Below are 57671 nucleotides of genomic sequence, written 5' to 3'. Positions count from 1 at the left end.
TCTGGAGGCGATCTCATCAACCCCTCCCCCTACATTTGATTCAATATTGATAGGGATAACCGGATCGTGCAGTGACAAACGCACCAAGAACCAACCATGCTCCGTAACGGATTTGCATTGCACCCTAATACCTTCATAGTTCTCCGGCACTTTCTCCCAGTCCTTGAATAAATTATTCTCCAGCTCCTGAATCACTGACTGTCCATAGGAAGCGAAATCTTCGGTGTTGATTTTCACCCTGAATTCTTTGCTCTCAACCGGGGTTGGAAGCACTTTAATCAGTTGGGAAAGATCTTTGTTCTCCAACCTCAAATCCGCCAGTTTAATCAAGAGTTTAGCCACCAGGTACGCGCCATCGTCTAAAAAGTAATTTTCCTTAAGGGCGGCGTGACCACTGGTTTCAATAGCCAACCAACTTTCTTCGCCAACCGCGTTTAACCTGAGCGATTCATTAATTACATTTTTATATCCGCGCTTAAAACGTTTATGTTTTCCATTCAAATGATCGTTAATAAACCAGGTCAGACCATCAGAGGTGATTGAGTCCGTAACCACGGTACTTCCCGGATGCTCATCCAATATTACGGCTGAGATCAATGCTATTAACTCATTTCGGTTAATTGGATTACCCTGCTTGTCGACAATGGCAGAACGGTCTACATCGGTGTCAAAAATGATACCTAAATCCGCTTTTTCCCGTTTTACCGCCTCGCAGATGGACTCCATAGCTTCTTTGTCTTCGGGATTAGGCACATGATTAGGAAAGTTCCCGTCGGGCTCTAAAAACTGGCTTCCCGAAATTTCCGCACCAAGCTCAGTAAGCACCTTTTCGGCAAAAAAACCACCGGCACCGTTACCAGCATCCACGATAATCCTAAGGTCCTTAAGGGGGTGCTTTTTGTCAACACCATCCTTAACTCCGGAACGAATGGCCCGAACCAAAGAGTTTGAATAAATAAAAATATAATCAAGCTCTCTCACTGTTCCACGGCCCTGAATTGATTCCAGGCTATGCTGCGCAGCCAGGTCAAGAATTTCGGTAATGTCACTTTTATCCGCCCCCCCTTCTTCCGTAAAAAACTTTAATCCGTTTCGATTAAAAGGCAGATGGCTGGCCGTAAGCATTACTCCGGCATCAATGGAATAATCATGATCTACCGTTGTCATGAACATCGCTGGCGTTGAAGCTATTCCGCAATCGTAAACATCGACTCCTACATCGGTTAATCCAAGCATAAATGCCTTTTTCAACGAAGGTCCCGTTAAACGGGAATCCATACCAACGGCAACTGTTATTTTTGCTTTATTTAATTTTCTGTTTAACCAATGCGCAAAAGCTTTACCCAGTTGCTTTACTACTTCATTGGTTAGGTTTACTGTCTCACCTTGTATTCCTTCCATGGCCACTCCCCTGATGTCGGAGCCATTTTGCAGTTTTTTCCAGTTTACTGATGTGTTCATAGTAAGCTAATTAATGTTGTCAATCACAAGAATAAAATATGAATACTAAATAGAAATAATTGTCATTTGTCCTCAGATTAATCAGACTCTTGGTTTTCCACTGGAAAACCCTAAACAGCAGGCTGTTTAAGGTTTAAATCGTGAAATCCGCGGACAAAAAAGTAACTGACCAGCAATTGTAATTCTGTGATTTCGAACTTACATCCACTATACTGATGTTTATACTAGAAGTCAATATCATACAAACCCTCAGCGTCTTTTTCAAACCACTCAACACTCATATCCGTCATAGGGTGGCTACGAAGACGCTCTAAAATTTCGAAGCTGATGGTAGCAGCCTGACTGCCCATCATACTCACCCTATGCACCTGGTCAACTGTTTTAAAGCTGGCCGCCAGTACCCCTGTTTTTAGACCAAATTGTTTGATATTTTCCACAATATTACCTACCACTTCAATGCCGTGTGAAGAAATGTTGTCAAGTCTGTTAACATAAGGTGCTACCCAATCGGCTCCTGCCCTTGCCGCAACCAATGCTTGCTGTTGCGTAAAGATAGCCGTTGCCGTAACGTTAATACCTTGTTTTTTAATCATCGGCATGGCTTTGTAACCTTCCATGGTGACCGGAATTTTCGCAAAATAGTTATCGCCCAAAGCAAATTTCTCTTTGTAGGCAATGGCTTCGCGTAGCATGTCCTCAGCTTTGCTGCTGATCATCTGTACGTGTAACATCTTATCTCCAACCAACTCAACCAATTCGGGCATAATCACCGACATAGGTTTTTTTTCCATAGCGATAATGGTTGGATTTGTGGTTACCCCTTCAATTGGGAAATAATTAAACAATTGTTTTAACTCGTCAATATTGGCAGTGTCTGCTAAATAAATCATTTTTAACTTTTAAGTTGTAGTTTAACCTAATTTGATAAGCAACCAATCAATGGTGCTTAAAATTTAATGAATCAAAAAACACAAAGCTATGAATATTTTAGCTTGTTAATAAATTAAACATCTAACAAGTTAAAATTTTAATAATTTAATGACTTAGGATTAGCCAAAAGCATCTCTTCGGCCTCTACACTCCAAAGACCGTTATTTTTTTGGCAAATATCAGCAAGTAAGTTGTAAACTGCGTTATTCCTGCCAAGTTCCTTGAAATCCGCAATAGCAGTTAACGGCATTTCAACATGCGGATAAATCAACTTTTTACCACCCGGAATATTAGGCAAGTCAAGTGTTGCTTCCGGAACCACATTTAAACCACCAACATGTGTTACTAAACCTGCCGGATCCAGGCCTTTGGTCATTATCTCAAGTGCTTCCTTCATATCATAGGTATTTCCACCTGAGGTACCCACAATATGAGTATACGCGTAATGCACATTATAAAAATTCATTTTTGCCGAGAAATCACTATTGGAAGGTCCCGCAAAAAAGTTCAAACACCCGTCGAAACCAAGAATAGCATCCCCCTGCTCAATTACCGGAGCTACCGGAGCAAACACAAAAACATCGTTATATCCCTCTCCTCCTGTAATGTCGCGCAATCCCGTTATGGCATCATCCATTGAAGCAGTATTTACATAACGAAGATCAATTCCCCGTTCTTTGGCAAAATCCACGGTATATAAACTTGCTGCACGATCTAAACGTGCCTGGTCGATATCGGTAACAACCAATAACGAAGGTTTACGGTCTTCGCGACGCAACGCGTAATTAATGGCAGCCAGTCCCATAGGTCCTACCCCGGCCAAAATAGCCATTTTACCTCCGTCCACAATTTCCATATCGTGCACATAACTACCAGCTTTAGTATGGTAATTTGCATGCATGGCTCCAATAACGCAGCTTAAAGGTTCGGCCAACGATGCTGGATAATACCCAGGCCCATCATACGCAAGCAAACAATCCTGAACCAATACGTCTTTGGGTATGATCACATACGTTGCATCGCCTCCGATATGCTGATAAGAGTAACCCGGCGCACTTAAAACGCCGACAGGTCCGTCCTCATAATAAATAGCCGGTTGAATCGAAAACTTCTGTCCTTCCTTGAATTTGCCGATCCAGTTGGCACCCACCTCAACAATTTCACCTGCAAATTCATGTCCGATAATGATCGGATTATCTGCAACATCATCTGGCACACGTTTATGATCTGTTGCTTGATTAGCCGCTTTATAACTTGACATACAAAGACTGTCTGTTACTACCTTTGCTAATATTTCATCATCGCTTATTTCCGGTAATTCAAATTCTTCAATGCGAAGATCTTTCTTTCCATATAGTCGAACTGCTTTAGTCTTCATAACTTTCTATATTTATTTTTATATAATTCAAAATCTTTTCGGGCTGCTGAATTACGGGCACATTATCACCTTCCATGCCAGGTTTTCCATAACCCCAACTTACACCTAAAGGGATCATTCCGGCAGCTTGGGCTGTTTGCATATCCACCACAGAATCGCCCACAAAGAGGATATGCTTTGGATCGCAATTAATTTGTCTGGCAAAGTGCAATGCACCTTTGGGATCCGGCTTGTGTGGAAAAACATTACTGTGCCCAATAACACTCCTAAAAGTCCACGTGTTGAAATATTCCTCCACAACAATATCCGTTAAATGCTGGGGTTTATTGGTGTTTATAGCAAAGGGAATATCCATTTCTGTTAACTCGTTCAGCACATGGTCTATCTTGGGGAACAACGTGCTTTTGTTACAAATATTTTTTTCGTAGCAAGCAGAATATTTGTTCAGATAAAGCATGGTATCCTTACCCCTTAAAAGCGGTGGAAGAGAAGCATCCACCAACCTTCTCGCACCATTTCCGATCCACTTCACATATTCTTTAAGTTCATGCGTCGGATACCCATGCTCTCTCAGCATCTGGTTATTGGCATCTGCGATATCCTCGATAGAGTCAATTAGTGTTCCATCCAAATCAAAAATAACAGCTTTTATTTCCATTCTTAATATTTTATTGTCTGAGTGAACGAACCATATTTATTTCAGCATTTCCTGCCCGCCTGTCACAGGGACTGCCTGTCCTGTTTCATATTCCTGTTCCATGATGTAGTATACCGCCCGCATCACATCTATTACTGTACAACCTCTACCGGCAGGCACCTGGGCTTCGTAAAATGCTTTGACATCTTCAATGGTTTTGGCTCCTTTTACTTTCCCCGCATTCAGATACTGCACAAACAATCCCTTTTCAGGGTCGCTCCATAAGGGGCCATCGAAGAAATTACCGGGGCAAACAGAATTCACCTTTACTCTGTTTGGCATTAGTTCCATGGCAAAAGATTGCGTTAAACCTATACCTCCGAATTTACCGCCGGCATAGGCAAAGTTTCTGTTACTGCCTTTCAATCCCGATTTAGAATTGATTTGAATGATATCCGCAAAATACCCTTCCTTATGGGCAGTTTGGATCTTTAAAACGGGCGATGCATATTTGGCACAATTGAAATATCCGGTATAATTCACCTTGGTCATTAAATCAAAAGCTTCGGGGGTCATCTCATCTAAACCACCGGCCCTCAGGATTCCGGCATTTGATATAAACACATCAAAACCACCAAATTCGCACACCGTTTCGTAAATAAGGTTTTCGACAGATTGGGGATCGGATACGTCAACCTTAACAAAAAAGGCCTTATTAGCGCCTGCTTTCTGGTTTAATTCAGTAGCATACTCCTGTCCCTTTTCTTCGTTCAGATCGGCAATAACCACATTGGCGCCATCCCGAATCATATATTCAACCAGACCTCCGCCAAAGCCCTGCGCACCTCCTGTTATAATCGCTGTTTTACCGGAAGCTCTTCCTGGTTTGGTTGCTTGTATTTGAGGTTCTTGTCCCTTTAAAAGACAATCTACTTCGTAATTTGTTTCAGCTGCTGCCACTACACCAATACCATCAACATATATCAATTTTGGAACCTGGTTGTTGGACAGCTTATAATCCTGCACCTTTTTTCTGAGTTCCGCAATCATTGCCGTTGCATCTTCTTTTTCTTCCACCTTTATTTCAGCAATAGAAGGGTCGGCTTTTAGACTTGCTTTCGCAACCTTTATTTTATCATCCGAAAGTATCATCCGAAGTGCCGGAAGAATTTCCACTATTTTTTTATTGATTGCCATATTAATTTATCATTTCTTTTATCATGAAACATATTTTTTTCCATTGAGACTATAACACTAATTCTCGGCTAATGTTACGGTGACACACGGAAAGAAACATTAATTTTTTTCATTGTGCGTTTGAAGCCTTACCCAGTAGTGCCGGACTTGTCCACCAATTGATTCGGGCGGTAGTGACACAAAAAACTTAAAAACTTCAATTTACGGTTTACTTTAAAAACTTACTTATCACAGCATGCCCCAGTTCAACAAATGGTTGTAAACTGTTGCCATTTCTTTCTCCGTTTATTTTCACATAGCCTTCTTCACCTTTTGCTTTTAAATATTGGTGAGCCGCTACAACACAAGCTCCTTTGTATGAAAGTTCTTTCAGTTCATCATCTAAATCAATATGCCCTCTGGTTTCTACTTTCATGGGTATCATATCCGGAGAGTTATGCTCCGTGCCGAAAGTGACCAAAACCTCATTCTCCCAAAAAAACATGGCATATTCCTTTAACAGATTCAAGTCATTTCTGTTGGGTATAAACTCAATGGAATGTACATTCCTGTTTTTTAGTTCTCCCAACAACACTTCCTTATCCTTTTCAAAAGCCGTATATTCTCCATTTGGGTTATCCGCCAACAAAGGATAGGTTGGTATACCGCCGGCATTGAGTATAATTTCTTTAATTAAATGGATAGGCAGAAAAGCTTTTGAACCTTCTTCAACAAAAGCTTCTTTGCCCGCTTTAAAAAGCATATTCCTTATTTCATTTTCCACAGCTGCTTTACTTTCCAAATTTGTGCTTGGTGCCTGACCTCCATAAAGTTTCTCGAAAAAAGCGAACCGTTCTTCAATGGAAGCATATTTTTCGAATACCTTAATCCGAAGTGCCTTGGCAATGTGTCTTTCGCGAACTAAGTCGACCGCATATTTCGCAAATATCTCATCCAAGCTGAGTATGATATCTGAACCCATGTTCTTAAGCAGGATATTGGTCTTATCCAACATCGCCCCAACCCTCTTGATGATCTCTTTCTTTATTTCGTTCACCTGAGATACATAAGGCTCATCAAGCTGTGGGGGAAAACTTAAACCTTTACCTGACAAATAAACGCGTCCCGGGTTTCCAGGGTCGTTTAACCTCAGGCCTTTTTCCTTATCTTTTTGGTTTACACCAATAAATTCGATATTAAAAAGTGGAAATATCTTATTATCGACAGCCAACTGATTAAACTCCTCATATCCATCGGTCGAATAAAAATCGTTTATCCCCAATATTCGTACATCCTGCTCTTTGGCCAATTTGAATATTTCAGGTATGTCCTTAAAGGCACTAAAGGAATAAGGTGTATGAAGATGTGCATTAACGTTTAATATGTGCAGGTCTGTTTCTTCGCGTGACCATTTCAACAATTGTGATTTTTCGGGCAGTGTAGATAGATTTTGCATGAATTTACAATTAGTATCCCCGAAGATTTTAAACTGAAGGTTTCGGGATTTTCCTTCGATCAACAAGACATCAGTATCATGACACAAGACTGACGTGCATGAAATTAAAAATCAATTGGTCATGTTAAACATTCAGTTTGTGCGATTAATCTCTGTTCCTGTTGGTTTCTTAATTTAATAAAGGGTAACAAATAGTTGAAGTAAGGTAAAGCCGGATATCTTTTTTAAAGACACCCGGCCAGGATCATAAGGGGATTAAATACCTAATTTACCCCGTCGGATAATCTCGGCATTCGTAAAATTATTTTTAACCATATGTCCCTTTAGCGGAACAATTTTTTCGTGAATGGCATCAATCATCCATTCTTTACATGGGAAGAAAAACTCTTCCAACTCATAAGCTGGTGTTATCCAGTTGCGAGAACCCACTACTACAGGTGGTGCGTCGAGCTCATCAAACGCTAATTCTGTAATTTTCTGGGCCATATCTTTCAAGAACGATCCTCTTTCGTTGGCATCACTCGTCAACAGAATACGCCCTGTTTTTTTCAGTGAAGCAATAACCGGCTCAAAATTAAACGGTACAATACTTCTGGCATCGATGACCTCGGCAGACATCCCATATTTCTCCTCCAATTCATCAGCGGCTTCCAGTGCCCGATATACGGTGGCACCTATGGATAAAATGGTTATATCGCTACCTTCCTTTTTCACATCCGGTTCTCCAAACGGAATCTCGTAATACTCCTCCGGAACACCACCTTGGTGGAATTGCTCACCTATGTCATAGATTCTTTGGCTTTCGAAGAAAACCACCGGATCTGTGCCCTGAAGCGCCGTATTCATCAAACCCTTGGCATCATATGGCGTGGCCGGGAAACAAACTTTTAACCCTGGAATATGTGCCACCAACGACGACCAGTCCTGAGAATGTTGGGCCCCATACTTGGAACCTACCGAAACCCTGATAACGACAGGCATCTTGATCACATTCCCCGACATAGCCTGCCACTTTGGTAATTGATTGAACACCTCATCTCCGCATCGGCCCAAGAAATCGCAATACATAATTTCGGGAATCACCCTGCCCCCGCACATGGCGTATCCAATGGCTGTTCCAACTATCGATGCCTCCGAGATTGGCGAATTAAATAAACGTTGATACGGCAAGGCTTCCGTCAAGCCGCGGTAAACAGCAAAAGCTCCACCCCAATCACGGTTTTCCTCGCCATAGGCCACTAAAGTCGGATCTTTATAAAAACGATCTACAATGGCTTCGAACAAGCCATCTCTCAATTGATATTGCTTAATTTTCGAATATGGTTTTCCATTCTTATCAAACGCGAAACGTTCTTTTTTCGCAATCTGCTGTACCCTTGGGTTTTCCGCCATAGGATGGTTCACTTCAACCTGGCGATCTTCCATCTTGTCCAGGCTTTCGTTGGAGAACATCATATCCCCAATTATTTCCGGATGTTTTACCAGGTCCATACGAGGGGAAACTTCTTCGTCGATAGCCAAGGTCATGGAATATTTCATTAATTCCACGATATCTGCCTGAATGGCATCCAAATCTTTCTGGGTGGCAATTCCTGCCTTCACCAATTCATTACCATAAGAGGCAATACAATCTTGTGCTTCCCAGGCTTCAATTTCTTCTTTTGACCGGTATGATGAAGCATCGGATGGCGAGTGCCCACTGTAACGATAGGTTAGCACATCCAATAATACAGGCCCTTTCTTCTCCTTCAACAATTCCATTTTGCGTTTGTAGGCATCGATAACCGCCAAGGGGTTATAACCGTCCACACGTTCAGCATGCATGTTATCGCGATTTACTCCTGCCCCGATACGTGCGGCAATATCGTATCCCATGGTCTCACCGCAGGTCTGACCGCCCATACCATACTGGTTGTTCATGATATTAAAGATGATGGGCAATCCTCCCTTATAGGCACCTTCCCACAATTGCTCGAACTGATCCATAGAGGCAAAAGCCAGACCTTCCCACACCGGACCACAAGCCATAGAAGCATCACCAATGTTGGCCACCACAATACCTTCTTTCCGGTTTACTTTTTTATACAGGGCAGCACCCACCGCAATATCGCCCGATCCACCAACAATGGCGTTGTTGGGATATACTCCGAAAGGTGTGAAAAAGGCATGCATTGAGCCGCCCAGTCCTTTATTGAACCCCGTTTCACGAGCAAATATCTCCGCTAATGTTCCATATACCAAGAATTTGCGCGCCAAAGATTTAACATCGCCTTTGTGATTTTTTGATACGATCTCCAAGATGGTTCCCCCAAAAAAATTGCTCATCATACCCGACAGGTCATCGTCTGACATTTTTGCAATGGCCGACATACCCTTGGCCAGGATCTCACCATGTGAACGGTGCGAACCAAAAATAAAATCTTCCGCATCCAGATGGTACGCCATACCCACAGCGGCTGATTCCTGACCAATAGAAAGGTGGGCAGGCCCGGGATGGTTATATTCAATCCCTTCATACTCGCCACGAATCTTGATCATGTTCAGCATGGTTTCGAACTGACGGATCAAAGCCATATCGTGGTAAATCCCAATCAGTTGTTCTTTGGAAAAATTTACTTTTTCCTCTTCGATGGTTTTCTCATACTGATTTACCGGAATATCTTTAATCTCAACTTTTCCTGATTTTCTGACCTGCGTAGGGTCAATAAATTGCGACTTTGGCATTTTTATTAGATTTTTAGATAAGAGATAAGGGACTTTGGACGATTTACATGCTGTTTAAAATTCTCATGTTACCATTTGTCTTTGTCCGATCTATCTACTCACTGAATTTATTTTTTCAACAAACTACTTATAAACTTATTGCTTCACAAACTACTAATGGTGCCCGAAATCGAACACCGTTTCTTTAAATATCTCGGAAACGGTTGGGTGCGGGAATACCACTTCTTCCAGCTCCTTCAGGGTTAGTTCTGCTTCAATGGCCATACAGGCACCATATATCATTTCACTGGACGGGTTGCCCAACATATGCACACCTAACACTTCGCCATATTTAGCACCTACCAGCACTTTACACAGTCCTGAGCCCCCTTCGTTCTCGGCAATAAAGCGACCTGCATAGGCCATGGGCAGTTTGGCTATTTTATACTCGATACCTTTAGCTTTGGCTTCCTCTTCTGTGAGTCCCACTCCTGAAATTTCAGGATTGGTATACACAACTCCGGGAATGGCATTGTAACGCATTTGATCCTTTTTTCCGCAAAGATTGTTGACAACCACCTCTCCCTCACGGCTGGCTGTATGTGCCAACAATGAAAACCCGGTCACATCGCCGGCGGCGTATACATTGGGTATATTGGTTCTCATTTTTTCATCTACCTTAATGCCTCCTTTGAATAATTCGACTCCCAGGTTTTCAAGACCAAAGCCCTCGGTTACCGGCTTACGCCCCACACTTACCAATATTTTATCACCTGATACCGTTGTTACCTTTCCTTCTTTCTCAAAGGTGACCGTATTTCCGTCTACCTTTGTCACTTTGGACGAAAGATTAAAATCGATACCTTTTTTGGCATACATCTGACGCAGCATTCCGCTCATTTCCAAATCTATACCACCAAGTATCTCATCCATCATTTCCACCACGGTTACTTTGGTCCCCAAGCTGTTGAAGAAACTGGCAAACTCCATCCCTATAACGCCACCACCTATGATGACCAAAGACTCCGGTCTTTGCTTCAATTCCAAAATTTCACGATTGGTCAAAATCGTATCGTTGGGTTCACCTAAGCCCGGAATAGGAGGTATAAAAGCTTCCGAGCCCGTACAGATTAACAGGTTGGAAGCTATTATCTCTTCTTCAGCCGTGGCAATCTCGATACCCCGTTGGGTACGACCTTTTATTACAGCTGTATCTTTAATGGTTTTCACCTTAAACATTTTCATTTTTGCTCCAACGCCTCCCACCAACTTTTTCACCACCTTTTGTTTGCGGCTCATCATTTTTGAGAAGTCAAAAGTGACCTCTTTAGCTTCAATGCCGTATTTGCTCCCGCCAATAGCGTTATCATAAAGCTTGGCGCTATATAACAGCGTTTTGGTAGGTATACATCCCTCATTCAAACAAACCCCACCAAGCTCTTTCTTCTCAATTAAAACCACTTTTAATCCTTTGGCACCGGCTCGCTCCGCAGCTACATAACCACCCGGACCACCACCTATTATTGCTAAATCATACATATTTTTCACCTTTCAGTTTGCAGGCCAAAAGAAAAGGAGCGTCTGTTAAATAACTCCTTTTCCAATGTGCCCATCTTTCTAAAAACTATATTAATCAAAAATCTATTTCCAGGTTTTCCATCTCTATGGCAATCTGCTTCAAAAATCTAGTAGCCATGCCGCCATCCAGTGCCTGATGATCGTATGTAAGACTTAATCCCATATAAGGAACGAAACCATAAACTCCTCCGCCTAAATCAGCAGGTCTCGGAACTATGGTGTTTACGCCCAGAATTGCAACCTGTGGCAAATTAATCACCGGGGTAAACATTTCCACCCCATAATTACCCAGGTTCGAAACCGTGAATGAAGCCGCCTCCGACGACAACAGTTCAGGATCGATACTCCCTTGGCGACATGACTCTGCCACCTCCTTGAATTGACGCGACAAGCCGGCAATAGATAAATCATCGGCATTTTTAATAGCCGGAACCATCAGGCCGCGATCGGTATCTACTGCCAATCCCAAGTGCACCTTATTAAAATACTTGACACTATCACCCAGGAAATGGGCATTGGCATCAGGGAATTGCTTTAAGGCTTTGATAACAGCAAAACAAACCATATCGTTGATGGTAATATTTGGGGCTCCTTCTTTGGCCTTCACCTGTTGCCTCAGCTCCATGATACGACGGGCATCCGCACCTAAATGGTGTGTTAATTGCGCCGAGTTTTGCAAAGAAGCGTGCATAGCTTTGGCGATTAACTTTCTGATATGCGGCAATTTCTTAATTTCAAAATCCTCGGCATAAACAGGATTAGATGCAGTAAGGTCGGCAGCTTTTACAGAACCGCCCAAACCAGTTCCTTGCTCCGCCACTTGCAGGCCTTCTTCCTTGGCAACTTCTTTTGCCAGAGGTGTCATTTTGGGTTTGGAAGCCATATAAGCTTGTATATCTCTCTCTATTACGCGGCCTTCTGGCCCTGTCCCAACAATAGTTTCATAAGGAACTGCCTCTTTAATAGCGAGTTTTTTTGCCCTGGGCGAAATCTTCACGCTTGCACCAACCTCAACCCTCTTGGTCTGGACCGTTACAGGCTCTTCGGAAACGGTTTCCTCAACTGCTGAAATTTCCTCAACCGCTTCTTCCTTTGCCCCGGAAGCATTTCCCGGCTTGAACTCATCGATGCTTTCCCCGGCTTTACCGATTACACCGATATTTTGCAGAACAGGTACCTCGTCCCCTGCTTCGCAAAATACACCTAAAAGAATGCCATCCTCGGCGGCTTCCTCTTCAAAAGATGCCTTATCTGTTTCATACGCGAACAACATGTCGCCTTTTTTAACTTCGTCTCCTACTTGTTTAAACCATTCGGTGAATATGCAGGATTCAACGGACTGCCCTTGACGGGGCATTATAACAACTGTAGCCATTTTCAAAATATTTTAGTTCAAAAATAATTCTATCAACTTGTATTTACAAGTTAATTTGTTAAAATAGCTTAATGATTTGTATTTATGCTCTTTACAACCTTTTACAAGTTACTTGTATATACATTTAAAATTACTTATCTTTACAAAAAAGATAATTAATCATAGACAAATAAGCATGGTGAAACCTTAATTTTCTTCATAAATCACAGTCCTAAAGGGAGTGACACAAAACAATCACATCCGGAAGCTGTTGGATGGATGTAAAACCAATTATTTTTAAATCGGATTATGCATTAGAACTTCGTCATGAACATTGAAAGGGCAATCGAGTAAAGCTTTTCTGAAACGGGTCATAGCATGGTTCCGGTGAGATGAAGTGAAGTAATTAAGTGTTTTGTTTTGAAGCAATTTCAATATGCAATAGATTTCCTGATACATATTGGGTGTTTAACATGCTTTAAAGCGGATATTCAGAAAAAAAACAAACATGGTCAACAAGAAAGAATTGCCCCCGTACAAAGTCCTCTACGAAATGCTTCGAAGAAGAATTACGGATGGCTTATACACAAAGGGCGATATCCTGCCATCGGAAAACGAGCTTTGCACCACGCAACATGTTACGCGCCCAACGGTTAGAAAAGCACTGGACAGGCTTGTTCATGAAGGTTACATCAGAAAAAAACAAGGAAAAGGAAGTATTGTACAAGGGCAACCACAGGGTGTAGGAATATTATCGCTATCCGGAACCACCTCGGCTATTGGGAAAGAGAACCTGCAAACCAAAATAATTATCAAACCATATCTGACACAATTCGATGACGATGCTTTTGGTTTTCCGGTACAGGACATTGAAAAAGAAGTAGGGTGTTACCGACTGGAACGCTTGCGGATTGTGAACAAACTACCTGTATTTTATGATATAACCTTGGTTCCCAATATTAACACCCCTCGCTTTGCCAGCCGAAATTTCGAGAACCGTTCCTTATTTGAAATTATGCGTACTGCCTATCAAATTGAAGTAACCGGAGGTGAGCAAAAACTATTGGCCATTACTGCAGACGATAAACTGCAGGAATATTTTAAACTTAAACCAGGACATCCCATACTCAGGCTCGACCGCAAAATGGAAACCAACAAAGAAGGTTTCTTCTTTTACAGCCAGGTATATTGCAATACGGCAGATTATGGTTTATACGGTACTTTTTAAGTGCACACAATAAATTAAAGTGCATTATAAATATAAGGAGTCAAAAGAACTCCTTATATTTTTATCATTTACATGGCATTTTCATAAATAGCCACAGCATCATCAAAGCTCACCTCTTTGGGGTTACCGCCTGTACAAACATCAGCCAGCGCATTTTTCGCCATTAGTTCAAAATCTTCAGGTTTGGCTCCCAATTCCTTAATTCCGGAAGGAATTCCAACATCTTTTGATAATTGAGAGATAGCATCTAACGCGGCTTCTGCTGCTTCCTGAACGCCCATGCCAGAAATATCAACCCCCATCGCCTGGGCAATCTTTGCAAATTTCTCCGGACAAGACGAAAGGTTAAATCTTTCAACATGGGGCAATAAAACAGCATTGGCTACCCCATGGGGAGTATTGTACAACCCACCAAGCTGATGAGCTGCTGAATGAACAAAGCCCAATCCACAATTAGAGAAAGCCTGACCGGCTATAAACTGTGCCCAGGCCATCTTACTGCGAGCCTCCAGGTTGCTGCCATCCGCAACTGCATCTCTTAAACTTTCACTTATCAGCTGTATAGCGTATAGTGCCATATGGTCCGACCAATGGAATGCACCAGCTGTAACATATGCTTCAACAGCGTGAGTAAGCGCGTCCATACCTGTTGCAGCAGTTAGTGGAGCTGGCTTGTTCAACATTAATTCCGGATCATTAACGGCAATTGAAACCAAGCAGTTCTTATCAACCATCACCATTTTTAACTTACGCTCCTCATCTGTGATCACATAATTAATCGTCACTTCACTGGCCGTGCCGGCTGTTGTATTGATGGCAGCTATTGGTGTCGATTTTTTCTTAGAGACATGAATTCCTTCATACTCCTTAATATCTCCACCATTTGTGGCTAATATCCCGATTGCTTTGCCACAATCCTGGGGAGATCCTCCCCCAATTGTTAGAATATAGTCACAATTATTTTCTTGAAAAATAGCTAAACCACTATTTACATTAGCGCAGGTAGGGTTAGGTTGAACCTCATCAAAAATTACATATTCAATGGATTGATCATCCATTAGGTCTGTGACTTTTTTAACAACACCCAACTCATTTAAAATTTTGTCGGTTACGATTAGAACTTTATTGCATTCCAGGCCTTTTAGCTCCTCCACAAGGTCGGCAATCACGCCGGGGCCAACTAAACTCAACGGGGGTAGATAGATTCTTCTCTTTTCTAACATGTCTAATATTTTGTTTCTGGTTTAAAGTAAAAGAAAAAGGTCTTTCGCTGGGGAAAGACCACGTGGTAGTTATTTTAAAAAAATGCTTTTCTCAGATCTTCAATTTCTCCTTCGTCCATCGGGGCAAAGTTACCTAATGAAGTTCCCATCACCAATGATTTGGCACTGAACTCAGCCACCTCAAGACGGTCGAATGCTTGAAGCAAAGAGCTCCCGGTCATTAGCACCGAATCATTTTCTATAATGACGCCCGGATTTTCTTTGGATATCAGGTTCGGGATTGTTTCGTTATTCGCAAAGTGAGATCCAAAAGGTACATTCTCCATATCCTGCAAAAAGATCCAACTTTCCGGAATAGTCCTTACATCCAGCTTCTTATGGGTAACACCATACGCCATCAGATATTCCGGCTGTGTTAATATAATGGCATTAATTTCCGGGTGTAATTCGTATATTTTTTGGTGCAACCAAGTTGAACGGCTCGGTATTTTATTGGGTTCGCATTTCCCGTCTTTGACCTGTACAATATCACCGGCCTGCATATCCCATCTTGTAGCTTTGGTTGGCGTAATCAGAAAATCATTTACCCCCCATCTAACTGAGATGGTTCCATATGTACTCATCATCAATCCCTGGTCACAGGCACGACGAACCATTTCCTTAATCTGCTGACGTATCTCTTTTTCATCGGAAAAATACCTTACCTCTGCCATTTTAGGATGGTCCTTTGGTATTTGATTGTTGAAAGAATATATCTGTTCCTCGGTAAGGAAATTTGGTTCTCCAATGATCTTAGAATTAATCAGCGTTCTACAGGCAAATTCCAGCGTTTCAAAACGTTCGTAAGCCTTGATCACGTTTTTCCCTCCTACCACGGCGCCATGGTTTTCCATGATCACGGAGTCAAATCCCTTTTTAAACTGTTCCGAGATCGAATCACCTAAATCGTTACTCCCGGGGATATGGTATTTAGCATAGCCTATGGGGCCACACACTTGTTTTACCTGAGGAATTACGTTAGTATTGGGTATTTGACGAACAATACTAAAGGCCACCAATGCAGGCGGGTGGGCATGCACTACCGATTTAATATCCGGACGTTCCACATAAATCGCCTTATGAAACGGATATTCCATAGAAGGTTTATGCGGACCAACAATGGTACCATCTGCCTTTACGCACATGATATCAGCGGGTTTTAGCGAACCCTTATCTACCCCTGATGGAGTAACCCACATATCGCCACTCTCATCCATAATGGAGATATTTCCTCCTGATGTAGTTGTCAATCCTTTTTGGTATATCCTGTTGATGATCATTATAATCTGATCACGAGGATGTAATAAATTCAAATTTCTAACAGACATAGTCTCTATTTTAAATATTTATTTTTTGTGTTTTGTATGATCTATATGCGTATATCGTAATAACCAGAAAGCTGATCAGCGGTAAGATGAACGAAAAATTAACCGCTGCTAAAAAACCCACTTGCTCCATATCAATGATAGTACCTTGCAATGGAGGCATTAATGCTCCGCCAACGATAGCCATTACCAGACCGGCAGCACCCAACGTGGCATCCTGCCCAATTCCCTCCAAGGCAATACCGTAAATAGTTGGGAACATCAAGGACATAAAAGCCGATGTGGCAACCAAACAATAAAGACCAGGCATCCCTTCAATAAGTATAGCTCCACTAACAGTACACATTCCGCCTATTGCAAAAAACATGAGCAGTTTACGGGAATTAACATACTTCATTAAAAAGGTACTGATAAAACGACTACCTAAAAATATTCCCATAGCCACAATGTTGTACATTTGTGCCGTGGCCTTATCGATACCTAAATTATCTGCATACTGAATAATAAACGTCCAACACATTATTTGTGCAGCCACATAAAACACTTGTGCAATAACCCCTTCGCGATAAGTCTTATTCTTGATTAACCGTTTAAAAGAATCCAGCGGATGAATGTGCGTTGCATGTCCTGTTTGAGGCATTTTTGCGAAAGCAATAACAACAAGCATTACAATTACCACGATTCCCAAAGCCACATATGGATTGCGAATCACCATCAGGTCATTAGCGCGCATAGTTGCTTTTGTTACTTCATCCAGCGATGAAAAAATTAATTCTCCAGCTGCATTTCGCTGCTTATCAGATTCCAGTGAGGCCAGTACTACTTTTGAAGCCACATACATGCCCAATAAAGATCCCATTGGATTAAACGCTTGTGCCAGGTTTAACCTTCTGGTAGAGGTTTCTTCGCTACCCATGGATAGGATATAAGGGTTTGATGTAGTTTCTAAAAAAGCCAATCCGAAAGTGAGTATGTATAACGAAACCAGGAAAAAACCAAAAGCCTGATACTGAGCAGCAGGCCAAAACAACAAAGCCCCCGTCGCATATAAGGCAAGTCCCAGTATAATTCCCTTTTTGTAACTAAATTTTTGCACGAACAGTGCCGCCGGTATGGCCATGGTTGCATAGCCGCCATAAAATGCAAATTGCACCAAGGAGGCCTTCGCGTTGGATATTTCCATGACTGTTTTAAATGCAGCTACCATTGGATTAGTAATATCATTGGCAAACCCCCACAAGGCAAACAAACTGGTAATAAGGATAAATGAGATCAGGTATTTCTTTTCTACAACTTTTGTTTGAGTTGACATGTCTTTTTAATTTCTTTTAAAGTTTAGATAGTTACGATAAAGTTGATCGTATACTTTTCTGTTATTGGAAGGATAAATAATCTGAGGATTATAAGATATTTTATTACGTGCTGCTTTGGCCGATTTATACACGCCAGCTCCGGCAAACACAAACATAGATGCCCCTAATACCGTGGTTTCTTTTTGGTCGATTAACTGAATAGGGACGTTACAGATATCGGCTCGCAACTGGTTCCACAACCTGTTTTTCGAACCACCTCCTACACAAATAATTTTTTCGGCCTTAAATTGGCCTGCCGTTTCCAATGCTTCCAGTCCCTCGCGAAGTCTAAACGCCAGGCTTTCAAGAAATGCTCGATACAATTGACTTCTGCTCGTATTAATGGTTAAACCGGTAATCGTCCCGCTATTGGTACTTGAACCATCATCGTAAAAAGTCGAATCCACCATTACGCCCTGTGCTCCTGGCAACACTATCTCAGCCTCTTTAATCATGGTATCATAAAGTTCGTCACCATTTAATTCTGGATAGAAATGTTTCGAAAACCATTCCATCACGCCAGAACTCAACCAGTTTTGTCCTATGTTGAATATACCGGGTTCGGCGTCTAACTCGGTGGTTAAATTGCCCTCTAACTCTTTGGCAGAAGCAGTAAAAGAAGTACTTCGAGACATTAATATTTCCCAGGTACCGGAACTCAGCACAGGTTGATTTAATTGAGCACCTGAACCAAAAATGGCAAATTGGGTATCGTGTCCGGCCACAAAAACCGCTGTTCCTTCAGGAATTTTTGTAAGATTTGAAGCAGCATTATTTATTTCTCCCACCTTGTCACCTGGCTCCGCGATTGAGCCAAACACTTTTTTGTCTATTCCAATTGCATTTAATACCTTTTCGGAAAAATCTCTTTTCGCAAGATCAGCCATCATGGCCGTACCCATCATGGTAGCATCATTTTGCATAACACCGCTTAACTTATGAATGATCAGGGAAGGGATGAATAGAAAACGATGTGATTGCTCTATGATTTCGGGCCTGTTTTCCTTAAACCATATCATTTTATTGATGGTATTGAAAGCATAAGGGTAGACCCCACTAACTTTATATACTTCTTCCAGGGGAAGATATTTTTCAATGTTGTCCATGATAGATACCGTGCGCTCACATTGCCATGAAATAACCGGATAGAGAAGATCGCCCAACTCATTCACAAAGGCACCATCAACCCCAAAAGTAGTGACCGTAACTCCAACTATTCGGTTAGTATCTATTTGAGAAGTAACCACGTTGGCCGCACCACAAAGCTTCTCCCATAATTTGTCCAGATCCCAGATCCTTCCGCCCGGAGTATATGGATCTTCGTCTGTTTCATTTGGCTTTGATTGAGAAGCCAATATCGAACCATGTTTATCCATGGCAATTACTCTAACATTGGTTGCACCACAATCAAAAACTATGGCGATATCTTTTTCCTGCATGAATCGTTGATTAAAAAGGACTTTCTTCAGAACAAAAATCAATTCCCTATTCTTGATCTAAAAGAATCAGAATTTACCTTAGTACCTTTGGAGATATACTTGCCTAAAGAAAGTCCATTGTTTATATGTAATCTGGTTTTTAGTGTTATTTTATGCCATACAGCGGACCATATGTAGAACAAGCCCTATAATCTGAGCCCTCTTTATCTTCTCCAAAGGCAGACCATGCACTTGGACGGAAAATATTATCCTCAGAAACATTATGCATGTTAACCGGAATACGCAACATTGAAGCAAGTGTAATTAAATCCGCTCCAATATGGCCATAACTGATAGCACCATGGTTTGCCCCCCAGTTGGCCATAACCGTATACACATCCTTAAAAGCTCCTTCTCCATTTGTTCTGGGCACAAACCATGTGGTTGGCCAGGTAGGATTGGTTCTCTCATCTAAAACACTATGAATTTCTTCCGGCAGTTCCGTGGTCCACCCTTCCGCAATCTGAAGTACAGGTCCCATTCCTTTTACCATATTTAAACGGCACATGGTAACAGGCATTTCGCCTTGCGTTTTGAATAAAGAAGAGAATCCTCCGCCTCGAAAATAACCGTGATCAGCCGGTGGCCAAACGGTATTGTCCAAACAACTTTGAGCTTCCTTCTCGGTAATATCCCAATATGGTTTCATTACTGGATTACCTTCGGCATCTTTTTGTTGCGCTGTGGCATCCAAGGTGGTAGAACCTGAGTTTATGAGATGAATGACACCTCCTTTTGCCAGTCCGCTTAGTTCTTTTCCTGTAACTCTTTTTACCGCATCAGGACTCCAGTATGTTCTTACATCCGAGAATATTTGTGATGTATTGGTTAACAGATGCCCAAACAACATACTTACACTATTTAAGCTGTCGTTCTCCGTGGCAAAAACAAAAGCTTCTCGGATTCCATTCCAGTCAAATGAAGAATTCAATATGGCCTCTGTGAAATCAGCGTTAGGTTGGTAGTCTGTCCATTGACGTTGCCCCTGAAAACCACCTAAGATGGCATTTCTACCCAAGCCCTCTTCTCTAAAGCCCTTATTTATTAACTTTTGATTGCCGACCATCATGTCACGACAAATCATTGTCATTTTAATTACCGTTTCCCACTGAGCGTCTTTACTTGCCTGATCAGATTGTTCTTCCGGTTTGTTTCTATCCTCACCTTCCTTACAGTTTTCTTTGGTCCAGGCTAGCGCTTTCTGGAATTCTTCTTCGTCGTAAATACCTTCATCAATTCTACGAAGGATTTCTACGGATTCCACAAACTCCGTGCGTATTCCTAAATATTCCTGAAAAAAGTTGGTATCTACCATGGATCCTGCAATACCCATTGAACTATAACCCAGCGAAAGGTAGGACTTACCATTCATTTGAGCAACTGCAAGTGCCGACTTCACGAAACGCAAAAGTTTCTCCTGAACATCATGGGGAATGCTGGTATCACCGGCATCTTGTACATCGCGACCATAAATACCAAAAGTCGGTAATCCTTTTTGCGTATACCCGGCCAATGCAGCAGCCAAATAAACAGCTCCCGGACGTTCCGTTCCGTTGAAGCCCCAAACAGCCTTAGGCAACAATGGGTCTGTATCCATGACCTCGGTACCGTAGCACCAGCAAGGGGTAACGGTAAGGGAAACACCTACACCCTCTTTCTTGAATTTGTTTGCACACATGGCTGCTTCAGCCACTCCTCCAATACAAGTATCAGCAATAACACATTCTACTTTTTCTCCACTTGGAAACCTTAAATGATCTTCGATAAATTTAGCTGCTGCTTTCGCCAGCTCCATTACTTGTGATTCCAATGATTCTCTTACTCCATTTTCTCTTCCGTCGATTACCGGTCTGATTCCTACTTTCGGTAAATCTCCTATTAACCTGTTTGCCATTATCTTATTTTTTAATTCTTAATTTATCAATAGTTCTCAGCATAATCCTTTAGTTCAATGCTGGATGAAATATTCACATTACAAATATGCGTTTCCTTTAAATAATTTAAAATGTTTATTTATATTATATTTGTATCTGTTTTAAACATCGCGAATATGAAACTTATCAAAACTAAACCTGACAAAGGCGATCCTTCAGAAATATCACAGCATTTTCCAAGATTTGATTTGCAATTACATTGTTGCAGATATTGGTGGTTGCAACACTGGGAGTTCGGGGAACTATCCTTCCCCTTCTGGAGAATATATCACAATAATTACCAAGGAGGTGTAATTATCTACGAAGGTAAAGAATATACATTAACCCCCGACAAAATTGTAATGATTGCCCCGAATACTTCATACGCCACTCGATTATATAATCATCAAATCCCTAACTCTGGATTCTTGATAAAGGGCAATCGTGTGAATGCAGGACTTCCCGTTAAAAACAATTACATACTTCACCTTTTTATCCATTTCAATCTAGGAATCCCATACGACAACATCAAACCTGGTTTATTTTCGTTTGAATTGACGGATCATATAAAAGAAAAACTGGACATTATCATAAAGCACTTAAATTACGAACATACCAAGTTTAGCTTTTACCCAACCTTGGTTATTCAATCTCTTATTACTGATATGCTTAGTTTTCTGCCAGAAGAAAGTTGGAGTTTAATTACTGAGGATACCAGGCTATTGAAAACACTAAGGTTTATCGAAGAAAATGTTTGCGAAGACTTGTCAAATACTATATTAGCCAACCAGGCCAAGTTGGCAACAAATGCATTTACACGATTATTTACTCAAGAAATAGGCAGTTCGCCGCAAAAATATGTCAAAAAGAAAAGAATCGGCAAGGCCTGTGTTTTACTGCATCACTCAGATAAATCAATAGATGAAATTGCTTTCCGTTGTGGTTTTTCAGACAGGTATCATTTTTCCAGGATATTTAAACAAATCACGAATATTTCACCTGCCAGTTACAGGAAAAATTTCTTGATTAGTTAGGACATTTACTCCATCCTTTTTTTCAGCCCTCGGCAACAGCTGTATATCCGCACTGGGGATGGCAATTCACTCCCAAGTTCAAAAAAGCTGCCATCGAACCTTTTGTCAAAACGAACATTCAGCTCTCGAGAGTATATTGGAGTCAGCTCATGTCCAAACATAGATAAAACCCGGTTGACTTTATATAGGTTCAAATTAGTTTTGCCTTGTTTAAGGCATATGAATGAAAGTTAACACCCTCTGTTCCTTCTGCCAGTTCTTTTTGATTGCGATAAAATGCTTTCCCCAATTCTTTAACCAACTTGCTAAATACCGCAATGGCCTGGCAACGTAAAAAACTTACCATTGTAACCCGCAGATTCTTTCCGAAGCAAATACCATTTTACTGGAAGAATTCCAGAAATTTTTCATCTCATACAGCAAAAAGCTTTCTGAATCCGCGAGCAATTCGATTTCTCCTGACTCTCCTTTTTTTGATTTAATACCAACCGGGGGCCAAACTGTTAAAAAACTTTTTCTACTGGGCATGAAATAACGCTGAATTGATTGGATCACCATTATCCAATGCGACAATCCTGCCATTTCCTGCAGGTAGGGCATCAGTCTGGCTTTTAGCCGGATTATCGTACCAAAGAGATTGTGAACAATCTGCATATTATATCCATTCGGGGCAACCTAATGCCAAAACCAAAAGAATAGCTAAACGGATAAGATTGTCTTTTTGTCGATTATTTTATGATATTATATATTCATTACTTATTTAATAATCAACAACTTAATTCCATTATCTGCTCACATTGCTCATCCATTTGTCTTGTTCTTTGATCGCCAGTAACATGGCTGAATCAAAACTTGGGCATATAAAATTCCGAGAGGCTTTTTCAAAACGTTCACTTGCTGAACTTTACTTTCTTTGGAATGGGATATTGCTCAATCTTACTTAAATAGTCGTCTCGTATCCATTCTGTCTCCTTATTTTCGGGCAGAGGCTTCCAATCCAAAACATTACCATTGCGAGTGCATACCACCATTCCCATCTATCATATATTCTTTAGACCTGACGGTTCGCTGCTTATTCAGATAACTAAAGATGTATTCGCTGCCATGATAATTTTGACCTGATAATAATGGACTAAAGCTCTTCTCCATTGCTTATAATTCTGCAGAAGCAAATGTTTTATCAAACACAAGACTAGTCCCTTCTGTGAATTAAATAACAATCGGAAATTCACACCCCCTTTGGCCTTTTACTCCTCGACAAGCCTACACGCAGTTTCCACTAAACAGAGAAACATTCAAATAATTAGCAACATTTCCACTTAACTAACGAAATTGGTAGTACCAGTAATAAAATAGTTCTGCTTATCAAGGTACCATCACATATTGCGGGGTAAATGCGCAAAATGCATTCACAAAATGCCTGGCTATTCGGAATAACCAGGCATTTATTATTCTTGAATATTGTTTTAGTAATCTACCACATTAACGATAACCGTACTTGCGTTTAATATATTTGGTTTTTCACTGTTAACAGGTCTGATATCGGCAGTTAAGGTATAGGGTATTTTTTTGCTTAACTTTTTGTTGAGATTAAAATTATATACTTTATTGGCATAACCAGCGTAGGCTGTAAACATAGTTGATGCTACCTTTTTACCTTCCGCATCTTTTAAAGTAAAATGTATTTCCCGGTCTTGGTTGGCTTTGTAGCATACTGGTATCTGCAAAGTTTTACTAGGTGTTGCTTCTATGGTAGCAGCGTCGAGCATCACATCCTCATAATAGAGATTAATTTCTTTTTCGGGGGGTGTTTCTCCGGTGCCAATTGGATCATCGGCATCTACTAATTTATAGCCGCGAACCCAATCGTAACGCACCACATTTTTAGCAGTATCAGCCAATTCTTCATCGCTTGGTAAAGAAATCCAAGGAAAGGGATAAGTCTCACATACCAATCGCATGAACATGGGCTGGTCGAAGGGTTTCTTGCTTACTTTATTATAAAACTTCTGGTACTTAGGCTCACCGTTGTCATAGTAATAACTGGCCATGGTTTCATCATGCCACCAACCTCCGTATACATGAAAATCCTTAGAGGCTAGATCCCTGTCCTCAAATTTCACCTGAGGTGCCCTGTAGTCGTGCTTTTCTCCTTCACAATCAGTATACCAGTAATGTGAGTTGGAATGCATACCGTTAGCAAAATAACTTCCTTTGAAATCCCCGTTTCTTCCAATACACTCCTGAATATCCCATTCCAGTCCATATTGGTCACAACCGTTAGGAGCGTCATATCCTTTCCCCGATGAAAACCAGAAAGTAGTTGACATGGTTGTTGCAGCTGCCTTCACACAACATTCGTAATAACCCAGAAAAACGGACTTTTTGGATACAACAGCACCTCCTTTTATATTATATGTCAGGTCCTTTCCATAAGCATGAATAACGGTATCCTTATCCATTTTTTCGCCTCTGATTTGCAAATAACCATCGGCAACTGATATTTGCGAGCGCATAAACAACCCAGGTTCCCTTCCTCTCCAGGTTGGATGATGGTCGAGCCATTTGGAGGTATCTAAAGCTGAACCATTAAATTCGTCGGAGAAATCCCTGTTCATTACCCAACGCTTGCCTTTAGGCGGCTTTGGAGGGTCAGCAAGTAAGTACGTTGATATTGAAACCAATAATAGAAACGTAATAATCTTTTTCATTTTTGTAGAATTTGTTTTTATAAAGAGATTGATATATTTATTCAAAATGTATGGTGACAAATTATTGTATATTTAAAAAATGGAAGAGGCTTTTTATGTAAAAAAAGAGGGGAACATCCAATTATATAACCTCTGAATGTTTTTTCTATTCACATAGATTACTGTAATTTTTCTTCCCAGGTTAATTTATCAATACTTACACCCATATCAGGATAAACAACACTGGAAATATACCATTGTCCATCTTCACCCTTAAATACCTCGGGAGCATGAGAATTTAATATGGTAATCTGCTTTTCTTCATCAATCCCAAAATCATTTATATTATCCGATAAATACACGTGCGCTTTGTGCGTATACGCACCCATTAAGTTTTCCCTGTCCCACTGAGCGTCTTCCCAAGAACATACAAATAGATAAAATGAGTTGTTATGAAAAATTACTGACGGTGATTCCGGATCGAAATTATTGGTCGTAAGAATGGTTTTGGCATCACTCCAATGGATAAGGTCTTTTGAGATTCTCGTCCGCACACACTTATCGGAACAATAGGTAATATAATAGATTACTTTATGAAAAATTAAATTAGGATCACGTGCCCCTTTTTCTTCAACAAAAAGATTTCCTTTTGGCGTCCAATTATATAAGTCAGTAGAGGTAGCCAACCGAATTGGGCTATGACCATAAACCATATAATATAAATCTTGTTTTTTCACAATATATGGGGCATGATTGGCCGCTATTTCACCTGGTCTCTCATTTGGTGGAAGTACTTTAGGTAGTTCAGAATAATGATGCTCCCTAATCGTTTCGTGAAATGCCGTAGCGGATGACACCGCATGAAACGAAGCATACTCCCCTTGATGAATATTCCCTTTTTTAGGATCTGTATAAGGATGTGTAATTCCGAAAATATGCCATTTCCCATCCTCTGCTTTTATAAAGCAATGGTCGTTTGGGATCCACCTGTCGTACCACTGGCTTTCTTTTAACAGCTCAGTATCCGGGCCAAAGAAATAATCCCCCGAAGGTTTATATATGCATGTATATTGATTGGCTTGCCTGGGAACTAATATTTTTTTTGAGTTTGACTGTTTACACTGAGCTAATAGTAAGATTACTCCCAATGATAAAATTATTATGTATTTCATCTGTTTAAAAATCATCATATCACTGATATTCCGTATTATATATATAATAACCCACCTGTGTGGCCTGATTATTTGCTCCGGTCATGCCGGTTTCTGTTTAAAAATTAGATAATACCTGCCCGGCGCAGGCGGGGACTACGAACAGAATATACTGAGCGCAGAGTTTTTCGTATTCATTCCCGAATCAAGTTGGGGAAAGGCTATTGCGATAAGTCAAGTGGCTTTCAGCTCATTTTTAATTAGAGGATTTTCGAACATAAGTATAATAGACACCATAGCTTTCCTCCCCTTCAACAAAGTCATTGGTCAGCATTGTCTTTCCTTTCTTCAAACTCACTTTAAATATTACCTCTTCATCCTCCTTGCCAATCTCTTTCTCAAAAACCTGCTCGGCAATTTTAATTCTTACTTTATTAGCATGGATGGCTTCATAGTCAAACCGGTTTTTAGGGTTTACATCAGGAATGCCTGCCACTGGACCGGGACACTCTTTAGGCCATCTGCAACAGGAAATAATATACTCACCATCTTCCTCTATTTTTAAAACATGGGTATTGTTTTTGTTTTTCATCCCTGCTGCCACCTGTTCACATTTCCAAATTCCGCCATCCTCGCCAATAGCATGCTGAATGGTTAGCTTGATTTCCGTTTGAGCATCATTCCCGACAATTTGCACAGGCAACTCTTTATATTCAGGATAAGTTTTAGAGACTTTTAGGAAAGAAGCATTATCTTTTAACAGTTGCCGTACCACTTCGGGGTAGTATTGGGCCACATTGTTTTTCTGCTTGGGATCTTTTATGATATCATACAGTTTCGTGCCATTCACCAAGCGCCATGGGCCTTTTAGAACGCACGTTTCATCTACATCCTTGGGTTGGCGCCAGTCCTGTCGGTGGTGAACAAACACGGAACGGTTTGGAAGTTTTTTGTTGCTATCGGTTAATAGCGGAGAAAAATCCACTCCATCCAACCTAACTTCTTCGGGAATTTTCAAATCGCATAATCCTGCCAAGGTTGGAATCAAATCAACATGAGCTGCCAGCTCGCCGACATCCTTTCCGCCTTGTATTTTTCCATTGGGCCAGCGGATAAAAAACGGAACAATATGACCGCCTTCATGCTTACTTCCTTTTATTCCTCTATAACCTTTGTTGTATCCCAATTTGCCATTATAACCATAACGGGTTCCATTATCGCTCATATAAATGAGAATGGTATTTTCAGCTAAGTCTTTCTTTTTCAGAAACTGGTCGAACTTCCCGAAATTCTCGTCTATATTGGCAATCATGCCATATAAATTGGCATCTATAACCCCCTCCAGGTGTTTGTATGGTACAGCATATTTTTCGGCAACAATTAAGGGGTCGTGAGGAGCATTGGTAGGCAAATAGATAAAAAATGGTTTGTCTTGGTTTTTATCAATAAACTTCATGGTTTCGTTGAACCAAATATCGGTACAATAACCCTCAAACTGCCGGGGCTCGTTATTCACATAATACACATCATCAAAGTAACTGTTTCCCCAATAATCGGACAGTTCCCCAACACCTCCGGCTAAATGATGAATGGCGGTATCAAAACCACAATCGGTAGGACGGGTTGGGTAATTATCGCCCAGATGCCATTTGCCAAACAATGCGGTTTTATAACCGTTTTGCTTAAAGATATCAGCCATGGTTAGGCAATTTTCCGCTAAAGCATCTCTGCCTTTGAATGTTGCCCAAGCGCCATTGTTGATAGGATATTGCCCGGTCATGACAGCCGCACGCGTTGGGGTACAAAGCGGGCTAACATGAAAATCGGTCATGCGAACCGCCTCATCGTAAAAAGCGTCGATATGGGGTGTTTTTAACCACGGGTTACCATGACATCCCAGATCTCCAATTCCCTGGTCGTCGGTTAAGATTAATACTACGTTGGGAGGTGTTTGTATTTTAGTTTCCGTGCAGGAAAGTAGTAAAACAGAGGTCAGTAGAATTAATAAGTTTTTTATCATGGTTTTATTTAAGATTTAACACCATTGCATTGAAAACACAAATAATCATTAAGAAATAAGAAGGAATAATTTGAAGTTATCCAACTATCATCCCCCCATCCCCGCTTCTTTAACGTGGTACTTCCCCCTTGCCTATGGTCAAAGGGAAGATCATAAAATATTATTATCTAAATATTTGAGATTATATTTTAATCAGTTTCAGCGATGCGATATTGTTACCAGATTTTAATTGAAGGATATATGTACCAGACGACAAGTCTGATATATCAATTTTAGAATCTTTTTCGCCTGTTATTCCTCTATTTAATAACTTACCTGTAATGGCATATAATTCAAAGTCAGTTGGAGAATCCAATCCTTTAATAAACATGACCTCTCCAGCTGGATTAGGGGCAATTCTAACCGTTTGAGCACCTAATTTCCCCACTGCCGTATCGTGGTTGATTTTCAGACTAAACTCTGCTGTATTTAAAACAGAATGGTCACTATTGCTAATTAAAGACACTGCAGCAATATAAGTTCCGTTTAGTTCCGAATCTTCCATTTCCATTAAAAGATTTCCGTAACCCGCATAAAGCTCCTTCTCGCTGCGTAGAACAACGGATCCATGCTCATCCTTTATTTCCAATACAATTTTATTGTCGCCATTGCTTTGGTAATTTACATTAAAACTCAAAGCGTCAGCTTCCAATGAAGTCGGCTTTTGCGAGAACATTATCTCTTCAGAAAAAACATTATTACTTTCACTCGCGCTTTGTTCATCAACAGGTAAATAAGAATAGGTTCGTACCCAATCATAAAAGGTCGTTCTTTCTTCCCAGGTACCAGTCATTCCACCATCAGCAGGAACGGGACTCCAATCGTAGGTTTCACAAACCAACTTGATATACATCTCAATATCGAAATTAGCTATAGGTTTGATAGTGTACTTATATTCACCATTCAAATAAAAGAGTATTTCAGTAGCGCTTTTCCACCAAACGCCATAGGTGAAATAATTATCGTAGACTTTACCATTGGTTTCTGCGTGATTCCCTTTTGAACCGGCCGGAATATGTGCACATGTTTCCGGTATTCCACGGCTGTGGGTATTGGACCCCATCTGGGTTGTTTTTGCATGCGTAGCAGGGTAACCGATACATTCCTGAACATCCAGCTCTGTTGTTCGTCGCTGACAGTCGGTACTTTCGTTGGAATAATTAATCAGCCAAAAGGTAGACGACATGAAAGTTTTATTGGCTTTCATTTTACATTCTACAAAACTACCTAGTTTAACCTTGTTTTTTGAACGTACATGTGCTCCTTGATGCGTCCATGTTTTTCCATTGACTACACGTGCTTCCGAAAAAACATCGGTAGTCAGCCTCAGGTTTCCTTCACCCACCGTAACTGCTTCGGCGGTAAAAAGTCCCGGTTCACGACCAATCCACCGCGTGTCTGTATTTTGCCAAACGGTTTCATTTAATGCACTGGTTCCATCAAATTCATCCGAACATTCATTGTTTAACACCCAGCGGTAACCAAGTTCGGGAAGAGCGGGTTGGGCAAATATGTTAATGTTGATTAATAATAGAACCAGTGTAGAGATTTTTGATTTTTCCATATTTGAAATAAAGATTGTTTTAGTACATCCTAAAAGTAATTAAAGGTAGTAGCAAACCCGCTGTTGATTTCTAATCAAAAACTATACAAGCGGTAAAATATTAGGTACTTCGGTCAAGGTAATGCAGGTTAATATGATTCAGGTTAAACATTGTATATAAAAATAAGCTAATTAAGGGGGTATTTTAAATTTTCCAAAAGAAGATGTCCGAAACTGATATTGCTTAACTGCAGAACTTACAATTTGCAAAGCAGGTATGCATGTAACCCCTATCCCCACATCTGCGATGCGGTACTTCCCCCGGTCTCAAGACCAAAGGAAGAACCATATATAAGGCCTTACAACTTAAAGTTTGATCAAAATATTTATGACTTTTGATGTCAACCCTAATAGCACTCCGTTTCAATAGCCTACAAACCAACTTGGCTTTTGCCCGCATTGGGGCAGTTATTTGCATGGTGCTATCCATAGGTCGATGCCCTATGTTGGTCCTATAAGCCCGTTGGGCTTTATTGAAATATGAGAGAGTACAAACATTGTTCATTCTTAAAGTTAATCGCATTAGGCTCTATGCCGGGGAAGCGTTTTTTACATGATGTATTTATTTTTACCTTCTACCTTTGTAACACCATCTTCCTAGTATGCGACAATCCTTCTCCTTTTATATTTAGGATATAAATTCCGCTTGAAACAGCCGAACCCAGACTCATATCAAATTCTCGATTGGAAGGATTTACTGTTTTCCGTTCTTTTTTAACGACTTGTCCTCTCAAATCAATTAATGAAACTTCTAACTTTCCTGAATAATCGCTGTTACTAATAATTTGAAATTTAGAACAGCTTGAATCTGGATAAACCAACCAATTGTTTTGCGAGGATATATTATCATTTACCGAAACGTCTTCTGGTTTGCCGTTATAAGCCCCAATGTTTACTTTCCCGGATTCCAGATTTATAGGATTTCCATAAAAATCGACTGTTGGATAAGGAGCTATATCTTTAAAAACGCCATATCCTGCATTTATAACTACTGGACCTGTAATATTAGTTCCTTTATCGATAGCAGGACTACCCTCCTTCAGTTGATATGCCAATTTATCAGCACCGGTACCTGTAAACATCGGATCGCCTTCTACAGGATTGGTATCCATGTTTACCCATTCGGTATTAACGTTACCTTCATAAAGGTTATTGGTCATTGTAAACGGGGTGTCATTGTCTCTTACTGAAAATTGCAAATGCCCCATAGTAGCGCCATTGGTGGATGAAAAAATATTGTTATAAATAAACATATTTTTGGCATCTACATTAAAGGTGGTGGTAAATTCCTTATCAATAACTACTGTATTATTATATACATATACACCATCGCTTAACATCAAGCCACTATCAACCCATCGGTCAGAATAAATATAAACAGTACTACTTCCTGCTTTCCAGTCCGAAACTCCTTCGGTATACCTAAAACCACTATTCACACTCACATTAAAACGGTAAACTGCATCTATATTGTTAGCCAAAATTTCAACAAACCCGCCAATACAGTCGTCCATATAATTGTACTGAACAAAGGTATTGGTATTATGCTTATCAATATGAATACCATAGGAATCGAGATAACCTCGGGTACTTAAGCACATGTTATACTGTATCACGGTATTCATTGCCTTGTAGTTCCATACCGAACTACCGCGAGCGGGCATGCGAGGGTCTGTAGATGCTCCGGGATGATCAAAAATATTGTTTTCAATCAGGCAGTTGTAGGTACCATTGGGCAACACTGCTGTTCCGCCATTATAGGAGAATTCATTGTTACGCACAACCACATTCATGATACGGTTGATGGAATCGTTGCCAATACCTTCGTTTCCTCCACCTCCTCTAAATTGGATACCTAAACGCTGTAGGTTGGTAAAATAACTGTCTTCAATAATAACCCCGTTGATGTTTTTTTCCTTACCGGCCACAGTATTTTTAGCACTGGTAAACCTGATACCGGAAACCTGGATAGCATCAAAGTCTTCGGGACTAAGCATGGGCTGCACGGCAAAAACATCTCTGACGGTAATATTACGAAAAACCAGGTTTTTCATGGTTTTATCACTGCTATTATGAATGGAAATACCAAAGGCATCGGTATCTTTTACTCCGGACCTGGCAACCAAACGGTCGTTTTTCACCTCTATCCCATCAAATATTATGTTGCCGCAATTCTCTATCCTGATCGCCTCCTGATAGTCGCCACCCGCTTGGGCTCCAACCTGTCCGTTTATAATAGGTTTTTCTCCTTCGCCATACGCTGTAATTACAACAGGATCATCTTCGCTTCCGGAACCATTGACACTATAATGTCCCTTAAACTCATCCCCACTTTTAAATAAAACGGTATCACCTGGCATTAGGGTGGTGGCACTAATTTTATCCAACGTAAGCCAAGGCTCCGCCTTGGTACCTGCATTATCATCATGCCCTTCTGAACTGCTTAAATAGTAAGCTGTTTGCCGGATGGATTCTACTACTTTAAAATGATCTATATCAATCGTTCCCGACCAATAATGATACAAGGCGATTTTTACCTGTGCAGCTCCATAAGGCACAACAAAGCTAACTTCCAGGTTTTTCCATTCTTGTCCTTCGGTATCGTTGGCTGGTTTATAATCTGCAGAAGAAGCTATTATATCGTCACTTGTAGACAATACGCGTAGCTGCCTTTTAAAAGGACCTTTGCTATCCAAGCTGTACAAATAAGTCTTACCGGATTCTACATTTATGGTTTTGGCCATTTGCATTTTTGCACCGGCATTTACATCCGCTACCATATGGACAAATTTATTCCCATTACTTTCTGTAACAACAGACGTAACATTGCCGGTATACGCATCGCCTTTTGTCAACACATATCCTTGTGTGCTTAGGTCGGTACCTATGGACAAATTTTCAAAATCTTCTTGAAAAACTGTTTGGGCAGATAAGTAGGTGGCTAAAAAAAATAAAGTGGCAAATAGGACTTTTTTCATTATCTAATCGATTCATTTTTCAATGTTCTAAAAATACAAACCCCTTCCGGATATTCAGAGGGGGTTATTGCCTTAAAACAAGTGTGTTTTTATTATTTCGGTGATTGTATTGCCTGCATAATATAAACCGAAGCGTGACTTTTGATGTTCGAAAAGAGAATTATAATTGGCGAAATTATCTAAGTGCTTATGCATATAGAGTTCACAGGCTGATAACTTCCCATCCCCAATCCAACTCATGCCTTTTATTTAAGAAGTTAGTCTCCTACTTGGTTAGGCGGCCAATGTTGGGTGATTCTACATATCCCAACCTACTCATTTCATAGTATATTAGCATTTTGTTAAGAAATGCATGGATGGCATCGTAACGGTGGCTCGGGATTAACCACCATAATTTGTTGGGTTGCTTTTATTGAGCAAAATCTATATCGTTTACGACCATAAGTACACCAGCAACGAGTAAAACTAATTATCTCGTATTTATATCATTCAAACTTTAAAATAACTATCAGGAATTAACTAAAAGCCACTGTCTATTTGGGTCAATAAAGCATGTGTAATATGGGAGCAATGAATCGACCAAGTATATCATTAATTATTAATGCAGTAAACCAACAACATTAGTTTTACAAGCTTAAGTACTGTAAACAGATACGGTAAAAAGGTGTATGTGAATAATTAAAGTATCGGATTAACAAAGGCTAAATTGTCATCCAAGACCAAAGTGCACTTGATACTGACAGACCTTTAGTACATCGATAGGGAAACGAGTGGAAACAGATAGTATATTATCGAATAAACTATTAGATCTATTCTCTAATTAATCCCAACATAATACTCTTGCATCACATCCCCTGCCTTTTGTGCTGCCTTTTATCCGACAAGAGTCTTTTCTGGTGCCAGCCTTCCTGATTGCTTGGGTGACGACGATAAAGTGAACGAAAATCGAAAAGCGCCCATGGAGTGGTTCCTCAGAAATTTTGAATATTTTTAAACACGCCCCGATTCTTTTCATACCGGTTTTTCTGATTACCTAACTCCACGAATAGACCTTTTCGCCATCACCTTTTTTCCTTACAAACTTTCACAACCAAATTCGGCAAATATCAATGGCTTGACGTTAGCCACATCCCATTTCATTTCAGAAGAGTCAACAGGCCAGAGAACATTCCATCACTAAAATTCATTTACACCTAGTTACATCCACTACCTTGGAAAGATCATCTTTATTTTAACCGTAATGCTTTTCGCATTGAACCCGCAATATACATTAGAAATCCTATTACACATTGAAATTACTTTAAAACAAGACACTTCGTTGCATCACTTCAACTCACCAGAACGATGCTCCTGAAAGTAATCGGGACAAGTTATGCCTCGTTTCAGTAATGCCTTGTTTTATTGTACTTGCAATGCTCATGACGAACCTCCAATACATTATCCGGATTGAAACGTGAATTATCAAATGCAGGAACGACCAATCCTGTACCATGTAAATCGTGAGCCAGATTAATTAAATCGGTCAACACTTTGTTTCTATTAATTATTTGGACTGGTCCCGTCGGCAGCCCTCCAGATAATGATCCATGCTCTGTTTTTATCGAGATAAATCCTTTCATGCAGCATCGTGATCGCTTTATCCAGCACCACAGGAATTTTAGATTCGATACCTTGTCAAAGCAGGATTTCTTCACACATCGTCAACATAAAACACTTTTTAAAGCCATTAGCTCCTGATAACGGTTAACGATATCTTCATGAATTTTTTCCAACTGTGAATTAAAAATTCTAATCTCGTCACTTTTACCTCTTGCATTCCTTTCCAATTATCCCATTTTTCTGGATTAATGTACCTCTTTAGTAAAATTATACAACCCCTACCATCCACTGTAATAAGCAAATAAACAGGAACTTTACTTCCTTTTACCTTTAGTTTCTTCAGAAAAAAACAGACCAAAAGATATTGTTAAAGCCGTCATACCTTCTTTAAATTTAAATAATTTTCTCAACTCTGGGTAACCGAATAGGTCGCATTTACATTGGTGTTTTTTGGTTTAAATTGATATGGCCAAAAACAAAAAAGCCCGTAAACAGTAGGTTTTACGAGCATTTGTTTTTCTTTGAAGAGTAAGTTGTCGGGATGACAGGATTTATCAATCGCCCTATAAACCGTAATGTATCAACAATTTAAACAAAATTCACAAACTAAGTTACACTTAATTTACACCTGCAATTTGACTTATAATGTATTGATTTGTGGTCTTTTGACAAGTACTAAGATACGAAAAAACATTGGTTTAGAGTGTCAAAACACTACAAAATCAATGGAGAATTACATTCTTCATAACTGTCTCTTTTAATGCAATACCGTGAAACTTATTTATGAGACTAGTTTTTGAGACGGTTAGGAATAGCGTAGGATGTAGAAGGGTGATTTGTATTATCAAACCCTGGTTTGGAGAGTGCAAATTATATAAATATTAGACGCTCTTTTTTTTCTAAAGCAAAAGGTATCACCGAGTAAACTCCTAATAATTTTATGACAAGAATTCGTTTAAATAGAGCAACTGAAATTATTAACTTCAACCCCAACTATTTCAGAGGTAGCTTATTCTTGTGTTTTTCCGCTCCCTATTACTCTAGCAATACCTTTAGTTAAATCTAGAGTGAGTCCAACTAAATTAAGAAAGTTGGAAGATAAATTGATTGAATCAGGATCAATATTAAGGGCGATTGATCCTGACTGCACATATCTCCATTCATGCTTAATATCAGATAATTGCATTAATTCAGGATACACACCTGACAAATCCAACTCGTCATCCATCTCCTTTTGCAATTTAACCAACTGGATGAAAAGCTGCTTTACTTTGGTCTGGTATTCTTTCTCATCTGCAAGGTCGTTCATTTCCTGCGGATCTTTTTTTAAATCGTAAAACAATACTTTCTTTGCCTCGGGATAAGCAATCAGCTTAAAACCGTCTTTGCGTATCATCCGCTGTTGTTTTGTGTAACAACCATAAATAGCTGAATAAGGGCTTTCCTTTTGTTTACCTCTAGCCATTTTCATTAAACTATTAAACTCTATATATTTGGGTTTATCAATACCCGCCAGATCCAATGTTGATGGCATAATATCCTGCAGGTAAACATCCATATCCCGTTTCTTGTTTTAATGCTACTACAATATGAAAAGATTTTAACTTAAATAACCTTTTGTATTCTCACCAGCTTTAATCTCCTTATTGTTAACAGACAAAGCAGTGATAAGCACTTGAGGCAATATTTCATTCTGTTTTATTTCACTTGGCTTAAAAACGGTCAGACCATTTAAACCTCCGAAGTAGAAATATCCTAACTTACTTTTAAAGTAGGAGGCTTGTCTGAAGTTATTGTGAGCCAATCCATCTCTAACATCGTACACTATTGATTTTTTTTTGTTTGTATTGATCCTGCCAAGACCCATATCGGTACTTAACCACAAATGATTTTTATCTTCCTGAAGGATACCATAAACAGCATCATCTGGCAATAGGTCATTTTCTGTAAACTGATCCATTAGATAAGATTCTCCATATTCATCTATATAAATCTTCCGCAAACCTTTACCAAAGGTTCCCACCCATATATTACCCAATTCATCCTCCATAAGTGAAAATATGTTATTATTCACCAAAGTCGTACCCTGTTTCTGATTTACAGAGAGCTTACTAACCAATAATCTACCATCTTTATGAATTCCCTGATATACACCAGTGGTAGTACCAAACCAATAATTCCCTCTATTATCGATAAGAAAGCATTGCATAATCCCATAGTTCTTAAACCCAATCTCTTCCGCAGTTAATCTCACATCCTGTTTTATTTTCTCCCATGGGTTTGAAACTAATACACTGCGATTTCCTCCAATCAGTATTTGATTTTCATCAATTTGATGAATAACCCGTATTTGATACAGGTTGACTCTTTTTTTGTCTTTTTCAAGTATTACTTTTTTAAATGAATCCACAAATGGGTTATATACTACTAATTCCTGATTTGTACCTATCCAAATATACCCTTTGCGGTCTTCGTAAATAGAAAGAATAATTTCCTTTGACGGAAGATGAATCCTTGCTTTTAAATTTTCAAATTTTAGATTACTTATATTCTCGTCATTTACAGGTTCCTGGCTTCGGCTAATGCCCCTACCATATGCTGACACCCAAAGAAATCCTCTACTATCTTCGAGTATAGATGTAACTAAATTTCCTGAAATAGAAAATTTGTCGTAGGGGTTATGCCTATAACCCATAAATGCTTTCTGCATCAGATCCAACTTACTTATTCCTCCTTGAGCAGTTCCAATCCAAAGTACATTATACTGATCTTGCAGAATACAATTTATGCGATTGTTGCTTAAACTCTCTTCATTTTTTGCATCAAAACTAAATTTTACAAAACTCTCTTTTTCTGGAACATATCTTAACAATCCTTTATTTAGCGTACAAACCCATATGTCACCAGAATGATCTTCAAATACATTGGAGATTGACAGGTTTTCATTGAATTCATCCTCTTCATTTAGAAATTTAAATTTACGGATGATGTGCATTCTATCCCCTTCCATACTGCTTTTGTACAATCCCTCATCCGTCCCTACCCAGTAAATTCCATTAATTTCTCTAATTGTATTAATGTACTGATTCGAAAAAGAGTCTATTGATATCATCTTTTTAATGCTTGGCAGGCTATCTTCTCCCTCCGTAGAATAATCTACACGCCAAAGTCCACTGTAAGCAGACAAAAACATTTGTGACCTTTCGTCGAAATAAATTTCGTTAATATCTGAAATCTTGCCATCCGATGTAATTAGATTACTCGATACACTAAAGGAAATACTACCATTTACTTTGGCTGCTTTACATACAAAAACCTCATTTCTACCACAAACCCAAACCCTTCCTTTCGAATCGCTATTTATATGGCTCACTCTAATACTTTTATCTATAGGCACACTCACAAACTTCTCTAGCCATGGAATATAGACATTAACTCCATCCCGTGTACCGACCCATAATATACCCATACTGTCGGTGTGTATGCTTGTGATATAATTATGAGAGATAGATTGTTCTGCAGAAGGACTATACTTATAGCTTTTAAAATCGTAACCGTCATAACGGATTAAACCATTGGGTGTCCCAAACCATAAAAAACCATACTTATCTTCTTCAATGGCATTAATTGTATTCTGATTAAATCCTTCTTTGTTGGAGAATCGTTCGAATTTTATAAATGCAGATATGGCATTAACACATATAGCAAAGAGCAATATCAAAATTAGCGGCATCTTTAACTCTTTTCCCGTCTTAATCTTCATGGACAATTCTGTATTAAAAGTTTTTTAAATTTGACCATGTAAGTTAATGAAAATACAGTTGGTGCACTTTTATTATCGTGCATTTATTTATATATATCATGCATAATACTTGTAAGGACAAATAATTCAGAGCATCCACAATAAAAAAATCCCCATAATGTCATTCAGACATAAAGTGGTTGTTCAAATTTGTTAATTTTAAGATAAGTTAAAAGCGTTCTTAAACCATTTTCATCTATTGAAGAAACAATACTGTTTTCTAATGTTTCATTAAACCCGGGTTTGGCGAGAATTTTCAGAGGTTTATTGGGATGGAATTATTTAGTGATAGAAAATGGCTGGTTTGATGAGAAATTAAAGCCAATGGATATTCTGAAACACTATTATTTTCAAAAGACAACTTTGCTAAACTATTCTCGAAGGAATCAATGTAACCTGCTCTAATATATGAATTTTGCGAATCGGTATAAATCTAATCTTTTCTAACATCTTCTACAGAATCACCCTGTTGATAACAAACAAAACACATGATTAATTTAAAGCAAATGGAACACCCTGAGATAATTCATAAGATCATCAATTATTGTCTAAGGTTATTAATTATCTTCATTATAATCACATTCAAAATCAGAGCAATTTAATACATTATAATTGGTTCCATTATCTACACATTTATTGCCTTCCACATTAAAAGTTCTGCAAGCGTTTATATACATACCATTGTTAGTATTATCAATCACTTTATTATTGATTATATCCGTATAACGACACTCGTAACCGTTATATTCAACCATGTACAATCCGGCCATTTTGCTGGTTGTAGATTTTTGCCCGATTAAATCATTACCAGAAATAAGAATATGGTGACAGCCCTGTATATTCAGGTTAATTCTTTCATTGTCGAATATCTCATTGTCTTTAATGGTAAAATATCTGGATTCGTTGGTCACTGTTGTTGTTCCTCCAGCTAACTTTAATCCGCTACCTTCAATTGCATTATAAATTTTACAATTGTAAATTAAGGCTTGTCCCGCTCTTCGAAAGTAAATATTGTGGTATAAATAGTGTCCTCCGTTATCGTGTATATTAGAATATTCCAAACGAATATGAGTAGTGCCTTTTATATGAATACCCATCGTAAAACCACTAATCTCAACTTCCCAGGTTCTTATCCTTTGGTTATAATATTCCGTATCTGACCAAACCCCTAATCCAATTACATCAGGTAAATCATTAATAAGCTCATTTGCAGTATAACCTCCTTCAATACTTAATTCTCGTATTTCAACATCTGTAAGAGATGCATTATCAGCACCTATAAAATAACCTGTTGATGTTGTGAAAGCAGATGAACGTTTTAGAATTGTTTGTCCTATACCCTTACCACTTATTCTAACATTACTTTTTAAATGAATAGGAGTGTCAATATTATAAGTAATTGAAGAAAGGTAAATCGTTCCTCCTCCATTAGTGTTTGCCGCATCAATAGCATTTTGTATTCCTAATGCATCGTTTGAAGAAGGATAATAAGCAGTTGAATATACTATTGGTTTGTCTGCTGATTGAACTGTTGAGTATGTTTCTGTACCACTACCAAAGGATTCGCCCTTACAAATAAACGTAATCATTAATAGTGTATATATAGATAATAAAAGCTTTTTCATTCTATTGTAAAATATGATAGTTCCATTAGGTTATTTCAAATGAACCTGCGCTAAAATACTATTCCCCTAAATATACATCTTGTTCTTTTAGGGTAGGTTTTAACAAACTATATTCAACATTACCTGGCAAACATTTGTTAGTTACTGACAAACCAGCTAACACTCCAGCCCCCTGACCGATAGACATGGCAATAGGTGTTACCCGAATAGCAGCGCTGGCATGATGGTCGGCACCAATAGCACGTCCCGCAAGGATTAAATTACTTGCTTCATTAACCAATAAAGAATCTACTGGAATATAATAAACACCTTCATCCCTAAGATGAACCGAGTCAGTTGTCTGTCCATCTGGCGAATGGATATCTATCGGGTATCCTCCAATAGCAATGGCTTTCTCAAACTTTCGTTCGTTAACCAAATCATCAGAAGTCAACACATATTTAGCTTGCGGGTGTCGGGACTCACGAATCCCGATATGAGGGGCAGTGCTTTCTAAAGTACAATTCTCGAAACCTGGTGCATATTTGCGCAAGAACTGGAATATTTCTAAACATTGCTTACGCCCAATAGTTTCAGCTCTACTTATATCAAAAGGATTGGTAGGATCCATACCTAGAATACGTGAAGTATTGAAGATAAACTCACCTTCGGTATTGGTTTCAAAAAACAATACGTTATCACGTGGGATGCTAACTTCTCCATTATCTTTGGCTTTTTGCCATAAATCATAAAACCCCCAAAGCGAAATACGTGAAACCCGATTCAACACTTTTTCTTTGTCTTCAGTTCTAATTTCATCATCAAACTGCTCCCAGTTTTCCTGCATATATCTTTTTAAGGCTTCCGTATTTATATTTCCAATCTTTACATTCATAGTAAGTGGCTGTGATTTACTATCCTCGTCTCTACCCAAAGTAAATGGTACACCTGAAAGCTTTACAAGTTCACTGTCTCCACTTGCATCAATAAACTGTTTTGCTTTTACCTGTTGTATTCCTCCACGGTTATGAATATAAACCGACTCAATTTTATTGTTCTCCATTTCAACATCAATTAATCTGGTATGGTATAGAATATCAACCCCAGCTTCAAGTACCATATCTTCAAGTACTACTTTTAACATTTCAGCATCAAAAGGCGTTACTGTAGAGCAATAACCGGTTCCATCTAATATATGTCCGGGACTGGCACCTAGCTTTACCAATCTATCTACCATTTCATTAGGTGTTCCGAATATTAACTGCTTACCTGCCCTGTTGTGAAAGGTCATCATTGGCCCAACACCCATAGCAGTTAGCGATCCTCCTAAAAAACCAAACTGTTCTATCAATAATACTTTAGCACCAGTTCGTCCTGCTCCAATGGCTGCGTGACTCCCTGATACTCCCCCCCCTATTATAACAATATCGTAACTACTTATCTGTTTTGACTTTAACTGTCTCATATCTATCTGATTCTATATTTCTTTCTTTTTAAACACAAATTCATGCAATATGGCTGTTGCCATAACAACAATAGCACCTACAGGAAACCACCAAAAGAAACTTATTCCTTCATTGTGCATCCAGGCAATAGCAGCAACGGCCAATAACGAACCTATTAAGATAGCAGGGAATGAACCTTTCCTCATCAAGGCCAGGAAAGCAATACCCACTAAGGTTCCATAAACGTATCCTGGGACTTTGAACCCCAAGGCCAACAGACCCCCACCTTGAGAAAAACTAAACATATATGCCAATAGCCCCAATATAGCCCCCCATACTACAATTGTATATTTTGAAATATTCACTACTTTCTGTTCTGGCATCGTTTTTAACTTTGGAAAAATAAAACCACCAACACCCATAACACTTGTTTGTGACAATGCTGCTAAAGCTGATGTTAAAGTAGATATACCAGCGGCAAACATAGCTGCGATGATAACTCCTGACACCCCATCAGGAAGCTGGTTCACCACATAATAAGGAAAAATACGATCTGGTTCGGTAGCAATAGAGCTGGCAACATTTTGTGAAAGTGGATTGATATCGTAAAATGCAACCAGTGCAATCCCCACAATGGCCATTACCCAAGTAATAATCAGTCCCAATGCAGAGAACCCTACCGCTTTACGTGCTTCTTTCAGGCTTTTACAACTCAAAGCGCATTGGGTTACCACCTGATCCACAGCGTTGGCACCAAATTGAAAGAATGTACATCCCAAGATTCCTACCCAAAGAGTATATGTTTTGTGCGGATCAAGCGATAAGTCTATCAACACTAGTTTTGCTTTTGTATCTGCAATAGTCAACATTTCACTTAATCCTCCAGGGATATCTCCAATAGCAAAAAACAAAGCAAAAAGGGCTCCAAATATAAATATGGCAAATTGTACTGCAGCCGTCCACACCACTGTTGTAATACCCCCAATATACGACCATACAACTGCAAAAACTGTGATGATGAAAATACACACGATTGTGCTTTGTCCTGTAATAACACTCAATACAAGAGCAGTACCTAATAGGCGCACCGCCTGACTCAAGGTTGCCCCCCCCATAAAGAAGGTTCGTGACAATTGACTGGTTTTAACCCCTAATCTGTTTTGAATAAAATCATATGGGCTATATATTCCCTCTTGATAATACTCTTTGAGCAATACAAAAATCATAAGGATACTACCCAGAGCAAAGCCAAATGTCATTTGCAAGTAGGTCAAATCTCCATCCGGAGAAAATACAAATGCAGGAACTGCAATAAAAGTTGACACGCTGGTAGTGGTGGCTATCAAAGCTAACGAAACAGCCCACCAAGGCAGGTTGTTTCCCCCTTTAAAAAAGCCATCCAATCCTTTATCTTTCCCCTTTACCAACTCCCCAAAGACGGTTGTTCCAATCAAAAACACAGCAAGAATTATCCAGTTTAACACTGAAAAATTACCTGTGGCAATATTGTTTTCCTGGGCTGCCAGATGAGTAAATCCCGTAAAAAAAAGGAATAATAGAAATATGTATTTTTTATTCATTTTAATAATTATTAATCAATTTGTTTAAATACGATGGGTAATTCTCACCCTTTACAGTCCCGCTACCTTTGGCTCCTGCTCCATTTGTAATTGAATCGCCAAAGCAGATAATCTTTTTATAGTTTTTTAGTAATTTATTTTCTTTTAAATATTGATATATTACGTTGGCAATAAAATGGTACCCAAGGGAAGTAGGATGAACGCCATCCGCCTTGTTGCTATTTTTTATGTTTCGTATAAACAAGTCCTGGTTGTACACTGGAACGCTCAATGCCATAAATTCTTCGAAAAGATTGACAAATAAAACCTTGTTTTTAAAAGCTATTCCCTTAACTATATGGCTCACCGAATCCATTATTTCATTGGGAGCTTGTTTGTACTTTGTTCTATCATGACGCTGAAACAAGTATGCGCTATCTACAGGAGGAGAACTCATCATTAATACCTGCGAACCGCTTTCTTTTACGGTTCTTACTATTTTTTCCAGGTTTTCTGAATACTGGGCGTAGGAAAGCATTTTTCTGGAATTGAGCATATCGTTAGCTCCCACCATCAGAATCACCAAATCGGGGTTTTCTTTAAGTACATCTTTATCTAACCTTTTTAGTAAATCAAGAGTTGAGTTACCGCCAACACCTTTATTGACAATAGTTATCTCACCTTGATCAGTTAACAAATTATCATCAGATACAACTTTACAATTGGAAGTCAACTCATTAAAAATGACTGGCATCTCTGTTTTGTTTACTAAAGTAATATTATTGGCTCCTGCATAGGTTCCTAATGGTGAACCTGGCTTTCGATATTGATGAACATCTGCCCAAAACGATTCCCCAAAAACGATTGGAACTTTAACCTTCCTAATTCTTCCCTTATGGTTACGGATACTAATTTGATGTCCTGAGCCATTTATTTCTGCCAAGCGATGAACTTGGAATTGGCTAACAGTATCTACTAATTCCAAATCTACCTTACAATTTTTGATATCCTTTGTAATAAAAGTAATGAGAGGACCATACATAGCATCGCCTTTGCAATTCTCAATTACCCCATTGGTTCCGATGGAAAAACCTTTCTCCTGACATCCTATTACAGTAGAACCAACAACCTTAGTTGGAGGCAAATTGGCACTTAAATCAAAGCCCGAACGCATATTCTTCACCGTACAATTTATAACTGTTACTCCTTGGGTTCTCCGTTCATGTAATCCCCCTTTGGGATAAGTTCTAATTCCATCTTCCGACAGTGCTTTCATTTCATCGGGCATAATCTTTCCTGGAGGATAGTCACTTTTAAAATCAACATCAAAAGCCAATCCGGAAGTCTCGGCAAGCATCTCATTGGTCGGTCGCATTTTTCCTTCTACATAACAATCCTTAAGAAGCGTATTAACCGCTCCCTGCATAAAAATACCATGACCATAGGCATGGGTAACAACCTTACACTTCAATAGCTTGGTATTCATCCCTTCAACCAGTAAGACAGAATGTTTATGCAGAGGTACAAGAGCGTTCCTTCCCTTTCCCAGCAAATGACCATAACCATAAGGTGTTGAACCATGAACAAACAAATCGGCTTTTGAAATTATGTTATTATCTCCATTTATACGGAGCATCTGCACACGATGAGCAGGCACATCATCCCCCAAATCTCTTGCCTTGAGACCTTCTATGTAATTATGGCTGCCACTTACCAACACCTCTGCAAATTCTATCCTTTTAGCCTTATTACCAAACTTTTTATGAAACTTGGTATCAATACTAATAGTTACTCCTGACAGGTAATAGCTGCTATTATTTCCTGAAAAATGTATCAAAGAGGCAATAACAAAATCTGTAGAATCCAGACCTTTTTTGTACTGTTTGAATGTACTATGCTGACTAATTTTTGTCGAGCAAAGGGTATACTCCCCTGGCTTCATTTTTACCAACACATTACTCTTGACAGCATAGTTAGCCAATTCTTCCAATGACTGAATAAAAACGGTATCGCTTAAATTATTCCTTGCGTGTACCGTAAATACAGATATCATTAATATAAATACACCAATTAGGATCTTCATTTTATAAACTTTTTATTTCCTTTTAGTTACCGTAAGATTACTTATCAACTATTTGGCTATATGTAAGTTGATTATTCTCACCATTGTCCTTTAATAATTTACCATTTGAAACTACATTACAGCCTGAAGACAATTCTTCAAAAACCACAGGCATTCCTGTTTCATTGATTAAAGTAATATCGTAAGCTCCGGAAAATTCTGAAGGGTCATTATCCGGTTTTCTATACCTGTGAACATCGGACCAAAAAGACGCTCCGAACACGATAGGTATACCTGTTGTTCTCTTTAATTCTTTATGGTTTTTAAGCGTAATCATATGTCCTTTTCCGTTAATTTCCGCAATACGGTTAATTGGGTATTTACTTTCCGTATTTATCAGCTCCAGCTCCACCTCGCAATTTTCTGCTCTGTTTCCCTGAAAGGTCAGTAATGGACCATATTTAGCATCGCCTTTGCAATTTTTAATAATTGCATCTTTTATAACAGCATACCCTTTTTCCTGACATCCAATTGCTGTACAATCAATTATTTTTGTAGGAGGTTGGTTGGCTCCTAAATCAAACCCCGAACGCATATTCTTTACCGTAGTGTTGATCACAGTAACACCTTTTGTTTTCCTGCCTACCAGGTAACCGTAGGGATAAGTTCTTACACCATCTTCTGCAAGGGATTTCATCTCGTTAGGCATTATTTCTCCTGGAGGGTAGTCACTCTTAAACCCAACACTATAAGCGGGACCTGATGTTTCGGCTAACATATCATCTGTTGAACGCATTTCACCTTCAACGTAACAATCTTTTATCAAGGTATTTTGTGCACCCTGCATCACAATTCCATGCCCGAATGCGTGGGTAACCACTTTACAGGAAAGAAGTTTAGTGTTTATCCCTGACACAAGTAAAGAAGAGTGCTTTTTATGATTAACAATGGTTTTTCCACCTTTACCTAATAAATGACCATAACCATATGGATAGGAACCATTAATAAACAATTCGGTATTAGAGATCGTATTATCATCTCCCATTACATGCATCATGATAGCTCCCTTAGTTGGAGCATCATCTCCTATATCTTTAACTTTTAATCCATTAATGGTATTGTTATCGCCACTAACAAAAATTTCAAACAAATGACTGTTTCCAAATTTTTGATGAAGTTTTGAATCTATCTTTATCGTTACTCCGCTTAGCTCATAGTAACTATTATTACCTGAGAAATGAATCAATGTAGCAATAGGATAATCGGAACCAATTTTTCCATCTTTATACTTTTTAATGATTAAACTTTGGCTTAACAAAGTATCATTTAAGGTATATTCACCAGGTAACATTTTTATATTAACATTGCTCTTGGATGCATAAGATGCCAGTTCTTGCAGCGAGGCAACATTAACAATGCCTCCATTGTTGAGATCGCATTGCTTTTTATTATTATCCGAGGAATTATGGAAAGAACATCCCCAAAATCCCACTGCTATAATTAAAGGCAAAAAGATATTATACATGATTGTAATACGATTTAAATTGTTTAGAAAGGAAGCTTTGAAATTTAATACTTTAATACCACGTAAAAAAAGTGCCGGCATTACAGTCCTTTATTTTATAATGCCAGCATTGATTAATTCAAAAACTCAGAATTATTGAACAACAATTGTATTATTTGTTCCTTCGTCTGTTACATTATTATTATTTGTTGTTATGTAATTTAACTCTGTCAGCTTATTTAAATGCAAAGGCATATTAATAGAGCTTGTTAGGTTAACACTCCAAGCTCCAGCCATATCATCGGGGTTCTCATCCGGATTTCTGAATTCTCTTACATCTGCCCAAAATGATTCTCCAAAAACAATTGGAATTTCTGAATCGAGTGCATTTCCTTCGGCATTACTAATGTTAATAGTATGTCCAGTACCATTAATTTCTGCTAAGCGCGAAGGCATATAATCACTTTTGGTGTCGAGAAGTTGAAGAGCTACACTACAGTTTTTGCTACTTGTATACCAAAAGCTAAGTAAGGGGCCATACATGGCATCTCCCTTACTATTTTGAATAGCAATTCCGGAACCTCCAGAGAAACCTTGGGTTTGACAGCCAATAGCTGTACATCCGTTAATAATTCTATCTCCGCTACATGCCACCAAGTCGTACCCTCCTCGCATGTTTTTAACTGTACAATTAATAACTGTCACATTATTTGTTTTGGTAGGTACAAGGTTTCCACTTGAATACGTTCTAATGCCATCTTCGGAAAGTGCAATCATTTGACCACTAACAATACTTCCAGGAGGGTAAACCGACCTAAAGTTATTTTCGTAAGCCAACCCCGAAGTTTCTGCAAGCATTTCGTCTGTTGTGCGAACTGCCCCTTCCACATAACACTCTTCTATAAAAGTATCAACAGCGCCCTGCATTACTATTCCATGACCGAATGCACGTGTAATCACTTCGCACTTTAACAAATTAGTTCCCGTACCGCTTATCAGCAAAGATGAATGCTTTTGTAGTTTAGATACGATAGAGTAGCTTGTGTCTTTACCCAGTAAGAAACCATAGCCATATGGAGACGAACCAGATACAAACAAATCTACTTCCTCCAGTGTATTTTGGTTTCCAAGTACTACCATTGCGATAGCCGATACTTTGGGAACGTTGTTTCCTGAGTTGGTTACCTTCAACCCTTTTATGTTATTATCACTACCTGAAATAAGAACATCAAATATCTTTTTCTCAGGTAAATCATCATATATTTCTGTATCTATAACTATTTCAACACCTGAAAGGTCGTAAATACTGTGACTTCCAGAAAAGTGCAACAATGTTACTATTGAATACACTCCTGTTACAGAACTACCTGAATAAGAATCTAAATCAAGCTCTTTTGATGTTGAAATATCATCAATATTATAAGTGCCTGGCTCCATTTTTATCTCAACAGAATCAATTGCTGCATAAGAAATTAATTCTTGCAATGAACTAATGTTTATTACATCTGTCTCCTCAATTTCTTTTTCCTCTTCTATCTCTTTTATTGTATCATCATTATCATCTCCACACGACAAGATAAAAATTGATATGAACAAAAGCCAAATTACATTTCTCACCATAACTGTTTAGTTTATTAATTGAATTACAACTTCTTAACACGGATAAACACTATACTTTATCTTGCAATTTCTTAAGTCTCAATAGTGCCTCTAAATAATAATAATCGGCATAAATAATCGGCACATCTATTTCCCACTTTTTAGGCATATGACCAACTGAATGCTCAAGAATGGCCACATTGGCATCCGCACTTAAATAATCATCTGTTGAAAGTCGCTTAAGTAGCTCTACCGCTTCATCATAATATTTTTGTTTACTCGCTTGATCATTTAAAAGCTCGTATAACTCAAACATTCCACAAGCAGCAACTGCAGCTGCAGAAGCATCTTTAGGTGTGTTTGGTATAGCTGGATCATCAAAGTCCCAAAACGGGATACCATCTTCAGGAAGACGCTCTATGAATTTATCAGCCATTTTCATGGAAGTTTCTAAAAAGTCTTTCCTTCCTGTTTCTCTATATGCAATGGCAAAACCATAAATACCCCAGGTTTGTCCACGTGCCCACATCGAATTATCGGCATAACCTTGGTGAGCTTTTCCTTCAATAAAAGCTCCAGTTTTATCGTCAAATGAGGCCAGGTGGTAAGCGGAATAATCAGGTCGAACAATGTTTTTCATGGTCACCTCGGCATGATTTTCTGCGATATCCCTTAGATGTTTACCTCCACCATTCTTAGCCGCCCAAAACAACAGTTCCAGATTCATCATATTGTCGATAATGGTATTGTGCGGATATTGAGGTTTCATTGGCCAGGAATGAATCGATCCAACAATGGGGTTGTATAACGTAGCTAGCGTATCAGCTGCCGAGAGAAGTATTTCTTTATACTGATCATTTCCTGTTAAACGATAAGCATTTCCATAACTCGGGAACATTTGAAAACCGATATCATGATCCAGGGCAGGTGTATAAGCTATTTCTTTTAAAGGAGCAGTAAATTGTTGTGCTTGTTCTTTTATTTCTTCATCTCCTGAAAATTCATAGGCATACCATAATACCCCAGGCCAAAAACCACTGCACCAATCTCGCACTCCAACACATTCCCATTTTAATTCTCCCTCTGGGATATGACGAGGAAAACTATCTGTCGCCGTTAAGTAATCAGCTGCTTCTTTTACTTTTAACACACTGTGCTTTAATAGCTTTTTAGCATCAAAACTACGATTCTTCACCTGAGTATTTTTACACCCTAACATGGCAATTATTAAAACGAAAATTACCACTCCCTTATTCAATTTCATATGTCGTATATTAAAACCTTAATTTTTGTGCCTATGATAGCATAGACTTTATCTGTATAAACTTTTCATCTTACTTAATACACAATAACCTTTTTAGTAGTTACCGATATCCCTGCAACCTTCAAAATATAAATACCTGGTTTACATTTAAAAGTCATTCTGTCATCTATGGTTATTGCAGAGCCAACTACCTTCCCTGCCATATTATATATTGTTGCAGAAGAATTCTTTCCGTTACCTGTAATTGTTATCTCATTTTCCCCTGATAGTATACTATAATCCGCATCTAGATTTTGATCATCCACATCCATTGCAAGTAAAGCTTCTTCCAGTGCCTCTATACTGGTAAATGTCTTTATCCACTCAATAGAATATCCCGCAGTTCCCTCAATAATATTCTCTGTAACTTTCCACTGCAAATAATTTAAAATAGTTGGCTCTGTTAACGACAAGTTATTTTCAGAAGAACCAAACGAATTTCTTAAGTCGTAATAATAAACATTATCTGCTAATACTCCGTCGTGGTTTGCCCCTGTAGCGTCGTTTTTATAGGTTCCTAAATTACAATGTAATTGAAACGTATGAACAGGAGCATTAATCCACTTAATGGCCAATATTGGATAAGAAGCAGGGTATACAGTTAAGTCATTAATAATAAGGTTAGCTCTATTATAAGTTTCTTGGCTTAAGTTATAACTAACATTAAAAGACCCTCCGCTAACTTGTGCTGTAGCACCATATCCATAATGGTGAATACTCCATCCTTCTGACTTATTGTTAGTGTTAAACTCGTAACTTAATGCACTTTCTTGTGCAGAAATAAACATCCTTACCTGCAAAACGATGAACAATAGAGTTAACACACGCAATTTATAGCTAAATAGATTCTTCATAATTGACCATTAGGTAATTAAAGTGTTGATTAAAACACCACAACTTTTTGGGTAATTGTTGAATCACCACTTACTTTTACAATAAAAATTCCTTTATCTGAAGCAATTGACAATTCATTTGTTGTAGCCACTGAGCTATGTACAAACCTTCCTGAGATATCAAACACTTCAACTTTAGCGTTTAACTCACATTGTTGTATGTAAATTTTATTTCTTCCAGAAATAACTTTAGTTTGTTGTTGATTTACATCATCCCCCAGATCAGTTGATTGTATATTTGCATAGGTCTTAATCGCTTCTACCGAGGCAAATGTTTTAATCCAATCTACATCTACTGTAGTATGTGTTCCATCTTCCAAATTAAATATCAAACGATCTATTTTCCCATCTGCTAAAGCAACATCTGGGAAATTGTCGCCACTTAGATCATAATAAAATACATTGGCTGCATTTACAACAGCATCATCAATAGCATTAACTTTGTTTCCATACCAAGCTCCAACACCATTTACTTTACAATACATATACGTTCTTATGGCTGGTTGATGCGATAACTGCATGGCTAAATAAGGGTAATTAGCTTTTTCAACATAAATATCTTCGCTTGGTGGATTAAGTTGAAAACCATCAGTAGAAATTCCATAAGTATAAGTTAGAGAACCAGAAGCAACTGATATGGCTCCTCCATTAAACGTAACCCATCCTTCTTTATCTTCATCGGTATCAAAAAGAAACTCAAAATCTCCTGATTGGGCAGATAAGTTAAACGTTGCCAAACAAAAGGCAAACAGCAATATTGTTTTAAAACAGATGGTAAAATTTTTCATAATAAGATTTTTTAGTGATTATTAATGGTTCCTGATTAGAAGTAATTAACATCTAATCAGGAAATGCATTTTATTAGTTATTAGCCAAGTATTCTTCCAGTTCCTCAACCGATTTAAAGTTTAGAATCCAGTCTACTGAATATCCTGGAAGACCAGTAGAAACATTTTCGGTAACTTTCCATTGTAGATAATCCAATGTTGTAGGCTCTGTTAACGAAAGGAAGTTGGTTCCATTAAAACCTTTGGTTAAATCGTAGTAGTATACATTACCATCTAACACACCATCATGGTTACCCCCTGATTTATCGTTATTGTGTGTACCTAAATTACAGTGCAACTGGAAAGTACGGGTTGGTGCATTCGTCCATCTGATAGCCAGAATTGGATATTCACCTGGATCAACCTGCAGGTTATCGTATATAAGATTGGCACGATTATAAGTTGCCTGACTCATATCATAGTCTACATTAAACGAACCTCCACTTACATTGTAGGTAGCTCCATAACCATAATTATTGATATACCAACCTTCAGAATCTCCATCTGTATCGAAGTAATGTTGTACAATAACAGGATAGAAAAATTCAGGTCCGTTAAGTTCCTGTATTCCTTTTGCAATAGTTATTACCCCTGATTCACCACCTATAGGAACCTTAACAATTATCTTATTATCATTGATAGATATAATCTCTGCTTCAACACCTTCTTGAAAATAAACGGTCACATCGTTTATATCAGATCCAAAGTTTTGACCAGTTATGATTACCTCCTCACCAGCTGCCGCTTTATTAGGTGAGATTCCATCAATCTCCATCCCTGGTAGAACTTCAAAATCTTCGCTTGTCTCAACATTATGTGTCCATACATTTACAAGTAATTTACCTGTAACAGCATCACCAGGAACCACGACCTGAATTTCACTATTGGTATAACTCGTAATATCTTCTGCCAAAACTCCATTAAAATAAATCTTAGCTGCTTGAGAATATTCACCAAACTCACTTCCTGTAATAGTAACGGTTGAACCCGCATATCCTTCTTTAGGAGAGAAACCCGTTACCATAATCTCAGGTGTTGTTGGCACATCTTTTTCAAAATCTTCTTCCATTTCGCAAGAAGACATTAAAACTGAATTTACTATTGCTATCACAATCAAAGTGATATATATATATTTATTCTTCATAATCATTTCGACTTTTAATTAATAGCCAGGGTTTTGCAATAACTTAGCACTTAAATTAATTTGAGATGATGGGATAGGCATTAAGTAATGCTTTCTTTCAAAATGGCGATTGCTTGCCGGATCAACTAAAAGTGTCGACAGTTCACCGTCGGCTGTTGTAGTAACCTGCTGCCCATATGGATAGTCTCCCGAATTATAAACACTAGGATCTGTTTCCAGAATAGTTCCTTCAACAACATGGCTAAAAATGTCTGCATTTAGTTCTTGCTCGGCTATTCCCCAACGTTTTAAATCGTAATACCTGTTTGTTTCAGCAAAAAGCTCAACGGTACGTTCTCTGCGGATTTCCTCTTTTAAATCTAAATTATAGGCAGCTGCTTTTTCATTGGAAACACCTGCAACACCAGAACGTGCACGAACTTTGTTAATTGAATAATCCAGCTCTGCATTGGTAATGGAACCGTTTAACTCATATGTTGCCTCTGCAAAAGTCAGATAAACTTCAGCTAACCTAATTTGAGGAAAATCAAAGGACTCTGTTTTATCATCCCTGTAACCTGGATAAGAATGAAACTTACGTGCATTAATTTCAACTGGGTTCTGATTATCTGCAGGAGTGTCCCAAGTATCAAAATCACAGAAATATGAAGTTAAACGATAATCACGGTTTTGATACTGACTGGAAATAGTTGCATATCCTTGAAATAAATCAGACTGGTTTGCAGGTAGTCCATCGGTGCATAAAAACATATCTAAAAACTTCCTACTTGGTGACAACCTATTTCTAACACCATGACTGATATTTGTATTTCCCTGGTAATACACAAAATCATATTTGGTATACAGAATAAATTCGTTGTTAGATTCTTTTGTTAAACCTGCTGGGTTTGAGCCTTCATCCTCTAAATTAAATAAGTAAAGCATACTTAGGTTATCTAGCTCTTCGTTATGGTTCCATAACTCGTACCCTCCGTTATCAATAACATCTATTGATAAAGAAATGGCTTCCGCAAGCATTTCATCAACTGATGGATAACCTTCTGGAATTACTGAACCAGCTCCACTGGTTTCACCATCTCCATCAGTAGTTGTACCAACATATTTTTCCCATGTTGCTTCATACAATAACACTTTAGCTTTTAAAGCCTCGGCTGCCCACTTGCTAATTTTTCCTTTATCTGCAACAGCTATACTTTGCTCAGGCAATAAGTCTGTGGTGGCCATATCTAAATCGCTTAAAATTTGATACACTACTTCGTATCTACTATTTCTTTGACCTTCCAGCTCTTCAGAATCTACATCTACTACTGTTGTAATTATAGGAACACCTCCATAACGTTGCAGCAATATAAAGTTTTGGTATGCCCTAAAGAAATAAGCCGTTGCCACATATTGGGCAATTTCGGTTTTATCCCCCTCATACTCCTCAGCTTTTTGTAATAGAATATTTATATTTCTGATGGCAGTATAACTGTCATCCCACCACGTATCGTCAGTAAGTGGCACTGTTACAACACCTCTACCATACTCTCTCGAATCGGCATTATAGGCAATCAAATCGCTACCATAATCGGTAGTATGTACAGCATCCATTCTTCTCATTCCCACCATCGATTTATAAAAAAGGTTTGAACCTGTTCTGAAATGTTCCGGTGTGTTATAATAAGCTGCCTCTGTAATTTCGTCTAAAGGATCCAGCTCGATAAACTTATCACATGCAGTGAATAGTAATAAAGTAATTGATATTATATAAATTCCAATCTTATTCATACTTCTAATATTATAATGTTAAGTTAAGTCCAAACGACCACGACCTTACTAAAGGATATGCCTTTTTAGAACTGTCTCCATATTCTGGATCATAACCATCTTTTATGCTGGTAAATTCAAACAAGTCGTTGCCAGAGAAATAAACACGTAACTTATCTATATTATGCTTACTGATTTTTACGTTTTTTAAGGTATAACCTACCACTAGAGACTTTAACCTGAGGTAACGGCTGTTTTGAACCATAAAGTCGTTATTTGCCCAGTTCCATCCTGCTCTTTTATAGTAACTGGTCATTCTTGGATAAGCGGCACCTGTGTTTTCTTCTGTCCAGGTTTTACCAATGTAAGATGAAGTTTGATTCGTCCATGTACGAACCATTGGGTAAGCCATATAGCCTGTACGAATAACGTTTTGGTTTAATACCCCTTGGAAGAATCCTGTTAAATCGAAGTTTTTATACTCAGCCCCCAAATTAATTCCATAGGTATAATGAGCTGCATTATCTCCAACATGCTTGAGGTCACCTGTTAACTTACCATCCTCATCAATATTCCCACTTCCTTCAATAGTGCCGCTTCCGTCTAAATCCAATTTTCTGGTATCTCCTGGGCGTAAAGTAGTTGAAGTAGAATAAGGACTTGGTACTTCACCTCCATTACCATAATACAATGAGTAATAGTTATCAACCTCACCTTGGTCAGCAAAATAACCATCAGTACCATAAACAAAATAAGAGTTTAGAGCATATCCTTCTACTTTAGAGTTTAAACCAGCATTTACCGCACTTACGCCTTCCATTTCAACAAGTTTGTTTCTACTATCACTCATATTCATTGAAAGACTGATAGTAAAATCCTTTGAAACACGCTTTCTAATACCTAATGATGCTTCCCATCCTTCTGTTTCAAGGACACCATAATTCGATTTAGGAGCAGAACCACCTAAAATAGCTGGTTTCTCAATTGAAATTAACATTCCATCGTTTTTCTTGAAGAAATAATCGAACGATCCGAACATCATATTATCAAATAATCTAAAATCGGTACCTATCGTAGCTATTGATACTTTTTCCCAAGTCCTTTCATTAGTCGTAATTGAGCTAACTTTAGATGTTGTTTGTTGCCCTGCATTTGTGGTACCAAAAACCGCCGTGTTATAGCTTATTGTCGAAACATAATCATGTTCTCCAATACCAGTATTATTACCCATTTCTCCATAACTCGCACGAAGTTTAAAGAATGACAAAACAGGGTTGTTTTGTAAGAAGTCCTCCTCTGTTAATATCCATCCCATAGAACCTCCAAAATAATTCTTAAACTTGTAACCTTCGTCAAACTTTGAAGACCCATCTCTACGGCCACTTACTTCAATCAGGTATTTGTTTTTATAGTTATAGTTCAATCTACCTACAAATCCAAAATATCCATAATTACCAGCGTTGCCATTATTGCTTACATCACCTTCTTCAGAACCTAATTTGATATTATATACGCCATAATCTTCAAATCCAATTCTTTTGCCGATAAGTTCATTGTAGTCAAACAGCTCTCCGTTAGCACCTACCATGGCTGCGAAATTGTGATCTCCTAACGACTTCTTGTAATCAAAATAGGCTCCATAGTTTTGGTAGTTTCTTGTCTTTTGACTTTCCTCTATACTTGATGTTGGACTAATTGAACTAGTCGCTTCTGTACCAAACCAGCCATAAGTAGGAACATTTAGAGTGTATTTTTGATATTCATAAAAATCGCTCGTTAAAGAACCTGTAAGCTTAAAGCTTAAATCCCTGTTTATTTTAGCTTTAGCTTCGATATTTAATTTAACTTGGTTTCTAATTTGAGTTTCCTTACCACCATCAACAGTTTCTGCTAATGCATTTATTCCACCTCCTTTGTAACCAAAATTAGCATTCCATTGACCGTAAGGGTTTACTGCTGGAAAAAATGAGGGATCCTGCGTAGTTGTATTCAATTCATTGTAACCTCCTTGAGGTCTTAATATTTTATACCTTAAATAAGAAACTCCACTCCTTATTTGAAACCAATCGTTTAGATCGAGTACATTATTGATACGTGCATTATAAGTCGCTTTTCCATCATAAGCAGGCTGTAAACTACCTCTGTCGTGAGCATACTTTAATGAAACACGAGTTGTTGATTTTTCACTTGAAGTTGAAATACTTAGATTATGTTGGTCTGAGACAGAACTACCATATAACTCATCGTAATTAACGTGATTAGCCAAATAAACATCTCCCCAGGTACTAGTAGTATAAATACCTTCGTACCCACTTTGCATATTTCTTAGGTTTTCTTCAGTCCACTTCCACGTATAACCTACATCACCAGCCAAACGATCCTGCTCTATCCCTTCTAACCAAACGGTTCCGTAATTCTGCATAGTAGGTGAAACAGGACTAATTCCGAGGGTTGATACACGAACAGAACTACTGTAATTAACCTGTACATCCCCTCCTTTGTTACCGCCTTTTGTGGTTACCAAAATAACTCCGTTAGCAGCCCTAGAACCATATATCGCAGCTGCTCCATCTTTAAGAATACTAATGGCCTCTATATCATCACTATTCATACTATAAAAAGCATCTGTATTTATTGCAGGAATACCATCAATTACAATCAATGGCTCGCCTCCATTCACAGAGGTAGCTCCTCTAATCTGAAAATCAATCCCTTCATCACCAGGTTGTGAGGAACTTCTTGTTACAACCAAACCTGGAGTTTGACCTTGAAGTGCCAATGCGGGACTGGATACCGCTTGATCTTCGAAAACTTCGGCTCTTACAGTTTCAATAGATCCTGTTAAAGTTTCTTTCTTCTGAACTCCATAACCAACGGCTACAACTTCATCCAAACCAATGGCATCTGTTTTTAAAACAACATCAATAGTAGTTTTTCCTTTTACTTGTATTTCCCGGGTTTTCATACCTACAAAAGAAAATACCAAAGTAGCATCCATGGGTGCTTTAAAATTGTATCTGCCGTCTAAATCGGTGATAATTCCCGAACTGGTACCTTTTAATAATATAGTAACTCCAGGAATTGCTTCTCCAAATTCATCACTAACTACTCCTGTTATTGTAATCTTTTCTTGAATACTATTTTGTGCAGATACTATTGTATTAGAAACCTGTAACAATAGTATACACAAAAGAAGAAAAGATTTAATCTTAACAGACTTACTCAACAAGCTGAAATCATTGTACCGTGAGTAACATTGTCTTCTTTTCATAGAACTTATTTTTAATTAACTTTTAAATGATGAGTTGTAATTCCAGCTGAACAATCACAACTCTAACTCTGAAAATTCATGTTAGCAAAACAAGCCATTTTCTTAATTATTGTAAACTTTTCGAATACCCAAAAGGGACTAAATCATGATTTAAAACGAAGTTGACACAAAGCTATAGCGTATCATTTTATCGGAAACCTTAAAGCGAAGAATCAATATCATTACAAAAGAACACAAACCCTATATAGCTGATTATATGAATCATAAATCACATTTAAAAGAGTCTCATTATAATATGACACCTTAATTAAGCATCAAATAACATATAATTACATACTTATCTCATACAGGAGTTCAAGCTTATTTGCAATAGAACTTGCGTAAACATATTTTAACGGAAGCACTAGTAATTGGATAATTAATTGGATTTTCAGGTGATAGAAAGATAGAGAACAATATTTTTTATAATAGAAAAGGTTATTTAAGTGTATCCCCACTACCAAGTAGGTCATAGATTTTTATCGGAGATGTACGATATTTGTTTACTGTTGGGGATTTACAGCT

At 38.6% G+C, this 57671-nt stretch carries 39 protein-coding genes (1 of these 39 running past the window's edge); 2 read left to right on the top strand and 37 right to left on the bottom strand.

Annotated features, from left to right (window positions below; translation table 11 throughout):
- From ACRD64_RS13260 to ACRD64_RS13220, 9 genes are all read right to left on the bottom strand, one after another.
- A protein-coding gene (locus tag ACRD64_RS13260; protein ID WP_430933867.1) for a phosphoglucomutase crosses the window boundary here: on the bottom strand, nt 1-1461 show its 5' portion. It extends 57 nt beyond the left edge of the window; only the first 1461 of its 1518 coding nucleotides appear in the window; it begins with the start codon at nt 1459-1461; the stop codon falls past the left edge of the window.
- A 224-nt stretch (nt 1462-1685) separates the two neighbouring features.
- Entirely contained in the window at nt 1686-2351 is a 666-nt protein-coding gene (locus ACRD64_RS13255; RefSeq protein ID WP_430933866.1) for a transaldolase family protein, read from the bottom strand.
- Nucleotides 2352-2488: 137 nt separating this feature from the next.
- The gene (locus tag ACRD64_RS13250; protein WP_430933865.1) at nt 2489-3769 is read right to left on the bottom strand and encodes a zinc-binding dehydrogenase; all 1281 of its coding nucleotides are present in this window, start codon (nt 3767-3769) and stop codon (nt 2489-2491) included.
- Nucleotides 3759-4427 (bottom strand): HAD family hydrolase, encoded by a 669-nt coding sequence (locus tag ACRD64_RS13245; protein ID WP_430933864.1) that lies wholly within the window; start codon nt 4425-4427, stop codon nt 3759-3761. The genes ACRD64_RS13250 and ACRD64_RS13245 overlap by 11 nt, the downstream gene beginning before the upstream one ends.
- Before the next feature lie 36 nt (nt 4428-4463).
- Complete coding sequence (locus ACRD64_RS13240) at nt 4464-5603, bottom strand: SDR family NAD(P)-dependent oxidoreductase (RefSeq protein ID WP_430933863.1); 1140 nt, start codon at nt 5601-5603, stop codon at nt 4464-4466.
- 208 nt (nt 5604-5811) lie between these two features.
- Nucleotides 5812-7038 (bottom strand): hypothetical protein, encoded by a 1227-nt coding sequence (locus tag ACRD64_RS13235; RefSeq protein ID WP_430933862.1) that lies wholly within the window; start codon nt 7036-7038, stop codon nt 5812-5814.
- A 255-nt stretch (nt 7039-7293) separates the two neighbouring features.
- On the bottom strand, nt 7294-9762 hold the full coding sequence (locus ACRD64_RS13230; RefSeq protein WP_430933861.1) for an alpha-ketoacid dehydrogenase subunit alpha/beta: 2469 nt from the start codon (nt 9760-9762) through the stop codon (nt 7294-7296).
- Between the two features lie 153 nt (nt 9763-9915).
- Nucleotides 9916-11280 (bottom strand): dihydrolipoyl dehydrogenase, encoded by a 1365-nt coding sequence (lpdA, locus tag ACRD64_RS13225; RefSeq protein WP_430933860.1) that lies wholly within the window; start codon nt 11278-11280, stop codon nt 9916-9918.
- A gap of 94 nt (nt 11281-11374) precedes the next feature.
- Nucleotides 11375-12694, bottom strand: a complete 1320-nt coding sequence (locus tag ACRD64_RS13220; RefSeq protein ID WP_430933859.1) for a dihydrolipoamide acetyltransferase family protein — start codon at nt 12692-12694, stop codon at nt 11375-11377.
- Nucleotides 12695-13181: 487 nt separating this feature from the next.
- Here ACRD64_RS13220 and ACRD64_RS13215 point away from each other — a divergent pair, with 487 nt between their 5' ends.
- A complete protein-coding gene (locus ACRD64_RS13215; protein WP_430933857.1) occupies nt 13182-13901 on the top strand; it encodes a GntR family transcriptional regulator in 720 nt (239 codons plus the stop codon).
- Between the two features lie 68 nt (nt 13902-13969).
- Here the strand turns inward: ACRD64_RS13215 and ACRD64_RS13210 are convergent, their stop codons facing one another.
- The 5 genes from ACRD64_RS13210 to ACRD64_RS13190 form a co-directional block, all read right to left on the bottom strand.
- Nucleotides 13970-15124, bottom strand: coding sequence for an iron-containing alcohol dehydrogenase (locus ACRD64_RS13210; RefSeq protein WP_430933856.1), 1155 nt, complete (start codon nt 15122-15124; stop codon nt 13970-13972).
- Nucleotides 15125-15198: 74 nt separating this feature from the next.
- The gene (locus ACRD64_RS13205; protein ID WP_430933855.1) at nt 15199-16491 is read right to left on the bottom strand and encodes a class II aldolase/adducin family protein; all 1293 of its coding nucleotides are present in this window, start codon (nt 16489-16491) and stop codon (nt 15199-15201) included.
- 10 nt (nt 16492-16501) lie between these two features.
- Nucleotides 16502-17800 (bottom strand): L-fucose:H+ symporter permease, encoded by a 1299-nt coding sequence (fucP, locus tag ACRD64_RS13200; protein WP_430933854.1) that lies wholly within the window; start codon nt 17798-17800, stop codon nt 16502-16504.
- 6 nt (nt 17801-17806) lie between these two features.
- Nucleotides 17807-19279 carry an L-fuculokinase gene (gene fucK, locus ACRD64_RS13195; RefSeq protein ID WP_430933853.1) on the bottom strand — a complete coding sequence of 491 codons (1473 nt, stop codon included), beginning with the start codon at nt 19277-19279 and terminating at the stop codon, nt 17807-17809.
- 145 nt (nt 19280-19424) lie between these two features.
- The gene (locus ACRD64_RS13190) at nt 19425-21212 is read right to left on the bottom strand and encodes an L-fucose isomerase (protein ID WP_430933852.1); all 1788 of its coding nucleotides are present in this window, start codon (nt 21210-21212) and stop codon (nt 19425-19427) included.
- Between the two features lie 156 nt (nt 21213-21368).
- Between ACRD64_RS13190 and ACRD64_RS13185 the strand changes: the two genes are divergently transcribed.
- Nucleotides 21369-22265: a helix-turn-helix domain-containing protein gene (locus ACRD64_RS13185; RefSeq protein ID WP_430933851.1), complete on the top strand. Its 897-nt coding sequence runs from the start codon at nt 21369-21371 to the stop codon at nt 22263-22265.
- Nucleotides 22266-22455: 190 nt separating this feature from the next.
- On the opposite strand, the gene ACRD64_RS13180 is transcribed toward ACRD64_RS13185, so the two are convergent.
- From ACRD64_RS13180 to ACRD64_RS13070, 23 genes are all read right to left on the bottom strand, one after another.
- Nucleotides 22456-22611: a hypothetical protein gene (locus ACRD64_RS13180; RefSeq protein ID WP_430933850.1), complete on the bottom strand. Its 156-nt coding sequence runs from the start codon at nt 22609-22611 to the stop codon at nt 22456-22458.
- The gene (locus ACRD64_RS13175) at nt 22605-22865 is read right to left on the bottom strand and encodes a hypothetical protein (RefSeq protein WP_430933849.1); all 261 of its coding nucleotides are present in this window, start codon (nt 22863-22865) and stop codon (nt 22605-22607) included. The genes ACRD64_RS13180 and ACRD64_RS13175 overlap by 7 nt, the downstream gene beginning before the upstream one ends.
- Before the next feature lie 866 nt (nt 22866-23731).
- Nucleotides 23732-24976: a hypothetical protein gene (locus tag ACRD64_RS13170; protein ID WP_430933848.1), complete on the bottom strand. Its 1245-nt coding sequence runs from the start codon at nt 24974-24976 to the stop codon at nt 23732-23734.
- A gap of 158 nt (nt 24977-25134) precedes the next feature.
- Nucleotides 25135-26127, bottom strand: coding sequence for a hypothetical protein (locus ACRD64_RS13165; RefSeq protein WP_430933847.1), 993 nt, complete (start codon nt 26125-26127; stop codon nt 25135-25137).
- A gap of 235 nt (nt 26128-26362) precedes the next feature.
- Entirely contained in the window at nt 26363-28126 is a 1764-nt protein-coding gene (locus ACRD64_RS13160; RefSeq protein ID WP_430933846.1) for an arylsulfatase, read from the bottom strand.
- Nucleotides 28127-28307: 181 nt separating this feature from the next.
- Nucleotides 28308-29729, bottom strand: a complete 1422-nt coding sequence (locus ACRD64_RS13155; RefSeq protein WP_430933845.1) for a T9SS type A sorting domain-containing protein — start codon at nt 29727-29729, stop codon at nt 28308-28310.
- A gap of 614 nt (nt 29730-30343) precedes the next feature.
- On the bottom strand, nt 30344-32746 hold the full coding sequence (locus ACRD64_RS13150; RefSeq protein WP_430933844.1) for a T9SS type A sorting domain-containing protein: 2403 nt from the start codon (nt 32744-32746) through the stop codon (nt 30344-30346).
- 1382 nt (nt 32747-34128) lie between these two features.
- On the bottom strand, nt 34129-34365 hold the full coding sequence (locus ACRD64_RS13145; RefSeq protein WP_430933843.1) for a hypothetical protein: 237 nt from the start codon (nt 34363-34365) through the stop codon (nt 34129-34131).
- Between the two features lie 107 nt (nt 34366-34472).
- The gene (locus ACRD64_RS13140; RefSeq protein ID WP_430933841.1) at nt 34473-34703 is read right to left on the bottom strand and encodes a hypothetical protein; all 231 of its coding nucleotides are present in this window, start codon (nt 34701-34703) and stop codon (nt 34473-34475) included.
- Nucleotides 34704-35354: 651 nt separating this feature from the next.
- Complete coding sequence (locus ACRD64_RS13135) at nt 35355-35903, bottom strand: sulfatase/phosphatase domain-containing protein (protein WP_430933840.1); 549 nt, start codon at nt 35901-35903, stop codon at nt 35355-35357.
- Between the two features lie 42 nt (nt 35904-35945).
- On the bottom strand, nt 35946-38108 hold the full coding sequence (locus tag ACRD64_RS13130) for a ligand-binding sensor domain-containing protein (RefSeq protein ID WP_430933839.1): 2163 nt from the start codon (nt 38106-38108) through the stop codon (nt 35946-35948).
- Nucleotides 38109-38704: 596 nt separating this feature from the next.
- Nucleotides 38705-39772, bottom strand: coding sequence for a right-handed parallel beta-helix repeat-containing protein (locus ACRD64_RS13125; RefSeq protein ID WP_430933838.1), 1068 nt, complete (start codon nt 39770-39772; stop codon nt 38705-38707).
- Between the two features lie 58 nt (nt 39773-39830).
- The gene (locus tag ACRD64_RS13120) at nt 39831-41216 is read right to left on the bottom strand and encodes an FAD-dependent oxidoreductase (protein ID WP_430933837.1); all 1386 of its coding nucleotides are present in this window, start codon (nt 41214-41216) and stop codon (nt 39831-39833) included.
- A gap of 12 nt (nt 41217-41228) precedes the next feature.
- Nucleotides 41229-42776, bottom strand: a complete 1548-nt coding sequence (locus ACRD64_RS13115; protein WP_430933836.1) for a sodium:solute symporter family transporter — start codon at nt 42774-42776, stop codon at nt 41229-41231.
- 1 nt (nt 42777) lies between these two features.
- Nucleotides 42778-44838 carry an SGNH/GDSL hydrolase family protein gene (locus ACRD64_RS13110; RefSeq protein WP_430933835.1) on the bottom strand — a complete coding sequence of 687 codons (2061 nt, stop codon included), beginning with the start codon at nt 44836-44838 and terminating at the stop codon, nt 42778-42780.
- 37 nt (nt 44839-44875) lie between these two features.
- On the bottom strand, nt 44876-46342 hold the full coding sequence (locus ACRD64_RS13105; RefSeq protein ID WP_430933834.1) for a hypothetical protein: 1467 nt from the start codon (nt 46340-46342) through the stop codon (nt 44876-44878).
- 132 nt (nt 46343-46474) lie between these two features.
- Nucleotides 46475-47941, bottom strand: coding sequence for a hypothetical protein (locus ACRD64_RS13100; RefSeq protein ID WP_430933833.1), 1467 nt, complete (start codon nt 47939-47941; stop codon nt 46475-46477).
- A gap of 49 nt (nt 47942-47990) precedes the next feature.
- Nucleotides 47991-49184, bottom strand: a complete 1194-nt coding sequence (locus ACRD64_RS13095; protein ID WP_430933832.1) for a glycoside hydrolase family 88 protein — start codon at nt 49182-49184, stop codon at nt 47991-47993.
- A gap of 74 nt (nt 49185-49258) precedes the next feature.
- Nucleotides 49259-50077, bottom strand: a complete 819-nt coding sequence (locus ACRD64_RS13090; RefSeq protein ID WP_430933831.1) for a DUF4979 domain-containing protein — start codon at nt 50075-50077, stop codon at nt 49259-49261.
- Between the two features lie 29 nt (nt 50078-50106).
- The gene (locus tag ACRD64_RS13085) at nt 50107-50904 is read right to left on the bottom strand and encodes a DUF6383 domain-containing protein (protein ID WP_430933830.1); all 798 of its coding nucleotides are present in this window, start codon (nt 50902-50904) and stop codon (nt 50107-50109) included.
- A 73-nt stretch (nt 50905-50977) separates the two neighbouring features.
- The gene (locus tag ACRD64_RS13080; protein ID WP_430933829.1) at nt 50978-52087 is read right to left on the bottom strand and encodes an IPT/TIG domain-containing protein; all 1110 of its coding nucleotides are present in this window, start codon (nt 52085-52087) and stop codon (nt 50978-50980) included.
- An 18-nt stretch (nt 52088-52105) separates the two neighbouring features.
- Nucleotides 52106-53857 (bottom strand): RagB/SusD family nutrient uptake outer membrane protein, encoded by a 1752-nt coding sequence (locus ACRD64_RS13075; RefSeq protein ID WP_430933828.1) that lies wholly within the window; start codon nt 53855-53857, stop codon nt 52106-52108.
- Between the two features lie 10 nt (nt 53858-53867).
- On the bottom strand, nt 53868-57107 hold the full coding sequence (locus ACRD64_RS13070) for a SusC/RagA family TonB-linked outer membrane protein (RefSeq protein WP_430933827.1): 3240 nt from the start codon (nt 57105-57107) through the stop codon (nt 53868-53870).
- Between the last annotated feature and the right edge of the window lie 564 nt (nt 57108-57671).

Origin of the sequence: Saccharicrinis sp. 156, assembly GCF_050589685.1 — a bacterium.
Lineage (GTDB): Bacteria > Bacteroidota > Bacteroidia > Bacteroidales > Marinilabiliaceae > Saccharicrinis.
The sequence above is the reverse complement of the archived record's forward strand: the minus strand, read 5'-3'. Positions and strand labels throughout refer to the sequence as shown.

Bases quoted from the DNA above. Each gene is read 5' to 3' on its own strand.
- ACRD64_RS13175 (WP_430933849.1), bottom strand. From the start codon at position 22,865: ATGCCCTACCTGCAGGAAATGGCAGGATTGTCGCATTGGATAATGGTG.
- ACRD64_RS13180 (WP_430933850.1), bottom strand. From the start codon at position 22,611: ATGGTAAGTTTTTTACGTTGCCAGGCCATTGCGGTATTTAGCAAGTTG.
- ACRD64_RS13160 (WP_430933846.1), bottom strand. From the start codon at position 28,126: ATGATAAAAAACTTATTAATTCTACTGACCTCTGTTTTACTACTTTCC.
- ACRD64_RS13135 (WP_430933840.1), bottom strand. From the start codon at position 35,903: ATGGATGTTTACCTGCAGGATATTATGCCATCAACATTGGATCTGGCG.
- ACRD64_RS13080 (WP_430933829.1), bottom strand. From the start codon at position 52,087: ATGAAGAATAAATATATATATATCACTTTGATTGTGATAGCAATAGTA.
- lpdA (WP_430933860.1), bottom strand. From the start codon at position 11,280: ATGTATGATTTAGCAATAATAGGTGGTGGTCCGGGTGGTTATGTAGCT.
- ACRD64_RS13165 (WP_430933847.1), bottom strand. From the start codon at position 26,127: ATGAAATACATAATAATTTTATCATTGGGAGTAATCTTACTATTAGCT.
- ACRD64_RS13245 (WP_430933864.1), bottom strand. From the start codon at position 4,427: ATGGAAATAAAAGCTGTTATTTTTGATTTGGATGGAACACTAATTGAC.
- ACRD64_RS13170 (WP_430933848.1), bottom strand. From the start codon at position 24,976: ATGAAAAAGATTATTACGTTTCTATTATTGGTTTCAATATCAACGTAC.
- ACRD64_RS13210 (WP_430933856.1), bottom strand. From the start codon at position 15,124: ATGTTAGAAAAGAGAAGAATCTATCTACCCCCGTTGAGTTTAGTTGGC.
- ACRD64_RS13110 (WP_430933835.1), bottom strand. From the start codon at position 44,838: ATGAAGATCCTAATTGGTGTATTTATATTAATGATATCTGTATTTACG.
- ACRD64_RS13205 (WP_430933855.1), bottom strand. From the start codon at position 16,491: ATGTCTGTTAGAAATTTGAATTTATTACATCCTCGTGATCAGATTATA.
- ACRD64_RS13155 (WP_430933845.1), bottom strand. From the start codon at position 29,729: ATGGAAAAATCAAAAATCTCTACACTGGTTCTATTATTAATCAACATT.
- ACRD64_RS13220 (WP_430933859.1), bottom strand. From the start codon at position 12,694: ATGGCTACAGTTGTTATAATGCCCCGTCAAGGGCAGTCCGTTGAATCC.
- ACRD64_RS13115 (WP_430933836.1), bottom strand. From the start codon at position 42,776: ATGAATAAAAAATACATATTTCTATTATTCCTTTTTTTTACGGGATTT.
- ACRD64_RS13150 (WP_430933844.1), bottom strand. From the start codon at position 32,746: ATGAAAAAAGTCCTATTTGCCACTTTATTTTTTTTAGCCACCTACTTA.
- ACRD64_RS13230 (WP_430933861.1), bottom strand. From the start codon at position 9,762: ATGCCAAAGTCGCAATTTATTGACCCTACGCAGGTCAGAAAATCAGGA.
- ACRD64_RS13095 (WP_430933832.1), bottom strand. From the start codon at position 49,184: ATGAAATTGAATAAGGGAGTGGTAATTTTCGTTTTAATAATTGCCATG.
- ACRD64_RS13120 (WP_430933837.1), bottom strand. From the start codon at position 41,216: ATGAGACAGTTAAAGTCAAAACAGATAAGTAGTTACGATATTGTTATA.
- ACRD64_RS13240 (WP_430933863.1), bottom strand. From the start codon at position 5,603: ATGGCAATCAATAAAAAAATAGTGGAAATTCTTCCGGCACTTCGGATG.
- ACRD64_RS13215 (WP_430933857.1), top strand. From the start codon at position 13,182: ATGGTCAACAAGAAAGAATTGCCCCCGTACAAAGTCCTCTACGAAATG.
- ACRD64_RS13090 (WP_430933831.1), bottom strand. From the start codon at position 50,077: ATGAAGAATCTATTTAGCTATAAATTGCGTGTGTTAACTCTATTGTTC.
- ACRD64_RS13185 (WP_430933851.1), top strand. From the start codon at position 21,369: ATGAAACTTATCAAAACTAAACCTGACAAAGGCGATCCTTCAGAAATA.
- fucK (WP_430933853.1), bottom strand. From the start codon at position 19,279: ATGCAGGAAAAAGATATCGCCATAGTTTTTGATTGTGGTGCAACCAAT.
- ACRD64_RS13250 (WP_430933865.1), bottom strand. From the start codon at position 3,769: ATGAAGACTAAAGCAGTTCGACTATATGGAAAGAAAGATCTTCGCATT.
- fucP (WP_430933854.1), bottom strand. From the start codon at position 17,800: ATGTCAACTCAAACAAAAGTTGTAGAAAAGAAATACCTGATCTCATTT.
- ACRD64_RS13075 (WP_430933828.1), bottom strand. From the start codon at position 53,857: ATGAATAAGATTGGAATTTATATAATATCAATTACTTTATTACTATTC.
- ACRD64_RS13070 (WP_430933827.1), bottom strand. From the start codon at position 57,107: ATGAAAAGAAGACAATGTTACTCACGGTACAATGATTTCAGCTTGTTG.
- ACRD64_RS13145 (WP_430933843.1), bottom strand. From the start codon at position 34,365: ATGAAAGGATTTATCTCGATAAAAACAGAGCATGGATCATTATCTGGA.
- ACRD64_RS13190 (WP_430933852.1), bottom strand. From the start codon at position 21,212: ATGGCAAACAGGTTAATAGGAGATTTACCGAAAGTAGGAATCAGACCG.
- ACRD64_RS13100 (WP_430933833.1), bottom strand. From the start codon at position 47,941: ATGGTGAGAAATGTAATTTGGCTTTTGTTCATATCAATTTTTATCTTG.
- ACRD64_RS13125 (WP_430933838.1), bottom strand. From the start codon at position 39,772: ATGAAAAAGCTTTTATTATCTATATATACACTATTAATGATTACGTTT.
- ACRD64_RS13130 (WP_430933839.1), bottom strand. From the start codon at position 38,108: ATGAAGATTAAGACGGGAAAAGAGTTAAAGATGCCGCTAATTTTGATA.
- ACRD64_RS13255 (WP_430933866.1), bottom strand. From the start codon at position 2,351: ATGATTTATTTAGCAGACACTGCCAATATTGACGAGTTAAAACAATTG.
- ACRD64_RS13085 (WP_430933830.1), bottom strand. From the start codon at position 50,904: ATGAAAAATTTTACCATCTGTTTTAAAACAATATTGCTGTTTGCCTTT.
- ACRD64_RS13235 (WP_430933862.1), bottom strand. From the start codon at position 7,038: ATGCAAAATCTATCTACACTGCCCGAAAAATCACAATTGTTGAAATGG.
- ACRD64_RS13105 (WP_430933834.1), bottom strand. From the start codon at position 46,342: ATGTATAATATCTTTTTGCCTTTAATTATAGCAGTGGGATTTTGGGGA.